40 protein-coding genes, 3 tRNA genes and 1 pseudogene are annotated in these 47,857 nt (G+C 40.6%); 24 read left to right on the top strand and 20 right to left on the bottom strand.

Annotation, left to right across the window (positions count from 1 at the left end; translation table 11 throughout):
• Nucleotides 1-556: pseudogene (locus tag OC25_RS22955) on the top strand (hypothetical protein); the annotation flags it as partial.
• A 1,310-nt stretch (nt 557-1,866) separates the two neighbouring features.
• On the opposite strand, the gene OC25_RS22960 reads toward OC25_RS22955, so the two are convergent.
• Nucleotides 1,867-2,772 (bottom strand): TIGR01777 family oxidoreductase, encoded by a 906-nt coding sequence (locus OC25_RS22960; RefSeq protein ID WP_039481453.1) that lies wholly within the window; start codon nt 2,770-2,772, stop codon nt 1,867-1,869.
• Between the two features lie 171 nt (nt 2,773-2,943).
• Here OC25_RS22960 and OC25_RS22965 point away from each other — a divergent pair, with 171 nt between their 5' ends.
• The 3 genes from OC25_RS22965 to odhB all read left to right on the top strand — a co-directional run bounded on the left by OC25_RS22965 (nt 2,944) and on the right by odhB (nt 8,522).
• Nucleotides 2,944-4,218 (top strand): DASH family cryptochrome, encoded by a 1,275-nt coding sequence (locus tag OC25_RS22965; RefSeq protein WP_039481356.1) that lies wholly within the window; start codon nt 2,944-2,946, stop codon nt 4,216-4,218.
• Between the two features lie 197 nt (nt 4,219-4,415).
• On the top strand, nt 4,416-7,211 hold the full coding sequence (locus OC25_RS22970) for a 2-oxoglutarate dehydrogenase E1 component (protein ID WP_039481359.1): 2,796 nt from the start codon (nt 4,416-4,418) through the stop codon (nt 7,209-7,211).
• Between the two features lie 84 nt (nt 7,212-7,295).
• Entirely contained in the window at nt 7,296-8,522 is a 1,227-nt protein-coding gene (odhB, locus tag OC25_RS22975) for a 2-oxoglutarate dehydrogenase complex dihydrolipoyllysine-residue succinyltransferase (RefSeq protein WP_039481362.1), read from the top strand.
• A gap of 285 nt (nt 8,523-8,807) precedes the next feature.
• Here odhB and OC25_RS22980 read toward each other — a convergent pair whose 3' ends face one another.
• The 5 genes from OC25_RS22980 to ileS form a co-directional block, all read right to left on the bottom strand.
• Nucleotides 8,808-9,488, bottom strand: coding sequence for a 3-keto-disaccharide hydrolase (locus OC25_RS22980; RefSeq protein WP_039481365.1), 681 nt, complete (start codon nt 9,486-9,488; stop codon nt 8,808-8,810).
• A gap of 181 nt (nt 9,489-9,669) precedes the next feature.
• Nucleotides 9,670-10,185, bottom strand: a complete 516-nt coding sequence (locus OC25_RS22985; RefSeq protein ID WP_039481368.1) for a DUF4269 domain-containing protein — start codon at nt 10,183-10,185, stop codon at nt 9,670-9,672.
• A gap of 267 nt (nt 10,186-10,452) precedes the next feature.
• Nucleotides 10,453-11,055: a lipoprotein signal peptidase gene (locus OC25_RS22990; RefSeq protein WP_039481371.1), complete on the bottom strand. Its 603-nt coding sequence runs from the start codon at nt 11,053-11,055 to the stop codon at nt 10,453-10,455.
• Nucleotides 11,055-11,438: a TraR/DksA family transcriptional regulator gene (locus OC25_RS22995; protein ID WP_039481375.1), complete on the bottom strand. Its 384-nt coding sequence runs from the start codon at nt 11,436-11,438 to the stop codon at nt 11,055-11,057. The genes OC25_RS22990 and OC25_RS22995 overlap by 1 nt, the downstream gene beginning before the upstream one ends.
• Before the next feature lie 30 nt (nt 11,439-11,468).
• On the bottom strand, nt 11,469-14,870 hold the full coding sequence (ileS, locus tag OC25_RS23000) for an isoleucine--tRNA ligase (protein ID WP_039481379.1): 3,402 nt from the start codon (nt 14,868-14,870) through the stop codon (nt 11,469-11,471).
• An 84-nt stretch (nt 14,871-14,954) separates the two neighbouring features.
• Between ileS and OC25_RS28020 the strand changes: the two genes are divergently transcribed.
• The 9 genes from OC25_RS28020 to OC25_RS23040 all read left to right on the top strand — a co-directional run bounded on the left by OC25_RS28020 (nt 14,955) and on the right by OC25_RS23040 (nt 22,402).
• Nucleotides 14,955-15,137 carry a hypothetical protein gene (locus OC25_RS28020; RefSeq protein ID WP_156131562.1) on the top strand — a complete coding sequence of 61 codons (183 nt, stop codon included), beginning with the start codon at nt 14,955-14,957 and terminating at the stop codon, nt 15,135-15,137.
• Nucleotides 15,138-15,140: 3 nt separating this feature from the next.
• Nucleotides 15,141-15,413 carry a hypothetical protein gene (locus OC25_RS23005; protein WP_039481382.1) on the top strand — a complete coding sequence of 91 codons (273 nt, stop codon included), beginning with the start codon at nt 15,141-15,143 and terminating at the stop codon, nt 15,411-15,413.
• A 309-nt stretch (nt 15,414-15,722) separates the two neighbouring features.
• On the top strand, nt 15,723-16,091 hold the full coding sequence (locus OC25_RS27090) for a glyoxalase superfamily protein (protein WP_052266403.1): 369 nt from the start codon (nt 15,723-15,725) through the stop codon (nt 16,089-16,091).
• 137 nt (nt 16,092-16,228) lie between these two features.
• Entirely contained in the window at nt 16,229-16,903 is a 675-nt protein-coding gene (locus OC25_RS23015) for a DUF6134 family protein (protein ID WP_039481383.1), read from the top strand.
• A 1-nt stretch (nt 16,904) separates the two neighbouring features.
• Complete coding sequence (locus OC25_RS23020) at nt 16,905-17,909, top strand: NAD-dependent epimerase/dehydratase family protein (protein WP_052266404.1); 1,005 nt, start codon at nt 16,905-16,907, stop codon at nt 17,907-17,909.
• Nucleotides 17,910-18,104: 195 nt separating this feature from the next.
• Entirely contained in the window at nt 18,105-18,896 is a 792-nt protein-coding gene (locus OC25_RS23025; RefSeq protein ID WP_039481386.1) for an SDR family NAD(P)-dependent oxidoreductase, read from the top strand.
• Between the two features lie 118 nt (nt 18,897-19,014).
• Nucleotides 19,015-19,581 (top strand): RNA polymerase sigma-70 factor, encoded by a 567-nt coding sequence (locus OC25_RS23030; RefSeq protein ID WP_039481389.1) that lies wholly within the window; start codon nt 19,015-19,017, stop codon nt 19,579-19,581.
• A 4-nt stretch (nt 19,582-19,585) separates the two neighbouring features.
• Nucleotides 19,586-20,542, top strand: a complete 957-nt coding sequence (locus tag OC25_RS23035) for a FecR family protein (RefSeq protein ID WP_039481394.1) — start codon at nt 19,586-19,588, stop codon at nt 20,540-20,542.
• A 3-nt stretch (nt 20,543-20,545) separates the two neighbouring features.
• On the top strand, nt 20,546-22,402 hold the full coding sequence (locus OC25_RS23040; RefSeq protein ID WP_156131563.1) for an STN and carboxypeptidase regulatory-like domain-containing protein: 1,857 nt from the start codon (nt 20,546-20,548) through the stop codon (nt 22,400-22,402).
• A gap of 42 nt (nt 22,403-22,444) precedes the next feature.
• On the opposite strand, the gene OC25_RS23045 is transcribed toward OC25_RS23040, so the two are convergent.
• Entirely contained in the window at nt 22,445-24,796 is a 2,352-nt protein-coding gene (locus OC25_RS23045) for an efflux RND transporter permease subunit (protein ID WP_039481400.1), read from the bottom strand.
• Nucleotides 24,797-24,917: 121 nt separating this feature from the next.
• Here OC25_RS23045 and recO point away from each other — a divergent pair, with 121 nt between their 5' ends.
• The 7 genes from recO to OC25_RS23080 all read left to right on the top strand — a co-directional run bounded on the left by recO (nt 24,918) and on the right by OC25_RS23080 (nt 28,828).
• Nucleotides 24,918-25,643: a DNA repair protein RecO gene (recO, locus tag OC25_RS23050; RefSeq protein ID WP_039481404.1), complete on the top strand. Its 726-nt coding sequence runs from the start codon at nt 24,918-24,920 to the stop codon at nt 25,641-25,643.
• A 93-nt stretch (nt 25,644-25,736) separates the two neighbouring features.
• A tRNA-Val gene (locus OC25_RS23055) sits at nt 25,737-25,814 on the top strand.
• A 44-nt stretch (nt 25,815-25,858) separates the two neighbouring features.
• A tRNA-Val gene (locus tag OC25_RS23060) sits at nt 25,859-25,933 on the top strand.
• Nucleotides 25,934-26,006: 73 nt separating this feature from the next.
• Nucleotides 26,007-26,084, top strand: a tRNA-Val gene (locus OC25_RS23065).
• Nucleotides 26,085-26,239: 155 nt separating this feature from the next.
• On the top strand, nt 26,240-27,151 hold the full coding sequence (locus tag OC25_RS23070) for a UbiA family prenyltransferase (protein WP_039481462.1): 912 nt from the start codon (nt 26,240-26,242) through the stop codon (nt 27,149-27,151).
• An 84-nt stretch (nt 27,152-27,235) separates the two neighbouring features.
• A complete protein-coding gene (locus tag OC25_RS23075; RefSeq protein ID WP_039481407.1) occupies nt 27,236-27,862 on the top strand; it encodes a class I SAM-dependent methyltransferase in 627 nt (208 codons plus the stop codon).
• 69 nt (nt 27,863-27,931) lie between these two features.
• Nucleotides 27,932-28,828, top strand: coding sequence for an NAD(P)/FAD-dependent oxidoreductase (locus OC25_RS23080; protein ID WP_039481411.1), 897 nt, complete (start codon nt 27,932-27,934; stop codon nt 28,826-28,828).
• 15 nt (nt 28,829-28,843) lie between these two features.
• On the opposite strand, the gene OC25_RS28025 is transcribed toward OC25_RS23080, so the two are convergent.
• Nucleotides 28,844-29,008: a hypothetical protein gene (locus OC25_RS28025; protein WP_156131564.1), complete on the bottom strand. Its 165-nt coding sequence runs from the start codon at nt 29,006-29,008 to the stop codon at nt 28,844-28,846.
• 225 nt (nt 29,009-29,233) lie between these two features.
• Nucleotides 29,234-30,691 (bottom strand): amino acid permease, encoded by a 1,458-nt coding sequence (locus OC25_RS23085; protein WP_039481414.1) that lies wholly within the window; start codon nt 30,689-30,691, stop codon nt 29,234-29,236.
• Nucleotides 30,692-31,156: 465 nt separating this feature from the next.
• Here OC25_RS23085 and OC25_RS23090 point away from each other — a divergent pair, with 465 nt between their 5' ends.
• The 4 genes from OC25_RS23090 (at nt 31,157) to OC25_RS23105 (ending at nt 36,282) form a co-directional block, all read left to right on the top strand.
• The gene (locus OC25_RS23090) at nt 31,157-31,492 is read left to right on the top strand and encodes a PadR family transcriptional regulator (protein WP_039481417.1); all 336 of its coding nucleotides are present in this window, start codon (nt 31,157-31,159) and stop codon (nt 31,490-31,492) included.
• A 17-nt stretch (nt 31,493-31,509) separates the two neighbouring features.
• On the top strand, nt 31,510-33,252 hold the full coding sequence (locus OC25_RS23095) for a PspC domain-containing protein (protein ID WP_052266405.1): 1,743 nt from the start codon (nt 31,510-31,512) through the stop codon (nt 33,250-33,252).
• A gap of 68 nt (nt 33,253-33,320) precedes the next feature.
• Nucleotides 33,321-35,768, top strand: a complete 2,448-nt coding sequence (locus tag OC25_RS23100; RefSeq protein WP_039481419.1) for an outer membrane beta-barrel family protein — start codon at nt 33,321-33,323, stop codon at nt 35,766-35,768.
• Nucleotides 35,769-35,919: 151 nt separating this feature from the next.
• A complete protein-coding gene (locus OC25_RS23105; protein ID WP_039481422.1) occupies nt 35,920-36,282 on the top strand; it encodes a hypothetical protein in 363 nt (120 codons plus the stop codon).
• 705 nt (nt 36,283-36,987) lie between these two features.
• Here OC25_RS23105 and OC25_RS23110 read toward each other — a convergent pair.
• The 11 genes from OC25_RS23110 to OC25_RS23155 all read right to left on the bottom strand — a co-directional run bounded on the left by OC25_RS23110 (nt 36,988) and on the right by OC25_RS23155 (nt 46,999).
• The gene (locus tag OC25_RS23110; RefSeq protein ID WP_209435625.1) at nt 36,988-37,731 is read right to left on the bottom strand and encodes a DUF2625 domain-containing protein; all 744 of its coding nucleotides are present in this window, start codon (nt 37,729-37,731) and stop codon (nt 36,988-36,990) included.
• Between the two features lie 26 nt (nt 37,732-37,757).
• A complete protein-coding gene (locus OC25_RS23115; protein ID WP_039481425.1) occupies nt 37,758-38,327 on the bottom strand; it encodes a hypothetical protein in 570 nt (189 codons plus the stop codon).
• Between the two features lie 81 nt (nt 38,328-38,408).
• On the bottom strand, nt 38,409-38,795 hold the full coding sequence (locus tag OC25_RS23120) for a hypothetical protein (RefSeq protein ID WP_039481428.1): 387 nt from the start codon (nt 38,793-38,795) through the stop codon (nt 38,409-38,411).
• A gap of 45 nt (nt 38,796-38,840) precedes the next feature.
• Entirely contained in the window at nt 38,841-39,509 is a 669-nt protein-coding gene (locus OC25_RS23125) for a DUF4279 domain-containing protein (protein ID WP_082018697.1), read from the bottom strand.
• Between the two features lie 152 nt (nt 39,510-39,661).
• Nucleotides 39,662-42,412: a DEAD/DEAH box helicase family protein gene (locus tag OC25_RS23130; protein WP_052266406.1), complete on the bottom strand. Its 2,751-nt coding sequence runs from the start codon at nt 42,410-42,412 to the stop codon at nt 39,662-39,664.
• Nucleotides 42,413-42,440: 28 nt separating this feature from the next.
• The gene (locus tag OC25_RS28030; protein ID WP_156131565.1) at nt 42,441-42,578 is read right to left on the bottom strand and encodes a hypothetical protein; all 138 of its coding nucleotides are present in this window, start codon (nt 42,576-42,578) and stop codon (nt 42,441-42,443) included.
• Nucleotides 42,579-43,080: 502 nt separating this feature from the next.
• A complete protein-coding gene (locus OC25_RS27095) occupies nt 43,081-44,157 on the bottom strand; it encodes an FISUMP domain-containing protein (RefSeq protein ID WP_052266407.1) in 1,077 nt (358 codons plus the stop codon).
• Between the two features lie 427 nt (nt 44,158-44,584).
• Nucleotides 44,585-44,776 carry a hypothetical protein gene (locus tag OC25_RS23140; RefSeq protein ID WP_039481434.1) on the bottom strand — a complete coding sequence of 64 codons (192 nt, stop codon included), beginning with the start codon at nt 44,774-44,776 and terminating at the stop codon, nt 44,585-44,587.
• 118 nt (nt 44,777-44,894) lie between these two features.
• The gene (locus OC25_RS23145) at nt 44,895-45,362 is read right to left on the bottom strand and encodes a hypothetical protein (RefSeq protein WP_039481439.1); all 468 of its coding nucleotides are present in this window, start codon (nt 45,360-45,362) and stop codon (nt 44,895-44,897) included.
• Between the two features lie 111 nt (nt 45,363-45,473).
• Nucleotides 45,474-46,184 carry an imm11 family protein gene (locus tag OC25_RS23150; protein ID WP_039481442.1) on the bottom strand — a complete coding sequence of 237 codons (711 nt, stop codon included), beginning with the start codon at nt 46,182-46,184 and terminating at the stop codon, nt 45,474-45,476.
• Between the two features lie 83 nt (nt 46,185-46,267).
• Nucleotides 46,268-46,999: a DUF6261 family protein gene (locus OC25_RS23155; RefSeq protein WP_039481444.1), complete on the bottom strand. Its 732-nt coding sequence runs from the start codon at nt 46,997-46,999 to the stop codon at nt 46,268-46,270.
• Between the last annotated feature and the right edge of the window lie 858 nt (nt 47,000-47,857).

Raw genomic sequence — 47,857 nt, forward strand, 5'->3', positions numbered from 1 at the left:
ACCACCCCCGCCGCCGCCTCCTACTCCGCCAAAAAATAATCATATTCTTTTTAAAATCACCACATCAATAATTACAATTCTTATAATCGGTATTGTTTATTGGTTCTGGAGAAATAATGCAGATAAAACTATTCGTACAGCGAAGCCAACAGAGCAGTGCATGTATTGGACAGGCCAGCATTACGAACCCATTAACTGCGATAACAATGATTTGCGTAAACCGAAGATTGCGCTTAACAAGGAACAATTGGAGCACCAGCAACGCATCACGATGCCCGATACGCTTACCAATTATGCTTTGGGGAAAGTTTGGTACGGGAAAGTAAATGGAAGCCTAGATAAAACTCCTCAATTTTATACAGATTCCGGAACGAATCCGCTCGATACCACTAAAAGATTATTGCCACTTACACCTTATATGTTAAATAAATATGTTTCGTACGAAAGGCATTTGTTAAATATGTTGGTTTGGATAGTTTCTTTATTCGTTTTATTTAGTTTGCTGGTTACATTGGCTTATCAAACGCGACCCAGGCACAAAAAGGGAAAAATTTAAGTGCTTTATCTGATTGAAACTGTCAATTGTTAACGCTTCAACGCACTCTGTTTTAATTTAAGTATCTTAAGTTTAGCTTCCACAATGATATGATGGTTTGCTTGTATCGGAGGTGTTTGTGCAAGTATCAATTGTTAGTGTGCCAGCAAGCTATGTTTGCCTGCAAGTGTTGTATGTTTGGTCGCCAGTATCAATTGTTAGTGTGTTAGCCTCGTATGTTTGCCTGCATCTGACGTTTGGTCAGCCTCCAATTCGATATGTTTAGGTGCAACTGACGTTTGGTCAGGGTGTTAGGTTCTATGCTTTGATGCAAGTGGCTCATGTTTGCTTTTAACCGGTTGGTGTATTTTGTGGCCGGTGGTTAGATTGGGGGAGCGGTAAGTGATGACAGCTATGGTTGTTATCATTCCGTGTCATCCGTGCCTCCGTGGCTAAACCGGTGGTGGTAAAGGTATGAGATGCTTCGTTGCACTACCATTGACAGACACCTAAGAATGTCGTCATTGCGAGAAGGCTTTTTCAGCCGACGAAGCAATCTTTATAGCAAGAATTACCGGCATGAAAGATTGCTTCGTCGTTGCTTCTCGCAATGACGATTTTTCGAGTAGATCAATGCCGTTAGGCTCTCCCTGTCATTCATATTGATTTTTATAAAATAAATTACCCCTCAGCATGACAGCTATGGGTATTACATTCCGTGTTTTCAGTGCTTCCGTGGCTAATTTGGGGTAAAAGGTAAGAGATGCTTCGTTGCACTCAGCATGACAGCCATGGGTATTACATTCCGTGTTTTCAGTGCCTCCGTGGCTAAACCGGTGGTGGTAAAGGTAAGAGATGCTTCGTTCCCCTCAGCATGACAGCTATGGGCATTATATTCCGGGTTATCGGTGCTTCCGTGGCTAAACCGGTGGTAAAGGTAAGAGATGCTTCGTTGCGCTCGGCATGACAGCTATGGTTATTATCATTCCGTGTTATCGGTGCCTCCGTGGCTAAACCGGTGGTGGTAAAGGTAAGAGATGCTTCGTTGCACTACCATTGAAAGTTCCGTAAAAGAATCGTCATTTCGACTGGCGCCGGCCGGTTTTTCACCGGTGGCGGAACGGAGAAATCTATTGAGACAGATTTCTCGGCTACGTTGCACTTCGCTCGAAATGACGACCTCAGAGAGGCTGTCATTCATATTGATTTTTATAAAAGAAATTACCCCTCAGCACGACAGCCATGGGTATTACATTCCGTGTCATCCGTGCCTCCGTGGCTGAACCGGTGGTGGTAAAGGTATGAGATGCTTCGTTGCACTCAGCATGACATTAACCTCTATAGAGCGCCTTCAGTGCCTCATCCAAATGCGTAAACCTGAATTTAAAACCTGCATCCAGAATTTTCTGTGCAGAAGTATTACTACTCATTAAAACCGCCTCCGTGCGTTCGCCCAGTAAGAGGTTTAAGGCCGCTTTAGGTACATGAATTGGCCAGAAAGGGCGATGCAGCTGTTTGGCCAGGGCTTTGGTAAGCGCTTTGTTGGTAACCGGAAAAGGCGCGCAGGCATTGTAGTTCCCTTCCATTTTGGGGTTTTCAATCGCGTCGATATACATTTCAACCATATCATCAATGTGCAGCCATGGCGTCCATTGTTTTCCGCTATCCAGTGCAGCACCGGCAAATAGCTTAACCGGCTGGGCAAGTTGTGGCAATGCACCACCCTCGGTGCTCAACACAATACCCGTGCGCAATTTAACAATGCGCAGGCTTAGTTTTTTGCCTTCATCTACGGCATCTTCCCAAAGTTTGCAGCATTCGGCTAAAAAGCCATAGCCATTTGCACTTTCTTCTGTGAGAATTTCATCGCCGCAATCGCCGTAATAGCCCACGGCAGATGAGGAAATAAAAGATTTGATTTGGTGGCTGGCTGCTGATTTTATGGTGTTGAAAAGGAGCTCGGTCGATTTTACCCGGCTATCGATAATCTGTTGCTTCCGTTCAGGGGTCCACTTTTTATCTGCTACCGCTTCGCCGGCTAAATGCACCACTGCATCTACACCAGCAATACAGGCAGGGTCAATCGTTCCCTGGTAAACATCCCAGGTGAAATTATTGGGATCTTTGCTGTTTTTTCGCGAAAGTGTATTTACCCCATAACCCCTGCTTAACAGCTGCTTTTTTAGTGCTGTGCCAACAAGTCCTGTAGCGCCCGTAATCAGTATTTTCTTTGCCATGTTTTTAAAACACCAAAGATACAAAAGGGTTTTTTGCATGGAGATTAAAACGAGATTAAAAGGCTGATGATCCTTTTGTTACCTGTTTGTAAAGAATTGTTTAAGGGTTTGATGAAGTGGAAAAATAAAATAAATTTGTAAACGCGTTCTTATACTCCTTTTCGATAAAAGATGTCCAAAAAAATTTTAGTCTGGTTTAGAAACGATCTTCGCTTACATGATAATGAAATGTTGGTCGAAGCGATTGCTAAATCTGATTCGATTTTGCCCGTTTATATTTTAGATCACCGCTTGTTTGGCGAAACCAAATACGGTACCCTGAAAACCGGCAACATCAGGGCGCAGTTCATTTTAGAAAGCGTTTTAGGTTTACGCAACTCCTTAAAACAAATCGGTGGCAATTTGCTTATTGCTGCAGGGAACCCCGAAGATATTATTCCGCAACTGGTACAGGAATATGAAATTACCGAAGTGTACCACCACCGCGAGGTAGCCCGCGAAGAAACGCATGTGTCCACATTGGTTGAGAATGCGCTTTGGAAGCTGCGCATTAACCTGAAACACTTTATTGGCCATACCTTATATAATAAAGAAGATTTACCTTTTCCGATAAAAGATATCCCCGACGCGTTTAACCAGTTTAAAAAGAAAATTGAGCGCGATTCGATTATCAAACCTTGCTTTGCAGCGCCAGATCGCATTAATGTGGCCGAAGTAATTGATTGGGGTACCCTGCCGTCACTGGCCGAATTGAATCTTTCGGCGCCTGAAAAAGACCAGCGTGCCGACTTTGAATTTACCGGTGGTGAAACCGAAGGTTTGGTGCATTTGCAAAAGGTTATTGTAGCCATGCAGCAGGCTGCTACCACCAAGAATTTAATTTTAGCTTCGAAACTATCGGCCTGGCTGGCTATGGGCAGTTTATCGCCCCGTAAGGTATACTGGGAAATAAAAAAAATGGAAGGTGTGCCCAATACCAAAGCCATGTTTAACCATATTTTATTAGGCTTGTTGTGGAGAGATTATTTCCGTTTCATGTTTAAGAAATATGGTAATACTTTTTTCCATCCGGATGGGTTTGGAAGCCAGGGTTTGGTTGATGTAGCCAATGAACAGGAGAACTTTAGTAAATGGCGTAACGGGCAAACCGGTTTTGCGGTAGTTGATGCGGTAATGACGGAGTTAAACCAAACCGGTTTTATTTCGAACATTGCCCGCCAAACGGCAGCCCTTTACCTCATCAATAATTTGGAGGTAAGCTGGGTTTTAGGCGCCGCTTATTTTGAAGAAAAACTAATCGATTACAATCCGGCAAGTAACTGGGGTAACTGGGCCAATGTTGCGGGTGTAGGTAACGACCAAAAATCGAAAAGTGTTTTCGATCTCGATAAAAACATTAAAAATCTCGATCCAAAAGGTAATTATGCGACCACTTGGGCATCATAGTTGTGAGGAGATGAGCATTGATTTTTTGGTGGATTGAATGACTTAGTGTATTTCTTTAACCAATGATTAGGGTTCAGGATATATCTTTCAATAAATCAATTATTAAAAATTCAGTTATTCTTATTTTTAATGTGGTTTTTTGCCGATAATGTTAGGTAAAATTCTAATTTTGTAATGCTTATAGTAAATAGTTAATAATGGATAGTTTATCTTATCTTAACGGCGCAAATGCCGAATATATAGATGCGTTATATCAGTCGTATCAGCAGGATCCTGAATCAGTTGAATTTGGTTGGCAAAAGTTTTTTGAAGGTTTCGATTTTGGAAGAGGATCAGAAGCCACCGCAGTAACCGTAGAAACTCCGGAACAATTTTTAAAAGAGGTTAATGTGCTTAACCTGATTGATGGCTACCGTAGCCGCGGTCACTTATTTACGCATACCAACCCGGTACGCGAAAGACGCAAACATTTACCAACCTTAGAGCTTTCTAACTTTGGGCTTACTGATGCAGATCTGGAAACCGTTTTCAACTCTGGTGTAGAACTTGGTATCGGCGCTGCAAAGCTGAAAGATATTATTGCTGTTTTAAAACAAACTTATGTAGGCTCTATCGGAGCTGAATTTAAATTTTTACGTACACCTGAAGTGTTGAACTGGATTCAGCAAAAAATGGAAAGTGTACGCAATACCCCTAATTTCTCTATCGAGGAGAAAAAACGTATCCTGCAAAAATTAAACGAAGCAGTAAGTTTCGAAAATTTCCTGGGAACCAAATTCTTAGGTCAGAAACGTTTCTCATTGGAAGGGGCAGAAGCTTTAATCCCTGCATTGGATTCGGTAATTGAAAAAGGTGCAGAACTGGGTATTGAAGAGTTTGTAATTGGTATGGCGCACCGCGGTCGTTTAAACGTGCTGGCCAATATCATGCAAAAAACCTATAAAGATATTTTTGCCGAGTTTGAAGGTAAAAGCTACAACCCTGATACCCCTTTTGGTGGCGACGTAAAATACCATTTAGGTTATTCTACCGATGTAACTACCAATGCGGGTAAAAGCGTTCACTTAAGTTTATGCCCAAATCCATCGCACTTAGAAACTGTTGATGGGGTGGTAGAAGGTATGAGCCGTTCTAAAATCGATTTTAAATATGGTGGCGACAACAGCCGTTTAGCACCGATTTTGATCCATGGTGATGCCTCGGTTGCCGGACAAGGTATTGTTTACGAAGTAATCCAGATGGCTGGTTTGGAAGGTTATAAAACAGGTGGTACCATTCACCTGGTAATTAACAACCAGATTGGTTTTACCACTAACTATAAAGATGCACGTACCAGTACTTACTGTACGGATATTGCTAAAGTAACTTTATCGCCTGTTTTCCACGTAAATGGCGATGATCCTGAAGCTTTGGTTTATGCCATTAACCTGGCGATGGAATACCGTCAAAAATATAAAAACGATGTTTTCATCGATATCCTTTGTTATCGTCGTTTCGGTCACAATGAGTCTGATGAGCCTAAATTCACGCAGCCTTTATTGTACAAAACCATCGAAAAGCACCCTAACCCAAGAGAAATCTATGTAGCGCAGTTAACCAAAGAAGGTAAACTGGAAGCAGGGTTGGCAAAAGAAATGGAAAAAGATTTCCGTGGTATCTTGCAGGAACGCTTAAACGAAGCTAAAGAATTTGTGGCAAGCAATAGCGAAGTGAAATTTGGTGGTGCATGGGCCGATCTGCGGATGGCTACACCTAAAGATTTCGAAGCCTCTCCGGTTACGGCAGTTAAAAAAACAACTTTACTGGAAATTGGTAAACGCATTACCACTTTACCATCAAATAAAAAGTTCTTCAAAAAAATCGAAAAGCTATTTGCCGAGCGTACCAAAATGGTTAACGAAACGCATGTTTTCGATTGGGCAATGGGCGAGCAACTGGCTTATGGTACTTTGTTATCAGAAGGCAAACGTGTTCGTTTAAGTGGCCAGGATGTAGAGCGTGGTACTTTCTCTCACCGTCATGCGGTTTTAACCTTAGAAGACAGCGAGGAAGAATATGTACCATTGGCTAATATTTCAGATCAGCAGGCTGCTTTTGATATTTACAACTCGCACTTATCAGAATATGGCGTTTTAGGTTTCGAATATGGTTATGCCATGGCTAACCCTAACGCTTTAACCATCTGGGAAGCACAATTTGGCGATTTCTTTAACGGAGCACAGATTGTTGTCGATCAGTATATCGCAAGTGCCGAAACCAAATGGCAACGCGAAAACGGTTTGGTAATGCTATTGCCTCACGGTTACGAAGGTCAGGGACCAGAACACTCATCAGCACGTATTGAGCGTTTTATGGAGCTTTGTGCCGATTATAACATGCAGGTTGTAAATTGTTCTACTCCGGCTAACTTCTTCCATGTTTTACGTCGTCAGTTTAAACGCGATTTCCGTAAACCTTTGGTTGTATTTACACCAAAAAGCTTATTGCGTCATCCGGCTTGTGTTTCTAAATTAGACGAATTTACTGAAGGTGGCTTTAAAGAGGTAATTGATGATGCAAATGCTAAAGTGGCCGATGTAAGCCGCGTGGTATTCTGTAGCGGTAAAATTTACTACGAATTACTGGAGAAACAACAAGCTGATAAATTGAAACATGTTGCACTTGTTCGTGTAGAGCAATTGTATCCAACGCCAGTTGATCAGATGGAAGCCATTCAGAAAAAATACAAAAACGCTAAAGATATTTTCTGGGTACAGGAAGAGCCAGAGAATATGGGCGCATGGCCATACTTGTTCCGCAAGTTGTACAAAACTGCATTGAAAGGCATTGATGTAATTTCGAGAAGAGAAAGCAGCAGTACAGCCACAGGTTTTGCAAAACAACACGCTAACCAGCAAGCTTATATTTTAGCCAAAGCTTTCGAAATTCCGGTAACAGAAGATGTGAAAGATATTGCTAAAAAAGCAACAAAAAAATTAGTTCAGATAGACTAAGTGCTTAGCGTTAAGCGTTTGGCGTTGAGTGTTTGATTATTGAAATTTGATCATTAAAAAGATAATAAAGACATATTTTATATTATGAGTTTAGAGATAAAAGTTCCACCTGTAGGTGAGTCGATAACAGAAGTTGTTTTATCGCGTTGGATAAAAAACGATGGAGATGTTGTTGAAATGGATGAAGTGATTGCTGAATTAGAATCGGATAAGGCTACATTCGAATTAACTGCAGAACAAGCTGGAACTTTAAAAACCATAGCAGCTGAAGGCGATACTTTAGCCATTGGTGCAGTAGTTTGTAAAATTGAAGATGGTGGTGCAGCTCCTGCTAAAGCTGATGCGCCAAAAGCTGAAGAAAAAGCAGTTGTTGCTGAAGAAAAAACTGCAGCTCCGGTTGCTGAAAAATCTGGCGAAAGCTATGCTACAGGTACTCCTTCACCTGCTGCAGGTAAAATCCTTGCCGAAAAAGGTATCGATGCATCTGCTGTAAAAGGTACTGGTGTTGATGGCCGTATTACCAAAGATGATGCTGTAAAAGCAGAAGCTGGTAAAAAAGCCGAGGCACCAAAAGCCACTGCTCCTGTTGCTGCTGCAGCTCCGGCTGGTAGCCGTGGCGAGCGTCGCGAAAAAATGTCGCCATTACGTAGAACAGTTGCAAAACGTTTGGTTGCTGTTAAAAATGAAACCGCTATGTTAACCACCTTTAACGAGGTTAACATGAAACCAATTATGGATTTACGCGGAAAGTATAAAGACCAGTTTAAAGAGAAATTTGGTGTTGGTTTAGGTTTTATGAGCTTTTTCACTAAAGCCGTTACCGAAGCTTTAAAAGATTTCCCTGCTGTAAATGGCCGTATTGAAGGCGAAGAATTGGTTTACAATGATTTTGCTGATATTTCTATCGCAGTATCTGCACCAAAAGGTTTGGTGGTTCCGGTAATCCGTAACGCAGAGAGCATGACTTTGGCACAGATTGAGAAATCGGTATTAGAGCTCGCTTTAAAAGCACGCGATAGCAAATTAACCATCGAAGAAATGACTGGCGGAACATTTACCATCACCAACGGTGGCGTATTTGGTTCAATGATGTCGACTCCGATTATCAACGCACCACAATCGGCTATTTTAGGTATGCACAACATTGTTGAGCGTCCGGTTGCCGAAAAAGGTGAAGTGGTAATCCGTCCGATGATGTATGTTGCTTTATCTTACGATCACAGAATTATCGACGGACGCGAGTCAGTTGGTTTCTTAGTTCGTGTGAAACAATTATTAGAAGACCCGGCTAGATTGTTACTAGGCGTTTAATCTCTTACGGAGATCGCTATCCTAAATAAAAGAAGTCAAGTTTAATAGCCATTGTGCTATAAAACTTGACTTCTTTTTTGCTTCAAAAAATAGAATTAACGTTAAATTTTCTAAAATGAGACTGTCATCCTGAGCTTGTCGAAGGAGCTGGCTAATCATTGAGTATAGCTTTTCGATAGTTCTCTAAGCTCATTATTCAAGTAGGATTGGTTCCACCCCGAGTGTTTATAGTTAAGGATTAAAAATCCTGAGTTCAATCCCGACTAACGATTTCGCTATGTAATCCTATTTCGACAATTCCTTAATTGTTTTAATATCCAGTTGTTTAAACTCTACCTCGCTACCTTCTGCCTGTAAAGCAATCTGTCCGCTACTTGCCGTACAGTTGGTGCCATCATTTACCAATGCACCGTTTACCCAAACTTTAACTTCGTTGTTTAAACATTGAATAACCATGGTATTCCACTCGCCAACGGGTTTTTCACTACCATCAGTCAGGTTTTTAATGCGGCGCAATTTATCGCCATTTACGCCCCAGTTCTCTTTCGGACCCCGTCTGGCAACCATATCCGGTACTGTAATGTCTTCTTCAATGCACCAGAAATCGCCGGCATCTTTGTGTTGCATTTGCACCTCTAATGATTTTGGAAACATGCCGTACAAAGCCCTTGGGGTTGAGGCATGTACTAAAACGCCACAGTTGCCGGGCTTGCCTGCAAAACGGTATTGCACGGTTAACTGGTAGTTTTTGTAAGTTTTATCCGTTATTAAGTGTCCACCCGGGGTACCTAAACTTACCAGCATACCATTACGTACAATAAATGGATTAATAGTATCGGGTTTTTTATCCATCGCGGGTACATCTACATGCCAGCCTTTTAAATCTTTTCCGTTAAAAAGGCTCTTTTGGGCGAATAGCGGTGTGCTAAAAGTAATAAACAGGACTAATGCTGCGTATAATTTCATAGGTATATTTGGTTTTGGTTATTTCAAATATAAGATTTTAAAGCGATATCCTGTTCGTAGAGTTAAGCGAAGCGTTGGGATGGATTTGAGTTTTCAAACTCAATAAATGCGTACGAGTCGAAGACTCTTTTCCATGCTGAAATCCGTAGAACCCTTCGGAACTCTACGGATAGATTAGGAACTATTCGAGCCCTAAAAGTGCCTCATAAGGATCCCCTTTTAAACCCAGCAGTTGTGCAAAGGCAGGCTCGGTTTTAATGCCCTTATTCTTCAACCTGATGATCTCCTGCCTGAAAATTTCACCCCTCTCCAATAAAATCCGATGTTCGATAAGCATGTGCCGATAGGCATTTTGTTGTGTTGCAGGTATGGCCTGACCGAAAATTTCGAACTCAAAATCAACTATAAAGAAGTTTGCTTTGATGGATTGAAAGCCTGGATTCTCTGTGATTTTAAATCCTTTCTCGTTTTGAAAAAGATCAGTTAATGTTTTTGTAAACGCTGTTTTATCCTGCATGTAGCAAATGATATCCAGATCGCTGCTTTCAATATCGATGTTAATGGGGATGGTACCAGCCAGAACAGGAGTAAATGCCGCTAATTTCTCCATGATCTGGTGCTCGGTCAAAAGCTGATAAGCTTGCTTTTGCTTTTCGTTTCCCGATTGGAGATAGGAAATGTCGAGAAAGTTGATCATTGCAGCCGGATTTTGTTGCCAAAGTTAATAAACGTATTGTTAATGTAGCTGGGGTCGGTTGGTCTTGCACCAGTCGATAGGAAAATCTCGGTAAGTGATAGGCTCCGGTCGGTGTGTCACCGACCGGTAGGAGAGATAGAATAAGAAAACCTCCTCAGCAATGATGGACCTTTAAAAATACAAAGCCCATCTCAGTTAAGAAATGGGCTTTGTTTTTTATTGGGTATTGAGTATTCTTCGACAAGCTCAGAATGACAATTGATTTGATTAATCCTCTACAATTTCACTGTTAATGCTCACATCATCCTTTACATCTTCTTTAAAGTAGTTTTTCTGGAAGATCAGGATTAGTATTACCCCAACTGAAATAGCAGCGTCAGCAAGGTTAAAAACCGGCCTGAAGAAAACAAACTCTTCGCCACCCCAGATTGGGAACCAGCTCGGGAAATGTCCTTCCGCAATCGGGAAATAAAACATATCCACCACACGGCCGTGAAACCAGCTTTCGTAGCCATAAATTTTGCCATAAAATACCGAATCGATAATGTTACCTAATGCACCCGAAAAAATCAGGGCTACATTTAAAATCAATCCGCGGTGGTATTTATGCTTAATTAAATAATGTAAACCATAACCAATACCACCTACCGCTGCAATGCGGAAAAGCGATAAAGCCAGTTTACCAAACTCGCCGCCAAATTCCATTCCGAAGGCCATTCCGTTATTTTCGGTGAAATGGATGATACACCATTTTCCGATAATGTGGAACTCCTGGCCAAGGTACATGTGTGTTTTTACCCAGGTTTTAATCAGCTGATCGGCCAATAAAACCAAAAAGATAAGTATTAAAGGTTTTGTATAGCCTTTCATTAACCCTGCTTTAATTTAGCTTCCATACTTAAAGTAGCATGAGGTACAGCACGTAAACGTTCTTTCTGGATCAGCTTGCCAGTTTCGCGGCAAATACCATAGGTTTTGTTTTCAATACGTACCAGGGCATTTTCCAGGTTATCGATAAACTTTTTCTGACGGGCAGCCAATTGGTTGATTTGCTCTTTTTCCATCGTTGCCGAACCGTCTTCCAGTGTTTTGTAAGCACCTGAAGTATCTTCTGTTCCATTGGCGTTAGGATTGCTTAACGATGCAGTTAATGCATTAAGTTCCTCTTTAGCCATGCGCAATTTATCTTGAATTAATTCTTTAAATTCCTGAAGTTCACTGTCTGAGTAGCGCGTTTTATTACTGTTTTCCATGTTTGTAATTTAGTTTTCTAATATATGGATTTATATTTTAGTTACCGAAATGCTTAACTCAACATCATCAATCACGATTTTGTTTGCATTATTTACGGTATCTGTTAATTCTAGTGTATCAGCTAAGATCTCATCGCAAATGTAAGCCTTGTTACCAGCCACAGCATTGGCTACCAAGTTATCATTTTGTAGCGAAACTTTAATCCTGTCGGTTACCTCAAAGTTCAGTTCTTTACGTAAATTCTGGATGCGGTTAACCAGCTCGCGCGAAATACCTTCCTGTTTCAGCTCTTCCGTAATGGTTACATCAAGCGCTACGGTTAAACTGCCCAGGTTGGTTACCTGCCATCCCGGAATATCTTCAGCAAAAATTTCTACATCATCGTTTAAATCAATGGCATGCTGAATATTGTCGCTACCAAAAACATTAATGTAACCATCAACTTCAAGGCGCTGGATATCATCCTGGGTCATGTTTTCTAAAGCCTCTTTTACGATGCTCATATCTTTACCCACTTTTTTACCTAACGATTTAAAGTTTGGTTTTAGCTTTTTCTTCACAATGCCATGCGTATCGGTAATAAATTCGATGTGCTTCACATTGGTTTCTGAAAGGATATAATCGGCAACTTTTGAGATTTTTTGTTCGAAATCGCCATTTAACGATGGGATTAAGATTTTCTCTAAAGGCTGACGCACGTTAATGCCCGATTTTTTACGTAACGATAAAACCATCGAAGAAATATCCTGTGCATAAAGCATTCTTTCGTTCAGGGCATTATCGATCAGGCTTTGATCAGCTTCTTTCCATAAGGTTAAGTGTACCGATTCTGCTGCCTGCGCATCGGTAACGCTCAGGTTTCTGTATAACCAATCGGCAAAGAATGGTGCCACCGGACTCATTAACTGGGCCAGCGTTTCTAAACAGGTATAAAGCGTTTCGTAAGCTGCGCGTTTATCTTCGGTCATTTCACCTTTCCAGAAACGGCGGCGGCTTAACCTGATGTACCAGTTACTCAAATGCTCATCAACAAAGGTTTGGATAGCACGGGTAGCTTTGGTTGGCTCGTAAGTATTGTAGCTTTCATCAACTTCGCTGATCAGGTTCTGCAATAACGATAAAATCCAACGGTCTAATTCCGTACGGTCTTCAACTTTGCTTAAGTTGTTTTTGTCTATTTCGAACTTATCGATGTTGGCATAAAGTGCAAAGAAAGCATAGGTATTGTAAAGCGTACCGAAGAATTTACGGCGCACTTCATCCAATCCCTCCAGGCTGAATTTCAGGTTATCCCATGGCGATGCATTGCTGATCATGTACCAGCGGGTAGCATCGGCACTGTAAGTTTCGATGGTACTGAACGGATCAACCGCATTACCCAAACGTTTCGACATTTTGTTACCGTTTTTATCCAGTACCAAACCGTTCGAAACTACATTTTTGAAAGCCACACCCGGGTTGCCAACTTTAGCATTTACCGCTTTAATCTCATCGCTGGCTTCGCTCAACATTACCGCAATGGCATGTAAGGTAAAGAACCAGCCACGGGTTTGATCTACACCCTCTGCAATAAAATCTGCAGCATAAGCATTTTCAAACTCTGCTTTGTTTTCGAACGGGAAGTGCCATTGTGCATAAGGCATGGCACCACTGTCAAACCAAACATCAATAAGGTCGGTTTCGCGGGTCATTTTTTCGCCTTTCGATGAAGTTAAGATCACATCATCCACATAAGGGCGGTGCATATCTTTCAGTTCAAAACCTGCCGGCATAAAACCTGCTTCAATTGATTTGGCAATTTCTGTATTCAGCTCAGCAATAGAGCCAATACATTTCTCTTCCAATCCATCGGCAGTACGCCAGATTGGTAATGGTGTTCCCCAATAACGCGAGCGCGATAAGTTCCAGTCAACCAGGTTTTCTAACCAGTTGCCAAAACGGCCTGTTCCGGTCGATTCTGGTTTCCAGTTGATACCTTTGTTCAGCTGCACCATTTTATCTTTAACTGCAGTAGTTTTGATAAACCAGCTATCCAGCGGATAATATAAAACAGGTTTATCGGTTCTCCAGCAGTGTGGATAGGTATGCACGTATTTTTCTACCTTAAAGGCTTTGTTTTCTTCTTTTAACTGGATGGCGATTTCTACATCAACTGATTTTTCAGGAGCTTCGCCATCTTTGTAATATTCGTTTTTAACGTATTTGCCACCGTAGTTTCCGCCTAGTGATGCAATAAATTTACCTTGCAAATCTACCAGTGGCACAGCGTTGCCTTTTTCATCCAGTACCAACATGGGTGGTACTTCTGGTGTAGCCAGTTTAGCTACCCGGGCATCATCTGCACCAAAAGTAGGCGCCGTGTGTACAATACCGGTACCATCTTCGGTGGTAACAAAATCGCCCGAAATTACCCTGAAAGCATTTTCCGGATTTTGGTAAGGCAGCGCATAAGGCAATAATTGTTCGTATTTAATGCCCACTAAATCTGCACCCACAAACTCGGCCAGTATGCTGTAAGGGATTTTTTTATCTTCAGCTTTATAGCTCGCAAAAGCTTCATCGTTTTCGGCTAAAAAGTATTTTCCGGCAAATTGTTTGCCAACCAAAGCTTTGGCCAAAACTACCTGAACAGGCTCGAAAGTATACTGGTTAAAAGTTTTAACCAATACATAGTCAATTTTTGGGCCTACGGTTAATGCCGTGTTACTTGGTAAAGTCCATGGGGTAGTAGTCCAGGCTAAAAAGTGAACTACTCCAAAACCTTTTAAAGCTTCAGGTAAAGTAGCTTCGATGGTTTTAAACTGTGCCACAATTGTGGTGTCACTTACATCTTTATAAGTGCCTGGTTGGTTTAGCTCGTGCGAGCTTAAACCTGTACCCGCTGCTGGCGAGTAGGGTTGAACGGTATAACCTTTATATAAAAATCCTTTGCTGTAAAGTTGTTTTAAAATCCACCAAAGGGTTTCAATGTATTCGTTTTCGTAGGTGATATACGGATTTTCAAGATCAACCCAGTAACCCATTTTCTCGGTCAGGTCGTTCCAAACATCTGTATAACGCATTACTTCGGTACGGCAGGCTTCGTTGTATTCGTCTACGCTGATTTTCTTGCCAATATCTTCTTTGGTAATGCCCAGTTTTTTCTCCACAGCAAGCTCAATAGGCAACCCATGTGTATCCCAGCCACCTTTGCGTTTTACCTGGTAGCCTTTTAACGTTTTGTAACGGCAAAAAATATCCTTAATCGCTCGCGCCATTACGTGGTGAATCCCCGGCATGCCATTGGCAGAAGGCGGACCTTCGTAAAAAGTAAACGGATTAGATTTCGGGCGGGATGAAATGCTTTTTTCAAAGATATTTTCCTTTTTCCAGAAATCCAGTATTTCTTGCCCTATTTTGGCAAGTTCCAGTTGTTTAAATTCGCTATACATCAATCAAGTACCTCAAAAAATTAAAGGTTGCAAAGTTAACAGAATTGAGCGGATTTTGGTAGTTTTGATGTAAATACTTTTAATGTGAAATTATTTAATATCGGGCTTGCAATGATGGTGGTGGCCGTAATTGCTTTGCCAATTGTGGCGGTGGTAAACCCCATAAACCGCGATTTTGTGCTTTATGCTTTTTATTTCTGCGGCCTGCTCGAACTAATTGGATTAATCTTTGTTTTAATACATATCATAAAACTTAAAAAAAGATAATTCATGATCAGGCTCTTAAAATTACAGAAAGCAGTTTGGGTACTTGTTTTGGGCATCCTTACGTATATTGCCTATAAGGTTTTAGAAAGTAATGATGTAAGTGGTAGCCGTTACGTACAAATGCTGGCCGGTATATTGGTTATGGTTGGCGCTTTGTGGTTGCTATACCCCATCCTTTTTGCCAAAAAAGACAAAGATGGCAATGCCGAAATCATTACCGATCCAACGGTAGAAATGCCTGTAGATGAAGAAGAGGAAAAGCCCATAAAAGAGTAAGCTGTTTACGCTTCCTGTCAATTTTATTACTGTCTTTAGAAAAGCAAAGCCTGCATTTCATTTTAACGTTAGCCCTGCTGTTCGTTACAAGTCCTCGCTGCACTGCGGGCTTTCCACTGCCATCAGGTTTAATTCACTTTAGCCTGTGCGGTAAACCTAATGCGGCACCTTTCAACCGCCACATTTTTTTTGTACTATTTCTTTTTTCACGGTTCATTATTTCCACTTTTAGTAGCGCACCTATCCACTCTCGTGTTATCGTTTGGAGATATCGTATGGATAGCTGTCAACTTTTTTTTATTTTTGAGTATGAACAGTTTCATCCCCTTGTTTAAAGTGCGTAATATGCGTGCAGCGATTCAGTTCTACACTGAAGTGCTGGATTTTCGCATGACCTGGCCGGATGATACGACAGATTCGCCGGTAGTCGATCTCGGTCACGAAAACATGGAATTGCAAATTACCACTTACGAAAACGACAATCTTTATGGTTCTGTTGTTTATGTGTACGTCCATGATGTAGATGTTTTATTTGCCAAATTTGTGAGCCGCGGTTTAAAAGGTAAAACCGGATCACCTGTGCACCAGGAACCAGTAGATCAAACCTGGGGCCGGAGAGAATTTTATGTGACCGATCCAGACGGCAATACGCTCCGTTATTGTCAAAATATAGCCTAATCGCAAACTTTTAACCTGGCCTTATCAAATTATTTGCGCCATTATAAGAGAAAAATCACATTTTTTTAAAAAAAACTAAAAGCCACATAGGGGTAAAATCCTTTTGAGTTGTATTAGCTCTAAAAAACAGAGAAAATATGATTCCAGCATTAGTAATTTGGCTGTGTAAGAAATACATCCTGCCAAGGTTAAACAAAAAAAGTGGTTTAAGCAGTGTCTCCCTGTCAACTAAATCTGCCACTGTGGTGGTAGTGTTGCTCGCCCTAAATTTTTCTGCATTTGCGCACAAGCTTACCCAGGTTTACAACATCAAACGTAATGGCGAAATTATCGGGAAACTTGCTTTCAATCAAAATACCGATGGCGAAAGTACTTACCTCAAAATTACTTCTCAGGTAAGCACCCGTTTTGTCTTCAAAATAGATGTGCAGACCGAAGACCTGGCTCATTTTAAAAACGGCCGGTTAATCTCCTCAGAAGTAAGCCGCCTGGTTAATGGTAAAGCCAAAGAACGCAAGAAAACCATTTTCCAAAACAATGGCTACCAGTTACAATCAGGCAATAAATTTAACAGCTTTAACCAGGCTATTGCCTATAACATGATGCTGCTTTATACTACCGAGCCTGTTGCTATCAGTCAGGTTTATTCAGATAATTTTCAGTGTTTTTTGCCCATCAAAAAACAGGCAGCACACCAATACCGGGTTAATTTGCCCGATGGTAACTATAACGATTATTATTTCGAAAACGGAATTTGTAAGCTGGTGGTCGTTAATCATTCATTGTACACCATAAAAATGGAGTTGGTTTAATATGGAAGCCATTAATCATAAATACCTCAGGGTTTTAGTAACCGGAGCTTCAGGTTTTATCGGGCGTAAACTTTGCCTTAGCCTTGCCGAAACGGGTCATGATGTAGTAGCCCTTTGCCGCGATACCGAACATCCTTTTCTCATCAGGCACCGCAACATCCATTTTGTAAAAGGCGATATTTTAGATGTTAAAAGTTTAGCAAAAGCGATGAAAGGTTGCGCTCAGGTTTACCATACCGCTGCCATGGCCAAAATGTGGTGTAAAAACGAAACCGATTTTTACGATGTAAATGTAACCGGTACTGCCAACGTTTTAAGTTGTGCATTAAAATCGGGGGTCGACCGCGTAGTGCATACCTCAACTTGTGGGGTTTGGGGTCCAACGCTTAATCTTCCGGTTTCTGAAAACGATCCGCGGGCGGTAGGTTTTCCCATTAGCTACGAGCGTACCAAATACCTGGCAGAGCTCCAAGTAAAAGCCTTTGTACAAAAAGGGCTTGATGTGGTTATTGTAAATCCTTCGCGCGTTTATGGCGATGGGCCAATAACCGACAGCAATACTGTGAGTAAAATGGTTAGTGGTTATATGGGCGGCACCTGGCATTTTATTCCAGGCGATGGAAAAGCCATTGCCAATTATGCCTTTGTAGACGATGTGGTTGAAGGGCATATTGCAGCTATGCAACATGGCCGAAATGGCGAAAGATATATTTTGGGAGGCGAAGATGTTTCCTTTAATGGTTTCTTTAATACGCTGAAACAAATTACCGGGAAAAAACGCAGTCTGTATAAAATCCCGGTAAGTATCATTAAAGCTTACAGCATGCTCGAGTTTTTAAAAAACAGGTTGTTTAAGCTGACGCCATTTTTCCTCCCCGAATTTGCCGACCGTTTAAAGTGTAATCAACAATATTGCAGCAATAAGGCCATTGCGGAGTTGAACTATCGTATTACACCTTTTGCGGTTGGTTTAGGAAAAACAGTTAACCATTTTCAACGTAATTAAAGATAAATGAAAAGAATGCATACAGCTAATTTGGAATTTAAATCCGTGTTTATCTGTGCAATCTGTGGCAAAAAAAAAATATGGTCGATACAATCGACGTGCTTGTGCGTCCTCGTTACAAACGAGGACGATAAGAAATATTAATTTGTGGCTAAAATAGAAGGAAGAGAACGATAAGAAATTAGTAAAATAAAAATGAAACAACTAACAGCTTTAATTACAGGTGCAAGTGAAGGTTTAGGGAAATCTTTTGCCATTGAGTGGGCGCAACGTGGTCTAAATTTGGTGCTGGTTGCCTTGCCAAACAGTGGGTTAGATTATCTGGCCAATTACCTCAGGGTTAATTTTAACGCTAAGGTTTTCTGTATCGAAATAGACCTGACCGAAAATACTTCAGCCAATCAAATATTTGAGCAACTGAAGGTGATGGAGATAGAAATTAATGTTCTGATTAACAATGCAGGTTTGGGGAACTGGTCGTGGTTTGAAGATAAGAACACCGATTTTTACCGCACCCAAATTGAGCTGAATATAACTAACACGGTGTTGCTTACCCGCTTATTTTTAAACCACATTGATAAGGCTAAAACCAGCTATATTTTAAATGTAGGGAGTTTGGGCGGCCATTTTATTGTGCCTAAAAAGCAGGTTTATGGGGCAACCAAGTCGTTTATTGGCTATTTTACGCGCTGCCTGCAGCTCGAACTCAGTGGTACCAATGTGCACATCAGTTTGCTTAGTCCCGGAGGCATTAATACCAAGCCCGAACTGCTGGTAATGAACCATACATTGAAGGGTTTTGCCAAAGCCACCATTTTGGAGGCCGATTATGTAGCCAAAACAGCAATTGATGGGATGTTTAAAGGTAAAAAGGAAATTATCCCTGGTTTTGCCAACCGTTTTCTGGTACTGCTGGATAAAATAATCCCCACCTTTTTAAAAGAAATTATAATAAGGCGTAAATTGAGAACGATTTTAACAGCATAAGATGTGAAATATTAACCACAGATAAAAAGGATGAATACAGATGAAGGCCTATCTTTTAAGATTGACTTATCCCACTTATTATCTGTGTTAAAAGAAACGAAAAACATTAATAACAGGCTTGGAAAGTAACGATACGCATCTTATTGGATTAATCAAAAGCGGCAACAAGCAGGCTTTCGACGAAGCATTTTTAATGCATTTTAAAAGCCTGCACGCCTATGCTTTTACCATGGTTAAAGATCGCGATGATGCCGAAGAGATTGTACAGAATGTTTTTGTGCGCATCTGGACCCGTCGTGAACAGCTTAAAACTGATGGCTTTTTAAAATCGTTCCTTTACCGGGCTGTACACAATGAAAGCTTAAATTATCTGAAACATCAAAAAGTAAGATCGAATTTCAATGTACATTATGCCGATGCCGTGAAAAACGAGATGGGAAACTTAAATACAGAAATTACAGTAACTGAATTGGAGAAAAATATCCATTCAGCAATTAATGATCTGCCAGAAAAATGCCGTCATGTATTTCAGCTGAGCAGGTTCGAGCAGATGAAATATCAGGAAATTGCTGCTGCCCTTAATATTTCGGTTAAAACGGTCGAAAATCAGATGGGTAAAGCGCTAAAGATTTTAAGGCATCAGGTAATCGATTTTCTGATCCTCATTTTCATTCTTTTAAAATAAACGTATGGATAAAAATTTTACACCTATAAATGAAGATTTGCTTGCAAAATACCTGCTTGGCGAGGCCACTGTGCCCGAAAGTGAGCAGGTAGAGTTATGGGCAAAATCTTCTCCCGAAAACCTTAAACAATTAACCGATTTCAGAACCATACTGGAAAAAAGCAAACTGCAGCATGATTCAGGGATTGATGCGCAGGATGCTTTAGCCAGATTAAACCTGCGGTTGGAAAAAGAAACTAAAGCCAAAATGTGGGCTTACAAAAACGTGCTGCGCTGGGTAGCAGTTATCGCAATTGTTTTTGCGGCAGGCTTGTTTGCTTATCAAAATCTGGTGGCTAACAAACTGACGGTAACCAGCAATGCAATGGCATTAACCCAGCAATTGCCCGATGGTTCTACAGTGATTCTGAATAAGCAATCTTCTTTGTCGTTTGTAGGTGGCTTTTTTAATAAAACCCGACAGGTAAAACTTAAGGGTGAGGCTTTTTTTAAAGTGAGTGCCAACAAAGCGAAACCCTTTATCATTGATGTTAATCAGGTGCAGATAACAGTTGTGGGTACAGCATTTAATGTAAAAAGCAATAACAACGAAACGGTGGTGATTGTAGAAAGCGGCATTGTTAAAGTGAATAACCGGCAAGATAGTGTGCGCTTAACTGCTGGCGAGAAAGTAGTAGTTACCCAAAATCAAACCAAATTATTTAAAGGCGAAAACCAGGGTAAACTTTACAACTACTATTACTCTGGCGAGTTGGTTTGTGATGGAACTCCGCTCAGTGAACTGGTTCCGGTGCTTAACGAAAAATTTAAAGCCAATATTGTTATTGCGAATCCGGCTATTCAAACTTTACCGATTAGCACCACCTTTAAAAATGAAAAGTTAAACGAAATTTTGGAGGTGGTGGCTCAAACCCTAAAAATTAAAGTCGAATATGGTCAGGGAATTATTAAACTGAAATAAACCATGCGGATAGTCAGACTGATTTGTTTTTTGTTGCTGTGGTTTAATTTTTCTGCTCGGGCGCAGTCGCTTTTAGCCAGGAATATTTCGCTTAACATCGAAAAGCAACAACTGGGTAAGGTACTAAGTATGATTGAAACGCAGGGGGCATTCCGCTTCTCTTACAACAGCAATATATTGCCAACCGATAGTCTGGTTAGCATTCATGATAATAATTTAAATATTGCTGAGGCGCTCGATAAAATCTTAAATCACCGTTTCGAATACCGCCAGGCTGGTAATTTCATTATCATCAGGTACGCGCCCATGGAGTTGGTGTTGCTCGTTAACGAATCGGTAGGTAATACCGATTTGTATACCATTACTGGCCAAATTGTTGATAAACAATTGCACAAACCCATAGCCGATGCCAGTATTTATGAAAAGAACTTACTGGTTTCCGAAATTTCGGATGGCAATGGGTATTTTTCCATGCGTTTAAAAAATATTAGCCAGCCCATTTCTTTAACCGTTAGTAAAGAGAACTATAAATCAACCGTTACCCATTTTCTGGCAGAGGTTAATGTAGTTCATACCAAAGGTCAGGTTAGTGAGCGTTTTATTAGTGGTAATTTGGATGAAGTAGAAAAAACCTGGTTAGGGAATGCATTGGTTACTACCGGGCAAAAAATCCAGTCGATTAATATTGGTGGCTTTATTGCTAAAGCACCTTTTCAGTTTGCCTTGCTTCCGGGCTTAAACTCTCATGGTTCCTTAAGCGGGCAAGTGGTTAATAAGTTTTCTTTTAATGCCATTGGTGCCTATAGCGCTGGTGTAGATGGTGGCGAAATTGGTTTAATTTTCAATATTGATAAGAGCGATGTACAGTACTTTCAGTTTGCCGGTGCTTTTAACCTGGTTGGTGGTAATGTTCACGGCACTCAAATAGCAGGTTTCTTCAACCAGGTAATTGGTGGAGTGAAGGCCGCACAGGTTGCACTCGGTTATAATTATGTAGGTAAAAGTTTTGAAGGCTTTCAGGTTGGTGGCATTTACAACCACATTGGCAATGATTTTAATGGTATGCAGGTATCATTAGGTTTGAATACTATTGGCAGAAGACTGAATGGTTTTCAGGTTGGGGCATTTAACCTGGTTGCTGAAAAACAAGAGGGAATTCAGATTGGGGTTGCCGCAAATCTGGTTAGAGATAAGTCCAGAGGGATGCAAATTGCAGGTATAGCCAATTTAAATCAGCAATCAGAAGGGGTGAGTATTGCCGTATTGGGTAATTACACCGCAAGTACATCCAGAGGCTTGCAAACCGGAGTAATTAATTATGCCGGGAAACTTAAAGGAGCCCAATTGGGTATTATTAATATTTCGAAACAGAACGATGGTTACTCCATTGGTTTAATTAATGTTGCCCTAAACGGATACCATAAATTTAGCCTGGGTACAAACGAAAGTACGCCCTACAATGTGGCTTATAAAGGAGGCAGCAAGCGTCTGTACAATGTGTTAATGTTTGGAATGAACAGTAAAGTAGGCGAGAAGGTATACACAGCAGGTTTGGGCTTTGGAAAAGAAATTGGTCTTTTCGGTAGGTTTTCCTTAAACCCCGAAATCAGCAGCCAATATGTTTATCAGGGCAGTTGGGATTACCTTAATCTCCTCAATAAATTCGAATTGCCGTTAAATATCCGCATAAATAAATGGCTGGCCATACAAGGTGGCCCTTCGGTAAATGCGTATTATACCAAACAAAATACGGCTATTGGTAATTTTGGTTTATTACAGCAAAAACATCAGGATTTTTCTTTTAAAAATCCACGCCTTACCGGCTGGATTGGCTGGGATGTGGGGCTGGTAATTTTGTAAAACATAGCTTTGGGTTTAAACCCAAAGCTATGTTAATGCCAATTAATGATCAAATTCACTCGCGTTCTTTGCGCTTTCTTCATCAGAAATCAGTTTCCTGACTTTCTTTTTATCCAGCCACAATACCAAAGCAGGTAATAAGGTGAGGTTAAAAATCAGCGCTACTAAAAGTGTTATTGACAGGAGTAGTCCCAATACTACTGTTCCGCCGAAAGTTGAAGCAGTGAAGATCCCAAACCCAAAGAATAAGATTAGGGCAATATGCGTCATACTTACACCGGTTTCGGTAATCGTATCGGTAATTACTTTAGGTACACTGAAATTGGTCAGGTTAAGCTCTTGCTGGTACCGGGTAAGGAAATAAATGGTTTGATCGGAGGCCAGACCAAAGGCAATGGTAAAAATTAAAATGGTTGAAGGTTTTAACGAAATACCAAAATAGCCCATAATACCAGCGGTAATAATCAAGGGCACAATGTTGGGCAACAACGAAATAAACATAATACCCAGACTCTTAAACTGAGCCAGCCTTAATAACGAAATTAACACGATGGCAAGAGCAATACTTTCTACCAGGTGTTTTAGCATGTAATCGGTGCCTTTAGAAAAAATGATGCTTGAGCCGGTTAGTTCTACATCAAATTTGGCCGGAGGTAAAATGCTGTCGATCCTAGGCTTCAGTTCGGCCATAATGGCGTCGAGGCGTTTCGAACCCACATCAGCCATCTGAAAGCTGATTCTGGTGCTTTGGTTGCCTTTACTGATAAAATTGGTTAATAAACTGGCATTTCCTTTTCCTCCATTGGCAATGTAGGCCAGAATAAAGTTCTTCTCGAGGTTGTCAGGCAAACGGAAAAAGGTAGAATCGTTATTGTAAAAAGCCTGTGTAGCGTATTTTAAGCCCATGTTTACCGAAATAGAACGCGAAAATTCCGGATAGGCTGAAATCATTTTCTCCAGTTTTTCTATTCTTTTCAGGTTGGTTAGGTTGAAAACGCCATTCTTTTTCTTCGTGTCCACGCTTACTTCAAGCGGTAAAATCCCCTCAAAGTTTTTCTCAAAGAATTTTAAATCGGTTAAAATTTCCGAGTTTTTGGGTAAATCGTCAACCACGTAGCCATTAACATTGATTTTCATTACCCCAATAAATGCGATGATCGAAATCACAATGGTACCTATATAAATTAAGCCGCTTTTTTGCTGTACCAGCCTGTCTGTTTTAACCAGTAATTTGTGCAGAAAACCTTCTTCAACATGGGTTTGCGCTTTCAGTTTAGGTGCCGGCAGGTAGCTGAAAATGATTGGAATTAAACACAGACACATTAACCAGGTAACCATTACATTGATCGAAGCCACACTGCCAAACTGCATCAATAGCTCGCTACCGGTAAAATACAATACGCCGAAACCAATGGCTGCGGTAATATTAGCGATTAACGTGGTAATGGCAATCCGCTCAATAGTTACGCTTAATGCCAGTTGTTTGTCGCCATGTTTTCTCAGCTCGTTCTGGTATTTGTTTAACAATAAAATACTATTCGGAATACCAATAATTACAATAAGTGGTGGGATAAGCCCTGTTAAAATGGTCAGTTCAAAACCGAATAGCACCAGGGTACCAATACTCCAGATTACACCCATTACCACTACCAGGATCGGGAAGAAAACAGCGTAGAATTTCTTGAAGAAAAACAGTAAAATCAGTGCCGAAACTAAGATCGATAATCCTAAAAATAACACGAACTCATTGCTAACCAGCTTACTCACTGCAGTACGGATGTAAGGTAAGCCCGAAATATGTACCTGTATTTTTGTCTTACTCTGGAAAGCTTTAGCTTTGGCCTCGATTTCTTTTAAAATCGGGTTGCGCGCTGCGGTATTTAATATTTTGGTATCGAAAGTAATGGCCATTAAAGTGGCATTCTGACGGTTGTACACCAAACCCTCGAAAAAAGGATTGTTATAGATGGTGTTTTTAATCGAGTCCATCTCACTATCCGTTTTAACCAAACCACCCGGTATCGGTTTTAAAACAAATTTTTGGTTTACCGTATCTTTCTCCAGTTGGAAAATCCTACCTGATGATAATACCTGTTTGATGCCTTTTAGTTTCTGGATGCTGTTAGATAGTTCTACCCACTGGTTGTAAACTTCCGTCTTGAAGATATCGGGCGATTGTATACCCACAACCATCACACTGCCATCTTCGCCAAAAGTTTTTTTGAAGGCATTGTATTTAATAAATGCACTATCGGTTACGGGTAAAATTTTACTTCCTGTGTAAGAGAGTTTTACGTTTTTGGCCTGATAAGCCATGAAAATGGTTCCGAGAACGAAAAATAGAATGATTGCGATACGGTTCTGAAGAATAAATCTCGATAGCTTAACCCACATGTGCAGCTTTTTTTAATGATAATATTAACGGCAAAACTAATCTTATTTGTAAAACGTGATTACTTTTTGCACAATTAAATTTGCACAAATAACATACTTTTGAAAAAAATGTTTTAAACGCATGTTGCATAAAGTTAGAGGGATTGTTTTAAAGACCACCAATTACAGCGAAAGCAGTGTGATTGTGCAGGTACTTACCGATAAATTTGGCATGCAGTCTTACCTGATAAACGGAGTTAAAAAGCCAAAAGCTAAGATTAAGATGAACATGCTTCAATCGCTCCATTTGCTCGATATGGTGGTGTACCATAAGGCTAATACCAACATTCAGCGGGTAGCTGAAGTGCGGCAAACACCAGTGTTTAAAAGCATTCCTTACGATATGGTAAAAACCAGTATCGTTATTTTTCTTAACGAAGTATTGTATAAAAGCATCAGGCAACAATCATCTGATGAAGATCTGTTCGATTATATTTTCAGCTCGGTAGCCTGGTTTGATGAAGTGGAAGAAATCAGCCCGAATTTTCACCTGTCTTTTTTACTAAAACTGACCCGTTTTTTGGGTTTTGCGCCAAACGAAAAAAGAAGAACCGACCAGATTTACTTCGATTTGCAGGAAGGGGAGTTCTTTTCGCGGGTGCCCATTCATGCCAATTACCTGCAATTAGACGATGCTTTACAGTTTATTTCACTTTATAATACACCACTCGAAAAAAATTCTGAAATAAAATTAACCAATGCGCAGCGCAGGTTTTTGTTAGATAAGATATTGGTTTTCTATACCTTACATACGGCTTCGTTTGGTACAGTTCAGTCGCATAAAATCCTCGAAACTTTGCTGAGCTGAAAAAAAAGAAAAAAAGATTTGCAGAACAGTTTTATAGCGCTATATTTGCATTCCCAAACGGAGAGTGGGCATTAAATTGACAAAATAACAAAAGGGAAATTAGCTCAGCTGGTTCAGAGCACCTCGTTTACACCGAGGGGGTCGGGGGTTCGAACCCCTCATTTCCCACCAGACTTTTTAAGGAGTTGAAAAGTTTTTAATTACAATACTCACCAGGGAAATTAGCTCAGCTGGTTCAGAGCACCTCGTTTACACCGAGGGGGTCGGGGGTTCGAACCCCTCATTTCCCACGAAAAGCCTTTCAGGAAACTGGAGGGCTTTTTTTATGGTTAAAATTTTCCGTTTTAATTGCAATACTCATCAGGGAAATTAGCTCAGCTGGTTCAGAGCACCTCGTTTACACCGAGGGGGTCGGGGGTTCGAACCCCTCATTTCCCACCAAGCCTTTCAGGAAACTGGAAGGCTTTTTTTGTGGTTAAAATTTTCGGTTTTTAATTGTGGTATTTGTTTTACCATATAAGTCATTTAAGCTTAGATGGCCTTATGTTTCTTATATGGTTAAGTTTTACATAAATTGGCTGCAGAAAACACAGGCAATGCTCGGTAAAATTATCAGGTTCATTTTTTTTGGAAACTACTTTGTAGGGATACTTGCTGTTGCCTTAACCATCGAAGCCACTGTGCAGTTGAGGGTGCCTTTTAATTCGCTAAACTATTACCTGCTACTTTTCCTGGCGCCAACCATTTATTACACTTACGCCTATAACAAAGTATCTACAAAACCATCTACAACTAATCCGCGTAATCAGTGGTATTTTAAACATAAGCAGTTTATTAATTACAGTCAGGCAGTGCTTTTTATCAGTTGTATGTTGCTGGCGATAAACCTGCTTTACCAGAATTTTGATCATTTTCTGGCCTTGCCACTTAGTTATTGGATAGCTATATTGATTATTGTGACTGCAGGTGGTTTGTACTATGGTTTATTGCCCCGATCGTTTTTGAAGTTTAACTTGCGTAATACCGGCTGGCTAAAAGCCTTTGTTATTGGTTTTGTATGGGCCTGTTGTGCTAATGTATTGCCGCTTATTATGCTCAAAATCGAGACCGGTATAGGGTATCATGATTCTGTATTGTGGACCTGGTTATTTATCAAAAACTGGATGTTCTGTACCGTAAACGCCATCATTTTTGATATTAAGGATTACCCTACCGATGCAAACCGGCATTTAAGAACTTTTGTGGTACGTTACGGCCTGAGAAGAACCATTTTTAATATCCTCATTCCCTTATTAGTTGTGGGTTTAATTTCGCTGGGCATATTTGCCAGTTACAAAGGTTTTGCCTGGCCCCTGGTATTTTGCAATGTGTTACCCTTTATCTTTACCATTTATGTGGCGTACTCCATGCACCGCCGGAAAAATATTCTTTATTATTTAATGGTGATTGATGGGCTGATTTTGTTTAAAGCCATTTGCGGAATAATTGGGATGCAGTTTGTAGGGTAGGTGGTTAACTGTTAGAATCGGTTAACTGGTTAATTGTCTGGTATTACAATTAACCGATTTGTACAATTTAAACAATTAACCAAAATGGATAATAACTACGATAAAATAGCCAGACATTATGATACGCTAAGTCGTTTGGTGTTTTTTAAGGCGCAGGTAAATGCTCAGGTTAATCAACTGCGTTATATAAAAAAAAATAACGAAGTGCTGATAGTAGGTGGGGGAACGGGATGGATTTTAGAGGAGTTGGCCAAAGTGCATCCGGCCGGGCTAAAAATTGTTTATGTGGAAATTTCTGCTAAAATGATTGCGCTTTCGAAAGCGAGGAATTTTGGAGGCAACGAAGTGGTGTTTGTGAATGAAGGCATTGAAGACTTTACCGCCGAAACAGCATTTGATGTCGTGCTAACGCCGTTTCTGTTCGATAATTTTTCGGAAAAAAGAGCTAGTCAGGTATTTGAGCAATTAGATGGTTGTTTAAAACCTGGCGCATTGTGGTTCCTGGTCGATTTCTCGCTCGATGCAAACAAAGGAAAATGGTGGAAATTACTGCTGCTGAAATCGATGTACCGGTTTTTTAAATTATTAGGCATTGTAGAAGCCAGTAACCTGATTGATATGCATCCTTATTTTTTAAGCAAAGATTATGAGGTAGTAGAAGAACGTTTTTACTATGGTGGTTTTATTAAAGGTGCGATCTATAAAAAATGACATTTTAATAATGCATCTTTGTTGCATTTGATAGTGCCTTTGCTCATTTTTGTTCCAAAAGAAAGAAATATGGATTTTGATGTAATTATAATTGGTGGCAGTTACGCAGGTTTATCTGCTGCACTTACTTTGGCTCGCGCTACGCGTTCGGTGCTTGTAATTGATAGCGGGAAACCTTGTAACAGGCAAACACCGCACTCGCATAACTTTTTAACGCATGATGGCGATACACCCGCTGAAATTGCTGCAGAGGCTAAAGCTGAGGTTTTAAAATATCCGACCGTGAAAATGATAGCCGGCAAAGCCATTAAGGCTAGTCAAAAAACAAGTGGCTTTACTGTTGGGCTTGAAAGTGGCGAAAGTTTTTCTGCCAGAAAACTACTGATTGCTACCGGTTTAAAAGATGTATTGCCAGAAATTAAAGGTTTGGCCGAATGTTGGGCCATCTCGGTAATTCACTGCCCGTATTGCCATGGTTACGAGGTTAAAGGTGAGGCAATTGGTTTAATGATGAATGGGGATGCGGCCTTTGATATGGCTAAAAACCTTTATTTGTGGAATAAAGATTTAACCTTGCTTACCAATGGAAAATCGGAATTAACAGCTGAGCAAACTGAAAAGCTAAAAGCTAAATCAATCCGGATAATAGAAGCTGAAATTGTTGAATTTGAACATAATAGGGGGAATATTAGTGAAGTGGTTTTTGCCAATGGAGAAAAACTGGCTTTAAAGGCGGTGTATGCCAGACCAAATGTAGAACAGCATATCGATTTTGATGCGCAGCTCAATTTCGAACTAACAGATTTGAAAACAATTAAGGTTAATGAGCAGCAGCAAACTACTGCAAAAGGTGTTTATGCGGCAGGCGATTGCGCAACCATGTTCAGGTCGTTATCGTATATAACAGCAGCAGGCACTATGGCCGCTGTGGTGTTGAATAAAGAAATGATTTCAGAAGATTTTTGATTGACCATCTGAAATTTAGAATAAAATTGCGCCTATTATCGTAGCAATAAACATCACTGCAATTACAATTCTGTCGGCAGTTATCCATTGTGCTCTGGTAAGCTGTACAGGCGTTTTTTTTATGGTTTCAGTTTTGGGCCTGAAGAACCTGAAAACAGGGGTGTGTAATTTAATGAGCATGGGATTGAGTTTTATAGGTTAATAAACCTAGGGCAAAACCCAAGCCAAAAAATGTAAAAAATGTGGAATTGTGAATAACTTATGCAGTTTATGTTCAGGGATTTACAGTTTGCATAATTGTGACGGAAATGGTACTAAAATATTGCGATTAAGCTGTACTGAAAACCGAACAGCTTAATCGTGCCATGTATATGATAATGAATTTATTAGGAACGCAGCATTTGGCTATAATGTTGATGAAGATTCCTCATTTGCAGTACGTAGTTTACTGTGTTTTTTACCATACCAAAAGTAAATAGCCAAACCAATAATTAGCCAAACGGCAAGCCTTAACCAGGTTTCCCAGGGTAGAAATACCATCATGGCAATGCAGGTTAATATACCCAAAATTGGAATTAAAGGTACAAGGGGTACTTTGAAAGGACGCTTGGCGTCTGGATCGGTTTTTCTCAGAATCAATATACCCACACAAACCATTAAAAAGGCAAGTAAGGTACCAATGCTGGTCATTTCGCCAACCACATTCATGGGTACAAATGCCGCAAACAAGCCAATAAATAAACAAAGAATCAGGTTTGATTTATATGGCGTTTTAAATTTACGATGCACATCAGAGAACATTTTAGGAAGTAAGCCATCTTTACTGATAGAATAAAACATGCGCGATTGTGCCATTAAATCGATCAGGATTACTGAGGTATAGCCAATTAAAATGGCTAAAATAATGGCTTGGCTTAACCATGCATAAGGTGTTTTCTCGATAGCAATGGCCACTGGTGCGCCGCTGTTGGCAAATTCTTTATAGTTGGCCAAACCTGTCATCACGTGGCCAAACAAACCAAATAAAACTGTACAAACCACTAAAGAACCAATAATGCCGATAGGTAAATCTCGCGTAGGGTTTTTGGTTTCCTGGGCAGAAGCCGCTACTGCATCAAAACCGATGAATACAAAAAACACCAGTCCGGCACCACGTAAAATACCGCTCCAGCCAAACTGGCCAAAAGTACCAGTATTTTGAGGAATGTAAGGATGATAATTTGCCGGATCGATATATTGCCAGCCCAGAGCAATGAAAACCAATACCACACCAACTTTTAAAAATACAATAATGCCATTTACAATAGCCGAGCCTTTGGTACCGCGGATGAGAATGGCCGTCATAAGTACTACTACCAGTGCAGCAGGGATATTGATCAAACCATGTACGGTAGAGCCATCGGCAAGTTTTGCTGTTTCGAATGGCGACAGCGTAAGTTTGGCCGGGAGGTAAATATGTAAACTGGCCAGAAATTTGGTTAAATACTGCGACCAGCTAATGGCCACAGTAGCACAACCAACCGAATACTCGAGCACGAGATCCCAACCGATAATCCAGGCAAAAAGCTCGCCCATGGTGGCGTAAGAGTAGGTATAGGCACTGCCTGCAACTGGAATCATAGAGGCAAACTCGGCATAGCACAATGCGGCAAAACCACAGCCCAGTGCGGCAATTACAAAAGATAGGGTAACCGCTGGCCCCGAGTGATTGGCTGCTGCCAAACCGGTAATTGAAAATAAACCGGCGCCAAGCGTTAGGCCCACACCAATTAAAATGAGGTTAATTGGCCCCAGTGTTCTTTTAAGCGTGCCTTCGCCGCTTTCGTTTGCTTCAGCAACAATGCTGGCAATAGACTTTTTCATGAAAATAAGTTAAGCAGCTGCAAAATTATTAAAATATATTAATTCTATAGTATTTGTATAGTAAAACATCTTCCGAAGTTTAACCCGGGAGGTGCGCTGGTAACTTCGGAAGTTTAGTTTAAGCTTGGGCAGGCAACTGCGGCGCAAACTTTGAAAGTTTAGCGGAGCCTATAACCCAAGCCCAACTATCCCTGCAAATTAAACCCGATAGCGCCATATAGCTCCCGATTTTTTTCTTCAAAAAACCGGGACTATGGGCAATAGCGGGACTGCTGCAACCGAAGCATTACTGCAATTTGCTTTACTAAAAATAATGCAAATCTTTCACTTTTACAGATTTTTCTGCTCATCTCAAAATTTTTATAAAAAATTAATTAACTAATAATCAGATATTTGTGATTTTGTTTTGAATTATTTTAGTACTATGTATTGCATGGTAGTTTATAAAACATATATCTTTGTATTATGATAGCAGAAAATACGCAAACACAAATGCGGAAGGGAATTCTGGAATATTGTGTTTTATCAATCATCTCGAGAGGCGAAATTTATGCCTCTGATATCATTGCTGAATTAAGGTCGGCAAAACTGTTGGTGGTTGAGGGCACACTATATCCATTATTAACCAGGCTTAAAAACAATGGTTTGTTAAGCTACAACTGGGTAGAATCTACCTCAGGCCCGCCCCGTAAATATTACACCTTAACCGAAGTTGGCAGAGGCATTTTAGCACAATTAGATCAAACCTGGCAGGAACTGGCCTACGCGGTAGGGGTTTCGCAACAAGGAGCCAATTCATAATCATTAGTAACAAGGAAATGGAAAAGACCATCATCATAAATATAGGGAACACGATTATTCACATTGAAGAAAGTGCCTACGAACTCTTAAAGGCGTACCTGAACGAGGTAAAAGGATATTTTGCCAATCATGCCGACGATCTGGAAATTGTAACAGATATTGAAAACCGTATTGCCGAATTGCTAACCGAGCAATTGGAAGAGCAGAAAAAACAGGTTGTTGATGCGGCCAACGTAAATTCGGTTATTGCACAAATGGGCAGGGTACAGGATTTCGATACCACGGCCGAAGGAGAAGAAGAACCTGTTGCGCAAAGCGCCTACCAGTATCAGTACGCGGAGAAAAAATTATACCGCGATATGGACGACCGGGTTATTGCCGGGGTGTGTGCAGGTATTGCGCATTACGTTAATGCCGATGCGAAATGGATCAGATTGGCTGCTGTTTTAACCATTTTTGTGGGTGGCTCGGGATTATTGGTGTATGCCTTGCTTTGGATTATTATGCCAAAGGCGAAATCGCGGATTGAAAGAATGGAAATGAAAGGTGAACCTGCCAACCTGCAAGGCTTTCAAAAGAACCTCGACGAGGAGTTGCAGGCTGTTAAAGAGCGTTTAAGTGAAGTAAATAAACATGCGCAGCCTATCTTTACACGTTTCGGGATTTTTATAGGCGAGTTTTTTGAGTGGCTGGGCCGTTTTATATCGGGTACGGGAAAGGTGATTTTTAAAGTTATTGCCGGCTTTATTGTAGTTTTTGGTGCTTTTTTACTGTTAACACTGATTGTTACTACCGCTGCTTTTCAGGGTTTCTGGGATTCGAGCATTTACGAATATTTCCCCTTCTCGATTGTAAACGATGGCAACCGTAGCGCGATTTTGTTTGGAGCGTTTGTGGTATTGTTTATCCCGGTTTTAGCTTTGGTACTCTTTTCTATCAGGGTAGCATTTAACAAACAAGCCATTAATAAAACGCTTTCTTTTGCCCTGTTAATTATCTGGTTGGTTGGGGTAGCGATTACCGGATATCAGGCCGCAAAAATATCGACGGAGTTTAAACAACATGCAGAATTAACGCAAACTGTTGACCTGAAAAGTTACGGTACTTATGTAATTGATATCGATAAGAGCAAGTATTTCAGTAAAGAGGATAGCATTACCTATCACATCGACATGAACCAAAAAAATCAGATTGTGGTTGATGATTTTGAAGATGGTCCTTTTGTTACACCGAATAAAATCCGCATTAATATTGAAAAAAGCGAAACCAATGTTACCCGCTTAACACAGAAATACGAATCGCAGGGTAAAACTTTTTCAAATGCTTTGCAAAATGCGCAGAATATAAGCTATACCTATACTTTAAAAGATTCGGCTATGGTATTTAATCCACGTTTCCGCTTAAATAAAGGTACTACCTGGCGTAATCAGGAGGTAAGGTTAACGCTTGAAATACCGGTGGGAACCCGACTGATTCTAAAAGAAGATTCGTATCGCTACATTAACAATTACTGGGCCTGGAGCTGTAACGATGCCGAAAACGACCACAATGATAATAGCGTTTGGGTGATGACGGATGAGGGTTTGAAGTGCATTGCGGAACTAAAACAAGAAGCTATAAAAAAGCAGAAGCTGGAAGAAGAACTGCATGATTTAAAACTCCAGCTCAGAGATAAAACTACCGACAGCATTTATCAGGACTCTGTATTGAACAGGATTGGTGAAGTGAAAAAGGAATTGGGGATAGAGCCTGAAGAATAATTCAGTTACTTAAACGTTGGTCATCCCGATCTGATCGGGATGACCAGCCGACCTAAAAAGAAGAAACCATGAAAACATTATTTACGCTAATTGCATGCCTGCTGGCATGTGGGGCTTCTTTTGCCCAAAAATTAAATACAGTTTCGGGAAAAGTGGTTGACGAAAAGACCGTTCCTGTATCCTTTGCCGTAGTTCGTTTGCTCCAATATCCGGATACGGCCCTGATAAAAAGTGTATCAACCAGTATTGATGGCGAATTTAAAATTACCGGAATAAAAGCCGGCGAATACCAGCTATCAATCTCAATTGTAGGTTTTAAAACCAAAAAAACAGCACATTTTCTAATCAAAGATGATTTACAACTTCCTACTATCGCGATGGAAAGTGTAAGTAAACAACTTAAAGAAGTAAGCGTACAGGGGCGAAAACCCTTTGTTGAGCACCAGATTGATAAAACAGTTTTAAATGTAGAGAACAGTCTTACCGCTACTGGTAGCACGGCTTTAGAAGTTTTAGAGAAAGCTCCCGGCGTACAGATAGACCGCAATAGCGATCAGATTAAACTGAACAATAAGAGTGGTGTAGTGGTGATGATTGATGGCAAAACCAATTTCCTTTCAGGCGCAGATATTACCACTTTGCTGAGCAACATGAGCAGCGACCAGATTAGTACGATAGAACTGATTACCAATCCTTCGGCCAAATATGATGCTGCCGGTAATGCAGGGATCATTAACATTAAGCTTAAAAGAAATAGGGCTTATGGTACCAACGGCACAGTTTCTTTTAACACCGGTCAGGGGATTATGCCCGATTCGCCCAGCGATTTATTCCGTGCCGGTGTTAACCTGAACTTAAACCACAGGCAGGGCAAATGGAATATTTTTGGAAATGGGGCCGTAGCACGGAAAGCCCAGTTTAACAATACTTTTTTAACCAGAACAACCACATCTAACGGCCTGGCAAGTGTCTTAACGCAGAATTTCGACCGTAAAAATAATGGTGTTGGTTTTCAGGGGAAAATAGGTGCCGATTATTACGCTTCGGAAAAAACGGTGTTTGGAATAATGCTGGATGCAAACACGGTAAATACGAAGCTGACCAATTTTAGCAATACCGATATTAATGCCGTGCAAAACGGAGCTTCGAGTATGAGCTATATTTTACAGGATGCCAATTCGAGTTCGCCGGTGGGCAATTTAACGGCCAACTTTAACCTGAAGCACGATTTTGATAAAAAGGGTAAGAGCTTAACTTTCGATATCGATTTTTCAGGATTCAGCAATAAAAAGGACGAAAACTTTCTGGCTAATTATTTAAATGCCAGCGGTAACCCGACCAACCAAACCAGCTTGCGCAATAATACCGATGCTGATATAAAGGTGTATGCCGCGAAAACGGATTTTACCTTACCGGTTTCTAAAACTATCAAAATAGAAACAGGCTTAAAAAGCAGTTATGTGGTTACCAACAACGATTTTCTTTCTGAGCAGTTAATTGGTGGAGTATGGCAGAACGACATTGGCAAATCGAACAATTTTGTGTACAAGGAAAACATCATTGCGGTTTATGGTAGCTTCTCTAAAGAGTGGAAAGTATGGCAGGTTCAGTTGGGTTTGCGTGCAGAGCATACCCACTCAAATGGTACCTCGGTTACCGATAACAAATCGGTAGAGCGCAATTACCTTTCGCTATTTCCAACTGTATTTGTAAACCAAAAAATTAGCGAGAACAACAACATCAGGTATTCTTATGGGCGCAGGGTAGACCGTCCAAATTACCAGCAGCTAAATCCTTTTGTTTTTTACATGGATCCACTGGCGGTTGATCAAGGCAACCCTTACCTGAAACCCCAGTTTACCAACAACTACCAGGTTAGCTATAACTACAAGGAAATATCGTTTTCTTTAAGCTATTCAGATACCCGCGATATGATTACGCAAATCAGTCAGCAGGATGATGCTACCCGCGTAATCAGTGTAATTCGCCAAAACCTGGGGCGTTCGCAAAACTACTCGGCCGATTTATATGTGCCTGTTAGGATAGCCAAATGGTGGAATATCCAGAACAACATTAGTGTTTACTACGGTAAATTTAACGATGGCAATATTGAAGGTGCTGCTTATAGCGCGGGTAAAGCTTCGGTAAATTTATATACTTCAAATGCTTTTACCTTGCCGCAGAATTTCAGCATCGAAATTAGTGCCTGGCTAAACTCGCCAAGGGTAAACGGGGTAGAGCAAACCACCATTTACCAGGGTGCACTGAATGCCGGGATCCAGAAAACATTGCTGGATAAGAAACTTAAATTACGTTTAAACATGGACGACATCCTGCTTACCAACCATTGGGAAGGAAAGTTGGTTTACCAGAACATTAACATGAAAGTAGTGAACCGGTATACCAGCCGGAGGGCAAATTTCAGCATCAGCTATAATTTCGGAAACCAGAATGTAAAATCGGCCCGGTCGAGAAATACGGCAACGGATGATATTAAAGGCAGGGCAGGAGGCTAGGTTTTAGTTTGGAGCCTGGAGTAGATAGTTTGGAGGCGGAATTCCGCTTAAGCGGAATCCGTGCCCCTTTGAAGGGGGCAGGGGGATGACAAAGCAGTTCTTACAATTAACCAATTTCAACAATTAACCGATTAACCAATAATAATAAACCATGAAACATAAACTATATCTCACCGCAATCTTATTCACCGCCTTAACCTTCGGGTGCCGTAACAGCGGTGGCCGCTTATCCCTCAGTACTACGGATAGCGATACCAACTTTAAGTTTGAAGCGAAATACGCCGAAAGTAAAACGGCTAAACTGGAGAAATACCTGGATAGTGTGCTGGATAATGAACTTCCGCTGGATCAGCATATTGATTTATTTGTAAACCTGAATGGCAGCGATAAATTTAACCTCAAAGCCCAAAAGGGTTGGTTGACCATCGATTTCGATAAAAGAAACAGTTCTTTAGCAGGCTATATGAAAGTGAAAAAATTAACTGAGGGGATTAAGGAGAAGCTGACGGAGTAATTAGTCGGCAGTCTTTAGTCTTTAGTCCGAAGTCCGGAGTCGGAGGACGGAAGTCTGGAAGCAAAGCACTGCATAATCGTCATTGCGAACTGAAGGGGCGGGGGAAGCGCGGGAGTGAAGCAATCTTTTTAGTCGGAAGTCTTTAGTCCGAAGTCCGGTGTCGGAGGTCTGGGTGCTTAGGCATAATGCAGCAGCGGTGATCAAAATATTTATCTCTACATATTTCTTTTTGCCCGCAGATTTAGATGATTTACGCAGAATAAATCAGTCGGCAGTCTTTAGTCGGTAGTCGGAGGACGGAAGTCTGGAAGCAAAGCACTGCATAATCGTCATTGCGAACTGAAGGGGCGGGGGAAGCGTGGGAGTGAAGCAATCTTTTTAGTCGGAAGTCTTTAGTCCGAAGTCCGGTGTCGGAGGTCTGGGTGCTTAGGCATAATGCAGCAGCGGTGATCAAAATATTTATCTCTACATATTTCTTTTTGCCCGCAGATTTAGATGATTTACGCAGAATAAATCAGTCGGTAGTCTAGGGTGCTTAAGCATTACTCCCCCTTCCTTATCGTCACCCTGAATTCATTTCAGGGTCTCTCCATTAAATACGCAATCGAAACCGACAAGCCAGCTATAAAATCGCTATGCTCACCCATCCTCGTTATTCTAAAGGAATCACTTTATGACAAACGAGGATAGTACAGAAGCAAAAGTTTATTTATCGATCCCAAGCTGTTTGCGCATGTCGCGATTTAAAATATATTGTTCTTCAATTGGTACAATGTTCCGGGTACTTTTTTTGATGTTTTTGCCTTCCTCTGACCATAGGTATGGATAAAAACTAAACACTTTGTCTCCCTGTAATTTTGAAACCTCGTCTTTCCATTTTGTCCATCTTAAGCCCTTATAAAATTTCTCTAAATCGCTACTGAAACAGAATTGTAAGAAGCCTAAATAAGTAATGTCAAGCGGCTCGTATGTTAAATTGTCTGGAGAAAAATAGTATACTTTGCCCAGGTCTTTACCAAGCCCGCCTCCATTTAAAAGGTAAAAACCACCTATTGCATCATCTGCAATTAATAGAAAAGGCGATGCTTCTCCAAATTGTGCCAATGATTTTCCTTTGTTCCAATCGGGTAGTGAACGGTTTAGTTTTGGATTGCCAGAACCCAGGATTCTGATCCAACCATCATCAACCAAAATTCCACCAGTCATATAAACTACCGCACCCATTGGCGAACGTGTAGTTACCTGTATATTAAATAAAGCGTCTTTTGCTTTTGCACTATCAGCTGTTAAAACTTCGACTTTGTTTTTTGCAGATTCAATCCAATCTTTTACGATAGGCCAGCCAGAATCGGTGGTATCGATAAGTTCGTTAATTGCGCGCATTTTGTGTTGTGCCTTAGCCGCTAAGCCCGTTAGTATAAAAAAGGCAATTAGTAAGTTTTTGATCATAATTTATATTAACCTAATCCCTGTTTCTATAAATTAGGTATTTGTTTTATTCGATTTTTGTCAATATCAAAATATCGTGCAAAGCTTGTGTCAGGCATACCATCTTTATTGAATTGGAAAACTATTTTGTTCTCCAAAATAGCCAAGGTATCTGGAATAAAATCGTTATCGAAATGCTTGTCCAGGAAGATGATTTTATTGCCATTTAGCTTGTAGTTTCCTGTAAATACTTGTTCGCTTGCAATATTTGAGTTAACCATTTCAAAAGTATGGTTCTCACGTAAACTTAAACGAATTGCAGACATATCGTCCATAAGCGTTGCTGCTAACACTTTTTCGCTCTTAAATAATTCTGAATTGGCAATTTCTGTAGTAGCGATTATTGCAATAACACTAATACCAACAAATATTCCCGGTTTGTATTTTGCGGTAATGCATAAAATGAAAAATGCAATGGACGCCATGCCTAGAAAACCCATCAAAGGAATGGCAAAAAACCAAGTTTTTTCCCATATCAAATCAAAGCAGAAATAGGACACCAAAAAAAGCGGAATGAAAAGCCATACTAGAAAATGATACTTCTTTTTTATTTGCATTTTAATATAGTAAGGTGCTAAATATTTTAATTGATAGGGATGATTCGATAGGTGTAGATAAAATTTTCAATCTCGAATAGGTCAATTTTTTTCACCTTTTAATACTTGCTTCAAATAATTCTGAAAATCATCATATCCATTCTTTTCAGGGTACTCAAGATCAAGCATTTCTCCAAGGCTTGTATCGAATATTTGCCAGTTGTAAATTTTAGCGATACGTATTAATTCAAATAGTGCAGGTTCGCCATAGAGATGAAAAATTGTATTACTAACTGGTTCTTCGTGAGTGTAGTAATCTATAATGTAGTTTTCGCCTTTTATTGTTCGGTGGTTTTTGTCACAAGTAATGCTAAAAAAATGCTGCTCCAGAATTGCATTAAAATCTATGTCCACAAGTAATGCTTCGTCTACTTCTTCGACGGCATTTATTTTTTGCTTTGAATTAAATACTACTATATCCCAACTCATAATAAATTAAACTTTTTATTCGTGTAAAAACTTTTAACTAGTTTTTTATCTAAAACTCTCACCTCTAACATGCAGATCAAAATCTATAGCTAAGCCCAAATCACTCATTCTTGATATGCTTTTTTGATCGAGGTAGGGGCCGCCAATCAATCCGTTTCCGTTGTGAATATCCATAGCAACCTGAATATAACCATTTGCTTTGCTTACCAGTTCGGTAATGCCCCGTTTGTCTTGTTCCAGATAGGTTAACAGGTTACGCAGTTTATCTTCAAATTCATCAGGCTCGGTGTTGGGCATTATTTTTACTGCACTAAACCGGTAAGTTGATTTGCCATTGGGCTTTAAGTCACCTTTATTCCAGCTTGTAGAAATGGTCAGGGTAGTCATGGCTTTAAGCTCAGCGGCAGTCAGTTTTTTTGAAGTAGCCAGGAAATAAACGCAGTGATTTGCTTCGGTATCAACACTGGTAATTTCTTCCGTTCCAGGATCCAGATACACGGCAAAATAGAATCTTTCGTTTAGTACAGGTAAGTAAGCTACAATGAGCTTGTCGCTACGCTCGCGGTCAATTCTTGCTATCTGTAATTGATTGTTGTGGTAAACAGGCTGATGAATTTCCAGATACTGTTCGGTTACGCCGAATGTTTTTTCTTTAAATTCCTGTTCAATGCGTGCTGTTATCTGTTCGTCTGTCATGAATGAGCGTTGGCGCATAAAGTTAATTATTTGCACCGTAAATTCTCCCGCAGATTTTAGGTGATTTACGCAGAATAAATCAGTCGGAAGCCTTTAGTCCGGAGCCTGGGTGCTTGAGCATGGTGCGGAGAAAGCAAAGCATAAGTATTATTTCATTAGTTGTTTAAGCATTACCTCCATTTATTTACATGTTCGACCTTGTTTTGAAACTGTGCGGATAAAGATTTAATTCTCGATTTTAAAAGTAATTTTCTGCCCTCCAGTGTTCTTGTGTATATCAGATCGCAAGAACCTACATGGTTTTCCCATTGTTGCTTAAAGTACTCGGCCAGGTTTTTATTACGCGCAATAAGTTCTGGTACCGCATGGTAGTCTTTTTGTTTTGCAAAAAGCATAAACCTGTTTTTTCTGATGATAACATAACGTGGATTATCAATTGGTGCAATTATTTCTTGTAAGGCATTGATAAAGGTTGATTTTTCAAAAGTGGATGCACCTTCCAAATGACAAAAAACTGCTCCATGTTCATCTACCGCGCTTTGAACATATATTTGTGAAATATCGGTTTGGATAACTCCGGTTTTTATCAGGCCTGCTAACAACGCTTCTCCAATGTACTGGATATCTTTCGAAATATCTCGGTATTTTAAATAAAGTCTTAGGGTTTTAAGGGTTAGCCTGCCAAAGATGAGCAGGCCTAATGTGCCGATAATCCCCAGAATGAAATAGAGTTGATCTGCTGATTTGATATGTCTGCTACTTCGGGCGAGGATTTCGAGGCTTTCGAAACCAAAGCCCAGTAGCCCCGAACCAAGGGTTGCAAAAAGATGGGCAATTGTTTTATTGAGGTACATGGCTTTAACTTCCTGGTATGGCCTTTCTTCCCGAAAAGGGATCTTAATTTCTTCAACTAAACTTATGCCTTCCTCCAGAGCGGTTTGCCAACGCTGTTTCAGATTTTCGCGATCTGCTGCAAAAGCAAACATTTCGCTGTTCTTTTTCGAAGCTTCTGCCTCCTGAATAATATTTTCGGGTAGGTTTAAGCGGTTTATGCCATTTTCAATGCCAGGTTCACTTTTAAATGAGATGCCTACGAAACTTTTGAAGCGCCTTTTTAAGAGGTCAAAATCGTCGCCACCAGTGGGAGATGTTGCGTCTATTGTAGCCAGGTGCCAGATATTACCTGTTTTACCTGTATTGCCTTGTTGGGTCCTGATAGCCCTGCCGCGCATTTGATTGGAAGAAACGAAAGAGCCAACGAAACTGGCCAGGATTAAAGCATTGATAGCCGGTGCATCCCACCCTTCGCCCAGTAAGGATTTCGTTCCGATTAAAATTTCGATTTCCCCTTGCTGAAAAATTTCGGTTATGATATAAATCAGGTCGTTTTTGATTTGCTCATTCTGGTAAATGATGAGATAGTCTGTGTCGAATGGTACAAGTGTACAACTAATTTGTGCTATACGTCGCTCGCGGGCTTTATCTTCAAATGCACGACGGGCAGAAGCAGGAATAATAACCATTGAACCTGTAAGCACGCCAATTTTTTTGTGTATGGTGTTTTGGCGGCGCAATTGTTCAAAAATCGGAATTACGCCTATTTTGGTCAGTTCGAGTTTATTTTCCGGGGTATTTGAATAAAATTCTTTACGGATATAATCAGAAAGGATAACCATTCTTAAGCCATGTCCCAGTTGCTTAAATTCAAAATCAACTATAGTGCTGATCCCATTTAACTTGCTCAGGCTCGAAGTAAGCGACTGGCTTACCACCTTATTATTACTGAAGTTGATTTGCTTTTTTTCCATGGCCCCGCAACGTTTCAGTTTATTTTCCAGCTGCTTAGCATGTTCTTCAAACAGTTTGAAATGTACTTTTTCCTGATACAGGTAGAAATTAAGAAGGGTTTCCATCCAATGATAATCCAACTCTGGTATTTTCAGTTTTTGATCGCCGATTACTTCAATGTGCAACTGGTGTATCTCCCTGTTATTGGCGTGAAGAAAAATTAAGCAGGCCGAATAACAAGATAAGTTAGTGTAAATCCACTCCAAATGCTCAGCAGGGTTTATCCATACCGGGTGATTTTCAATTGCACTGATCAGTGTCTCATTTGTTTTAAGTTCCAGAAAAAGCGCTTCAATCTGTGCTCTGAATGCTTTTATCTTTTCATTCTCGGCAGCAGTTGGGAAGGTGAAATGTATGTAATCCTGATGCGGGCATAAATCACCTTCAATAACAAGTTCGGGTACTGATATTTCAGCATCTACCGATCCGTTAAATTCGATATACCGTTGCCACTCGTTTGGGCTAACATCATAAGGAGGTGTGGCCGTTAAGCCCACAATAACCGGGTTTAGTTTTTCTTTTACACGGGTTAGGGTTTGCCACCATTCATTTTTTAAGTGGTGGGCTTCATCAACCACAATGGTGTTTATACGCTGTAATTTTAATCCCTTAACAATATTATCCAGATTAGGATTAGCTGATTTTATAGTCTGCAGAATATGCTCCTCCTCCTCATCGGTTTCGCTTTCATACTCCTGTAAATTATTGCAGGCTGCATGCAATCCCTGGTAGGTTACTACCGTCATAAATGCAGGTTTCCTGATGTCGTTCGATATCCATTCGGGGGCAGTATTTACCCGGAGAAAAAGTTCGCAGAAACGCTGTATCCATTGGTTTCGGATGGCAATGGTAGGGGCAAGAATTAAGGTTGGTTTATTCAGTCTGATGGCTACTTCGAGCCCCAGAACTGTTTTTCCGGATCCTGGTGGCGCTATGATATGCAAATGCCCGTTGGCCATGTGCTCATCTAAATGATCGAGTATGCGTTGCTGGTATTTTCGCCAGCTGGAAGTAAATTGTATTTCTTCGGGGTAAGTAATTGGTTTTTCGGGAGCGTTAGTTGCTTCAATCATGGCTTAGCTGGTAAAGTTTGTTGCATAATTAAATGCTATGGTTGTGGCCGTATAAAGTAGCCATGTCTTTTTCATTTATTGCAAGCTGAATTAATTCCATTAGAAGCCCGAATGTTTTTTCTTTAAATTCCTGTTCAATGCGTGCTGTTATCTGTTCGTTTGTCATGAATGAGCGTTGGCGCATAAAGTTAATTATTTGCACCGTAAATTCTCCCGCAGATTTTAGGTGATTTACGCAGAATAAATCAGTCGGAAGTCTTTAGTCCGAAGTCCGGAGTCTGAAGTCTGGGAGCCAGCCCCACTCCATAAATCGTCATTGCGAACTGAAGGGTTGGGGGAAGCGCAGGAGTGAAGCAATCTTTTAGTCCGGAGTCCGGAGTCGCAGGACGGAAGTCTGGGAGCCAAAGCACTGCGTAATCGTCATTGCGAACTGAAGCGTGGGGAGGAAGCGCAGGAGTGAAGCAATCTTTTAAGTCGGAAGTCCGGAGTCGGAGGTCAGAAGTCTTGGTGCTTAGGCATGATGCGGAGAAAGCAGAGCTAAATGCGGTAAAATGATTAGCGGATCCCCCTAAAACAAAATCAACCGGAGATCTTTGATTATTTCCGGTTGATTAAATCGTTTCTGAGCTGAGTGCGTCAAAATCTGAGCATTATGTTGATACGGGTATTTAATCTTTCACTAACCTTACCGCACTACCTGTAGTTTTGCTGTAATCGGTTACACGTGGTTCGCTGTATTTGTTAAAATCAAGGTAATAGGCAAAGCTGTCGCCGCTTGATTTGGTAGTAGACGACCACCAGTAGCTTAACCATATACCATATTTGAAAGACTGGCCGCCACCATATTCATCGCCACCGGCGCTGCCGTTGGTCAGTAAATTAAGTCCTGATGAGTTGTCGCCATTGCCGTGTGCAAATTTGTACGAGTCTTTAATGTCCCAGCCTGTGGTACCACGCATTTTTTTACCGGCAACCTTTTCGCCACCTAAAGCTGCAATAAGCGTTACAAATTCATTACTGCTGGGTACGTGCCAGCCTGCAGGGGCTAAACCACGGCGGTCGGTAACGGCATAAAAGTTGTACAACTTGCCATATTTTTTTTCGTTACTCGGATCGAAATTAAGGTAGCAGTATGCCGGAATTTTTTCCCGGCTCACTTTTTCCCATTCCTTTTGGTTAGTAGCATAATAAATCTGCTCACCGTTTCTATAGGTACTCACATTTAAATTGGTGCTGGTCCAGATCTGGTTACCAATTTTTACCGGACCAGTAATTTCGGGCGAAGCATTATATATTTCATTTAACTGAGCCGCTTGTGCCGAATTACAACTCCAAACAAAGTTAGTTGGTTGGGTGCCGAAGCTTCTTTTTAAACACTCTTTAGTAGCTATCGCATCGGCCTCTTCTTTGGTTTTAGCTAAACCCCAGCCAAATGCGGTGCCTACATTGCCATTAATGGTGCGGTATGCTGCACAACCTGTACCCGAGTAAGTAAGTACAATGCTGCAGGAACCACCACGTTTGGTACACTCATCTATTGCTCGTTTCTCGGCTTCAGGCCGGCTCGGCTGATCGAAAGAGAAACCATAATAAAAACCATTCGACCGGTCTATCGCTAAAGCTCCGTATTTGGTTTTAACAGGAGCCGCTTTGGCTGGCGATTTTTTTACCTGCGCCATTACACCAGATGCTGTTGCCAATAGCACAAGCACTGGTGCCATTAGCAGGAGTTTGTTAATTTTCATGCCCTAAATTGTTTGTTTATTGAAAGCAAATTTCCCAAACACTGTACTCAGCATCAATACCATTTAATGGGTATATTTTTGGTTTATAGTTTATAGTCTTTAGTCTGAAGTCCGGAGTCGGAGGACGGAAGTCTGGGAGCCAAAGCACTCCATAATCGTCATTGCGAACTGAAGGGTTGGGGGGAAGCGCAGGAGTGAAGCAATCTTTTAAGTTAGTTTCTCTGGAAGTTTGTCATGTTGAGCTTGTCGAAACACCTCATATATCGTCAAGCAGATCCTTCGACAGGCTCAGGATGACAATTCTATATTGATGATACAATCCATTGGGTTAGTTTTTGAGTACCGGTTTTGTATGAAAGCACAAGTCAGGCTATTGCACAGGCTAAAACGCTAAGACTTGCGCTAGAGTTGGGATGATATAACCTAACTAATGCTTCACATCAGCCGGTGCATTGGTGGTAGAATCGGCAGTGCTATCGGTCACTATACTATCTGCCACTATATTGGTATCGGTATATTGATGCAGGCTATCGGCATTTTGCTGATCAGCTTTGTTGCCACTACAGGCAGAGAATGCTAAACCCAGGGCTGCGGCTAATATCATTGCTTTCGTTTTCATATTAAATGTAATTGGTATATCTATACAATCCTGATTAACGGGCAATTGTTTTATAAAAATCTAAAGAATAACCTGTTATGGTATGCACACTGGTACAAACACTCAATTTATAAAAGCGTTAATTCAATTGCATCATAACTTTGCAGCCTAAGTCAAACCAGTTTTCATTATCTTTTATAAAAATAATCTTGGTGTCAAGTCCTTCACCTTTTATTCCTAGCCTTGGTATGGTTGTTAACTTACCGTGCGCTTGTGCAAAAACATCTTTCAAATCAACCCCAATATTGTTTTTTACATGGAAAACGGCAAGCAATATTACACCTCGAGGATCGTCATTTGGCTCCAAAAATTTTAGTAACGCAGCTTCTTCATATACAGAGCGCGGAGAATCAATTCCCTTACGTTCATAATAAGCTTCAAATTGAGCTAAATCTTCGGGCATTTTGGGCAGGTTATATAAAGTGCAGAGTTTGTCGAAAGCTAATTCTGCTTGTTCAAAAGGTGTACAGTCTGTCGATTGTATTTCAACAAGCAACTCGTTTAACCGCTGGTCTTTTTTTATCCATTGTTCAAAGTTTGGTTTCATTGTTAAGGCATCAGATCAGTATTCAGTTTAAACAAAATGCAAGCCTGGATTTTAGCCAGTGCTTGCACTTGTCGTTTTTATAATAATTAATATTTACGGCTAGTGGTAATTTTAATTGTAATGCTTTTTTCTTTCGTTGTGCAACCATTCTACCATATTTAAAGTGCTTGGCGCAAACTCAATACCCGTAAAACCCTGTTGTTCTACCGCTGTCTTAAATCTTTCAGATACATAATAACCTACTCCACCTTCAACATTGGCTAAAGCAAATACATCATCAGTTGTTTCTGTTTTAAAATACACATGATCTATGCTTGTCCTCCAGCTATCGCGGCCCTGCGCCGTTAAGTAGGTGTTAAATTCGCCTAAAGTATTAACCTTTACCGGCTCCAGATAGGTTCCACCACCTTCGGGCTTCGGTTTTCTGGTTGATACATTTGATTGTAAGAAGTCTACATTTTCGAACACCGAAACAACCGGGTTTACAATCCAGTATTCGTAAGCTACTTCCTTACTCCGTATATTACATTTAAAGTATTGAAAAAAGCCTTTGTCAAATTCTTCAAATAGTACTTTAAGTGCTGGGCTAATTAGCAACTTTCTGGTAAAACCAGCCGGTACAGTACTAATCAAGTCGGTTAGTTTTGCTTTTTTGTGTAAAATACCTGTTGAAGTTAGCGGCTCAAAATCCACTTTTTTGAATTCGATGTGCTCTATAAATTTGGGATTATTATCCCATCCCATAGGAAGCTCAGCATCCTGAATTTGACTTGATTGGCCAACAATTTTTAAATCTAGGCTATGTTTAATTCTGTAATACATCAAAAAATCAGTTGGTTAATGGGAGCTAGTTTAAACATCAATTGCATTTCGAATATGGTTAATTATTTTAAAATTAAAAACGTTTATCCCACAACCGGCTCTTCTCCCGTTCCGCCTGCCCTTCGCGTTTGCAATAAGGCATAAGTACTAATATGCTGGTTAAGCAGGTTTACGGTACCGGCCCATGGTTCTGCACCATCGTTAATATCGAGGTTAGAGTTAATCCGCGTACGGAGTTTATAGTACAGGTTATTGGCAATGTTGCGTAACTCACGCAGTTTTTCGGTAGGTGCCACAGCAAGTTCTTCGTTGCGTTTAAGGTAAGCCTGGTTAAATTCATTATTGGCTGTTTCTAACTCGGTTAACCAGTTGCCCAGGTTTAAAGCCGTTACCGCCGCCTGCAGCTCAGGTTTGTTTTTCCAATCGTTAACAATATTGCGCAGAATGGTGGTTTCGCTTTGGTAGTTCTCGATAGCGATACGTGGACCAAAGAGCGCCAAATGTGCCGAAAGGATTTTGGCATGCTTGTTTATTTCCGAATTTGGACTATAGGTTAAACTTTGAACATGTAAATTAATACCATTTATGGCGTCATCGCGCCGTTTATCTAAAGCCTCTATCTCGGCGGTAACTAAACTGGCCTGACTAATTTTAAACAGCTTTTCAACGTTTTCGGTTGCGGTGCGCAAAGCTTCATACTGTTCGCTTACATTCAGTGCCTGCGGATTACTTTTAGATACAATGTTTAATGTATCGGTTAAGAACTGGATATACTCTCCATTTCTCAGTGGTTGTAATACAATTGAGTTAATCATAGGTTTTTAAATTAATGGTTGATGTTATTTTTCTGTTTTTACTTTGATTTGTTGCCACCTATGGTGGGAAGGTTTCAAAGTAACTTTGATTTGTTGCCACCCATGGTAGGAAGGTTTCAAAGTAACTTTGATTTGTCGCCACCTATGGTGGGAAGGTTTCAAAGTAACTTTGATTGGTTGCCACCCATGGTAGCAAGGTTTCAAAGTAATTTCCCCTTTTTAGCCAAAAAAGATGCTTTCTTAAATGCTTTTGTGCTGTGCTTACAGCTATTGCCGAACGCGGAGGTTCCCTGATCATTCCTGTTATTTTCATAACCTGTTAATTTAATGGGCATAAAACCCGTTAATAAAATGTGGGGATGATTTTTTTATAACCGTTTGGAAAGAAACTGCCGCCGGGTTAAAAGGGATATAACTAAGATAACGAATAGGTTAGTTACAAGCAAGGAAATTTTTGATAAAGTATTTAGTCTTTAGTTTTTAGTCGGAAGTCCGGAGTCGGAGGTCAGAAGTCTGGGAACCAAGCCACGGCATAATCGTCATTGCGAACTGAAGGGTTGGGGAAGAAGCGCAGGAGTGAAGCAATCTTTTAAGTTAGTTTCTCTGGAAGTTTGTCATGTTGAGCTTCCCGATGAATATCGGGACAAGTAGTCGAAACACCTCATATATCGTCAAGCAGATACTTCGACAGGCTCAGGATGACAATTCTATATTGATGATACAATCCATTGGGTTAGTTTTTGAGTATGGGTTTTAATGAAAGCACAAGTCAGGCTATTGCACAGGCTAAAACGCTAAGACTTGCGCTAGAGTTGGGGAGCCAGCCCCACTCCATAATCGTCATTGCGAACTGAAGGG

It is taken from the genome of Pedobacter kyungheensis, from assembly GCF_000812965.1.
Lineage (GTDB): Bacteria > Bacteroidota > Bacteroidia > Sphingobacteriales > Sphingobacteriaceae > Pedobacter > Pedobacter kyungheensis.

Bases quoted from the DNA above. Each gene is read 5' to 3' on its own strand.
- OC25_RS27090 (WP_052266403.1), top strand. From the start codon at position 15,723: ATGAACAGTTTCATCCCCTTGTTTAAAGTGCGTAATATGCGTGCAGCG.
- OC25_RS23070 (WP_039481462.1), top strand. From the start codon at position 26,240: ATGCTCGGTAAAATTATCAGGTTCATTTTTTTTGGAAACTACTTTGTA.
- OC25_RS22960 (WP_039481453.1), bottom strand. From the start codon at position 2,772: ATGGCAAAGAAAATACTGATTACGGGCGCTACAGGACTTGTTGGCACA.
- OC25_RS23110 (WP_209435625.1), bottom strand. From the start codon at position 37,731: ATGATCAAAAACTTACTAATTGCCTTTTTTATACTAACGGGCTTAGCG.
- OC25_RS23020 (WP_052266404.1), top strand. From the start codon at position 16,905: ATGGAAGCCATTAATCATAAATACCTCAGGGTTTTAGTAACCGGAGCT.
- OC25_RS23095 (WP_052266405.1), top strand. From the start codon at position 31,510: ATGGAAAAGACCATCATCATAAATATAGGGAACACGATTATTCACATT.
- OC25_RS23120 (WP_039481428.1), bottom strand. From the start codon at position 38,795: ATGAGTTGGGATATAGTAGTATTTAATTCAAAGCAAAAAATAAATGCC.
- OC25_RS23035 (WP_039481394.1), top strand. From the start codon at position 19,586: ATGGATAAAAATTTTACACCTATAAATGAAGATTTGCTTGCAAAATAC.
- OC25_RS28030 (WP_156131565.1), bottom strand. From the start codon at position 42,578: ATGACAAACGAACAGATAACAGCACGCATTGAACAGGAATTTAAAGAA.
- OC25_RS23040 (WP_156131563.1), top strand. From the start codon at position 20,546: ATGCGGATAGTCAGACTGATTTGTTTTTTGTTGCTGTGGTTTAATTTT.
- OC25_RS22980 (WP_039481365.1), bottom strand. From the start codon at position 9,488: ATGAAATTATACGCAGCATTAGTCCTGTTTATTACTTTTAGCACACCG.
- OC25_RS23115 (WP_039481425.1), bottom strand. From the start codon at position 38,327: ATGCAAATAAAAAAGAAGTATCATTTTCTAGTATGGCTTTTCATTCCG.
- OC25_RS23100 (WP_039481419.1), top strand. From the start codon at position 33,321: ATGAAAACATTATTTACGCTAATTGCATGCCTGCTGGCATGTGGGGCT.
- OC25_RS23005 (WP_039481382.1), top strand. From the start codon at position 15,141: ATGATCAGGCTCTTAAAATTACAGAAAGCAGTTTGGGTACTTGTTTTG.
- OC25_RS22965 (WP_039481356.1), top strand. From the start codon at position 2,944: ATGTCCAAAAAAATTTTAGTCTGGTTTAGAAACGATCTTCGCTTACAT.
- OC25_RS23130 (WP_052266406.1), bottom strand. From the start codon at position 42,412: ATGATTGAAGCAACTAACGCTCCCGAAAAACCAATTACTTACCCCGAA.
- OC25_RS23140 (WP_039481434.1), bottom strand. From the start codon at position 44,776: ATGAAAACGAAAGCAATGATATTAGCCGCAGCCCTGGGTTTAGCATTC.
- OC25_RS22970 (WP_039481359.1), top strand. From the start codon at position 4,416: ATGGATAGTTTATCTTATCTTAACGGCGCAAATGCCGAATATATAGAT.
- OC25_RS23105 (WP_039481422.1), top strand. From the start codon at position 35,920: ATGAAACATAAACTATATCTCACCGCAATCTTATTCACCGCCTTAACC.
- OC25_RS23075 (WP_039481407.1), top strand. From the start codon at position 27,236: ATGGATAATAACTACGATAAAATAGCCAGACATTATGATACGCTAAGT.
- OC25_RS23145 (WP_039481439.1), bottom strand. From the start codon at position 45,362: ATGAAACCAAACTTTGAACAATGGATAAAAAAAGACCAGCGGTTAAAC.
- OC25_RS23085 (WP_039481414.1), bottom strand. From the start codon at position 30,691: ATGAAAAAGTCTATTGCCAGCATTGTTGCTGAAGCAAACGAAAGCGGC.
- OC25_RS28025 (WP_156131564.1), bottom strand. From the start codon at position 29,008: ATGCTCATTAAATTACACACCCCTGTTTTCAGGTTCTTCAGGCCCAAA.
- OC25_RS23015 (WP_039481383.1), top strand. From the start codon at position 16,229: ATGATTCCAGCATTAGTAATTTGGCTGTGTAAGAAATACATCCTGCCA.
- OC25_RS27095 (WP_052266407.1), bottom strand. From the start codon at position 44,157: ATGAAAATTAACAAACTCCTGCTAATGGCACCAGTGCTTGTGCTATTG.
- OC25_RS22995 (WP_039481375.1), bottom strand. From the start codon at position 11,438: ATGGAAAACAGTAATAAAACGCGCTACTCAGACAGTGAACTTCAGGAA.
- OC25_RS23155 (WP_039481444.1), bottom strand. From the start codon at position 46,999: ATGATTAACTCAATTGTATTACAACCACTGAGAAATGGAGAGTATATC.
- OC25_RS22985 (WP_039481368.1), bottom strand. From the start codon at position 10,185: ATGATCAACTTTCTCGACATTTCCTATCTCCAATCGGGAAACGAAAAG.
- recO (WP_039481404.1), top strand. From the start codon at position 24,918: ATGTTGCATAAAGTTAGAGGGATTGTTTTAAAGACCACCAATTACAGC.
- odhB (WP_039481362.1), top strand. From the start codon at position 7,296: ATGAGTTTAGAGATAAAAGTTCCACCTGTAGGTGAGTCGATAACAGAA.
- OC25_RS23090 (WP_039481417.1), top strand. From the start codon at position 31,157: ATGATAGCAGAAAATACGCAAACACAAATGCGGAAGGGAATTCTGGAA.
- OC25_RS23080 (WP_039481411.1), top strand. From the start codon at position 27,932: ATGGATTTTGATGTAATTATAATTGGTGGCAGTTACGCAGGTTTATCT.
- OC25_RS23125 (WP_082018697.1), bottom strand. From the start codon at position 39,509: ATGCGCCAACGCTCATTCATGACAGACGAACAGATAACAGCACGCATT.
- OC25_RS23025 (WP_039481386.1), top strand. From the start codon at position 18,105: ATGAAACAACTAACAGCTTTAATTACAGGTGCAAGTGAAGGTTTAGGG.
- OC25_RS23045 (WP_039481400.1), bottom strand. From the start codon at position 24,796: ATGTGGGTTAAGCTATCGAGATTTATTCTTCAGAACCGTATCGCAATC.
- OC25_RS23150 (WP_039481442.1), bottom strand. From the start codon at position 46,184: ATGTATTACAGAATTAAACATAGCCTAGATTTAAAAATTGTTGGCCAA.
- ileS (WP_039481379.1), bottom strand. From the start codon at position 14,870: ATGTATAGCGAATTTAAACAACTGGAACTTGCCAAAATAGGGCAAGAA.
- OC25_RS22990 (WP_039481371.1), bottom strand. From the start codon at position 11,055: ATGAAAGGCTATACAAAACCTTTAATACTTATCTTTTTGGTTTTATTG.